Below are 57671 nucleotides of genomic sequence, written 5' to 3'. Positions count from 1 at the left end.
ACAATTTCCTGATAAAACAAGCTATACTAGGACAAAAAGACAGCGAGACTGGGAGAGTAGAGATGGATACATACAGCGTATTTACAACGAAATGGAAACAATTAACCGGAGTCGATTTAACACTATATAAAGAAGCACAAATGAAGAGAAGGCTAACGTCACTTTATGAGAAAAAGGGGTTCCAAAGCTTTAAGGACTTTGCTGCGGCATTGGAAAAGGATCAAGCTCTCTTAAATGAAACATTGGACAGAATGACGATCAATGTTTCAGAATTTTATCGTAATTATAAAAGATGGGAAGTTCTTGAGACTGCAATTCTGCCGTTAATCAAGACCTCTAGGCCTTTAAAAATTTGGAGTGCCGCCTGCTCAACGGGGGAGGAGCCATACACGCTTGCCATGCTTTTGGACCAGCAAAAAGGTCTTCCGGGCTATCAGATTTTAGCGACGGATATTGATGAAAAAGCATTGGAAAAAGCGAAAAAAGGCGTTTATCAGGAGCGGTCTTTACAGGAAGTGCCGCTATCTGTGAAAGATCGTTATTTTACGCAAAACGCAAATAGAAGTTATGAAGTGAAAACGGAAATCAAAAAGAATATTACATTCAAAAAGCACAATTTGCTGGCGGATCGTTATGAACAAGACTTTGACTTAATCGTGTGCCGCAATGTATTTATTTATTTTACAGAAAGCGCGAAGGAAGAGCTGTATTTAAAAATGGCACATAGCTTGAAGAAGAATGGAGTTCTTTTTGTCGGCAGCACCGAGCAAATCTTCAATCCCGAGAAATTTGGCCTAGTCCCAGCCGATACATTCTTTTATCAAAAAAGATAGACTGACTTTTTGCTGAAAAATATGTTATAGTAGTCTTACTTAAAAGCGTTAATGCGATGAAGGGAGAAGAAGTCATGAGATATTTAACAGCCGGAGAATCACACGGCCCCCAACTGACAACCATTATTGAGGGTGTACCTGCCGGGCTTTACATAACGGAGGAAGATATCAATTTTGAGCTTGCCAGACGCCAAAAAGGACACGGCCGCGGCCGCCGCATGCAGATCGAAAAAGACCAGGCCAAAATTATGAGCGGGGTGCGCCATGCACGTACACTCGGTTCACCAATTGCTCTCGTAGTTGAAAATAACGATTGGAAGCATTGGACAAAAATCATGGGCGCCGCTCCAATTACAGAAGATGAAGAAAAGGAAATGAAGCGCCAGATTTCCAGACCTAGACCTGGGCACGCTGACTTAAACGGTGCAATTAAATATAATCATCGTGATATGAGAAATGTGCTTGAGCGTTCTTCAGCAAGGGAAACAACTGTCAGAGTGGCGGCAGGGGCTGTAGCTAAAAAGATTCTTTCTGAGCTTGGCATTAAGGTGGCGGGCCACGTGTTGCAAATTGGCGCTGTTAAAGCTGAAAAAACAGAATATACGTCAATTGAAGACCTGCAGCGCGTAACGGAAGAGTCTCCTGTCAGATGCTACGATGAAGAGGCAGGCAAAAAAATGATGGCTGCCATTGATGAAGCAAAGGCAAACGGAGATTCCATCGGCGGAATAGTAGAAGTCATTGTCGAGGGAATGCCGGTAGGCGTGGGCAGCTATGTCCATTATGACCGCAAACTGGATAGCAAGCTTGCTGCCGCTGTACTGTCAATTAATGCATTTAAAGGTGTGGAATTCGGGATCGGATTTGAGGCGGCAGGCCGAAATGGAAGCGAAGTCCATGACGAGATCATTTGGGACGAGGAAAAAGGATACACCCGTGCTACTAACAGACTTGGCGGACTGGAAGGCGGCATGACGACAGGGATGCCAATCGTTGTCCGCGGAGTCATGAAGCCGATTCCGACTTTGTATAAACCGCTGAAAAGTGTCGATATTGAAACGAAAGAACCGTTTTCCGCCAGCATTGAACGTTCAGACAGCTGTGCTGTTCCTGCAGCAAGTGTAGTCGCTGAAGCGGCTGTCGCTTGGGAAATTGCGAACGCAGTCGTTGAACAATTCGGATTAGATCAAATTGACCGCATTAGAGAAAATGTGGAGAATATGAGAAAACTGTCGAGGGAATTTTAATGAAGACACTGCATGTTCAAACTGCTTCCTCGTCATATCCTGTTTTTATCGGACAAGGTATCAGAAAAAAGGCTTGCGAACTATTAACCTCTTTAAACAGGCCTTTAACAAGGATTATGCTTGTCACGGATGAAGAGGTGGACCGCCTGTATGGTGATGAAATGCTCCATTTGCTGCAAGATAAATGGCCTGTGAAAAAAGTGACGGTACCGAGTGGAGAGCAGGCAAAATCCATGGACATGTACACAAAATTGCAGAGTGAAGCGATTCGTTTTCATTTGGATCGCTCCTCATGCATCATCGCATTCGGTGGCGGTGTTGTAGGGGATCTTGCCGGTTTTGTGGCTGCCACTTTTATGCGCGGCATTGATTTCATCCAAATGCCTACGACGCTCTTGGCGCATGACAGCGCAGTCGGAGGAAAAGTAGCCGTGAACCATCCGCTTGGAAAAAATCTAATCGGTGCGTTTTATCAGCCGAAAGCCGTGCTCTATGATACAGATTTCCTGCGTTCTCTGCCTGAAAAAGAGCTTAGGTCCGGAATGGCAGAAGTGATTAAACACGCTTTCATCTATGACAGAGCGTTTCTGGAGGAGCTGCTGAATATCCACTCACTGCGTGATATCACTAATGATCAGCTGAATGACATGATTTTTAAAGGCATTTCAATTAAAGCGTCTGTCGTTCAGCAGGATGAAAAAGAAGAGGGGATAAGAGCTTACTTAAACTTCGGGCATACGCTCGGTCATGCCGTTGAGGCGGAATATGGATACGGGCAGATCACTCACGGTGATGCCGTAGCCCTTGGAATGCAGTTTGCTTTATATATAAGCGAAAAGACTGTAGGCTGTGAAATGGACAGAAAACGTTTGGTCAGCTGGCTAAAAAGCCTGGGTTATCCAAGTCAAATCAGAAAAGAGACGGAAACTTCGGTTCTCTTGGACCGTATGATGAATGATAAGAAAACCCGTGGCGGGAAGATTCAGTTTATTGTGCTCAACGAATTAGGGAAAGTTGCTGATCATACATTTTCCAGAAATGAACTTGAGAGCTGGCTGAACAAATGGCGATTGGAGGAGACATCATGATGATTCGCGGAATTCGCGGAGCAACTACAGTTGAACGGGATACTGAAGAAGAAATTTTACAAAAAACTAAACAGCTGTTAGAGAAAATCATAGAAGAAAATCATACAAAACCGGAAGATGTTGTTCAAATGCTTCTGTCGGCTACACCTGATTTGCACGCTGTTTTCCCGGCAAAAGCTGTTCGCGAGCTTTCAGGATGGCAGTATGTACCGGTAACATGTATGCAGGAAATGGACGTAACAGGCGGTCTGAAAAAGTGCATAAGAGTCATGATGACGGTCCAGACAGATGTCCCTCAGGATCAGATCAGACATGTATATTTAGAAAAAGCTGTCGTATTGAGGCCCGATTTATCATTGACAAAAAATACTGAATTGTAATACGATAAGAACAGCTTAGAAATACACAAGAGTGTGTATAAAGCAATTAGAATGAGTTGAGTTAGAGAATAGGGTAGCAGAGAATGAGTTTAGTTGAGCTGAGACATTATGTTTATTCTACCCAAAAGAAGTCTTTCTTTTGGGTTTATTTGTTATATAGTATTTTATCCTCTCATGCCATCTTCTCATTCTCCTTGCCATAAGGAGTGAGAGCAATGAATTTCCAATCAAACATTTCCGCATTTTTAGAGGACAGCTTGTCCCACCACACGATACCGATTGTGGAGACCTTCACAGTCGATACACTGACACCCATTCAAATGATAGAGAAGCTTGACAGGGAGATTACGTATCTTCTTGAAAGCAAGGATGATACATCCACTTGGTCCAGATATTCGTTTATCGGCCTGAATCCATTTCTCACAATTAAAGAAGAGCAGGGCCGTTTTTCGGCCGCTGATCAGGACAGCAAATCTCTTTACACAGGAAATGAACTAAAAGAAGTGCTGAACTGGATGAATACCACATACAAAATCAAAACACCTCAGCTTGGCATTCCTTTTGTCGGCGGAGCTGTCGGGTACTTAAGCTATGATATGATCCCGCTGATTGAGCCTTCTGTTCCTTCGCATACAAAAGAAACAAACATGGAAAAGTGCATGCTGTTTGTTTGCCGGACATTAATTGCGTATGATCATGAAACCAAAAACGTCCACTTTATCCAATATGCAAGGCTTAATGGAGAGGAAACAAAAAACGAAAAAATGGATGTATTCCATCAAAATCATCTGGAGCTTCAAAATCTCATTGAAAAAATGATGGACCAAAAAAACATAAAAGAGCTGTTTCTCTCTGCTGATTCATACAAGACGCCCAGCTTTGAGACGGTATCTTCTAATTATGAAAAATCGGCTTTTATGGCTGATGTAGAAAAAATCAAAAGCTATATAAAAGCAGGAGATATCTTCCAGGGTGTTTTATCACAAAAATTTGAGGTGCCGATAAAAGCAGATGCTTTTGAGTTATACCGAGTGCTTAGGATCGTCAATCCTTCGCCGTATATGTATTATATGAAACTGCTAGACAGAGAAATAGTCGGCAGCTCTCCGGAACGGTTAATACACGTTCAAGACGGGCACTTAGAAATCCATCCGATTGCCGGTACGAGAAAACGCGGCGCAGACAAAGCTGAAGATGAGAGACTGAAGGTTGAGCTGATGAAGGATGAAAAAGAAAAGGCGGAGCATTACATGCTCGTTGATCTTGCCCGAAACGATATCGGCAGAGTAGCAGAGTATGGTTCTGTTTCTGTGCCGGAGTTCACAAAAATTGTCTCCTTTTCACATGTCATGCACATTATCTCGGTGGTTACAGGCCGATTGAAAAAAGGGGTTCATCCTGTCGATGCACTGATGTCTGCTTTCCCAGCGGGGACTTTAACAGGCGCACCCAAAATCCGTGCCATGCAGCTTTTGCAAGAGCTCGAGCCAACACCGAGAGAGACATACGGAGGATGTATTGCCTACATTGGGTTTGACGGGAATATCGACTCTTGTATTACGATTCGCACGATGAGTGTAAAGAACGGCGTTGCATCGATACAGGCAGGTGCTGGCATTGTTGCTGATTCTGTTCCGGAAGCCGAATACGAAGAAAGCTGTAATAAAGCCGGTGCGTTGCTGAAAACGATTCATATTGCAGAAGACATGTTTCATAGCAAGGAGGATAAAGCTGATGAACAGATTTCTACAATTGTGCGTTGACGGAAAAACCCTTACTGCCGGTGAGGCTGAAACGCTGATGAATATGATGATGGCAGCGGAAATGACTCCTTCTGAAATGGGGGGTATATTGTCAATTCTTGCTCATCGGGGGGAGACGCCAGAAGAGCTTGCGGGTTTTGTGAAGGCAATGCGGGCACACGCTCTTACAGTCGATGGACTTCCTGATATTGTTGATACATGCGGAACAGGGGGAGACGGTATTTCCACTTTTAATATCTCAACGGCCTCGGCAATTGTTGCCTCGGCAGCTGGTGCGAAAATCGCTAAGCATGGCAATCGCTCTGTCTCTTCTAAAAGCGGAAGCGCTGATGTTTTAGAGGAGCTAGAGGTTTCTATTCAAACCACTCCCGAAAAGGTCAAAAGCAGCATTGAAACAAACAACATGGGATTTCTTTTTGCGCCGCTTTACCATTCGTCTATGAAACATGTAGCAGGTACTAGAAAAGAGCTAGGTTTCAGAACGGTATTTAATCTGCTTGGGCCGCTCAGCAATCCTTTACAGGCGAAGCGTCAGGTGATTGGGGTCTATTCTGTTGAAAAAGCTGGACTGATGGCAAGCGCACTGGAGACGTTTCAGCCGAAGCACGTCATGTTTGTATCAAGCCGTGACGGTTTAGATGAGCTTTCAATTACAGCACCGACCGACGTGATTGAATTAAAGGACGGAGAGCGCCGGGAATATACCGTTTCACCCGAAGATTTCGGTTTCACAAATGGCAGACTTGAAGATTTACAGGTGCAGTCACCGAAAGAGAGCGCCTATCTCATTCAGAATATTTTTGAAAATAAAAGCAGCAGTTCCGCTTTATCTATTACGGCTTTTAATGCGGGAGCTGCGATTTACACGGCGGGAATTACCGCCTCACTGAAGGAAGGAACGGAGCTGGCGTTAGAGACGATTACAAGCGGAGGCGCTGCCGCGCAGCTTGAACGACTAAAGCAGAAAGAGGAAGAGATCTATGCTTGAAAAAATCATCAAACAAAAGAAAGAAGAAGTGAAAACACTGGTTCTGCCGGTAGAGCAGCCTTTCGAGAAACGTTCATTTAAGGAGGCGCTGGCAAGCCCGAATCGGTTTATCGGGTTGATTGCCGAAGTGAAGAAAGCATCGCCGTCAAAAGGGCTTATTAAAGAGGATTTTGTACCTGTGCAGATTGCAAAAGACTATGAGGCTGCGAAGGCAGATGCGATTTCCGTTTTAACAGACACCCCGTTTTTTCAAGGGGAAAACAGCTATTTATCAGACGTAAAGCGTGCTGTTTCGATTCCTGTACTTAGAAAAGATTTTATTATTGATTCTCTTCAAGTAGAGGAATCAAGAAGAATCGGAGCGGATGCCATATTGTTAATCGGCGAGGTGCTTGATCCCTTACACCTTCATGAATTATATCTTGAAGCAGGTGAAAAGGGGATGGACGTGTTAGTGGAGGTTCATGATGCATCAACGCTAGAACAAATATTGAAAGTGTTCACACCCGACATTCTCGGCGTAAATAATCGAAACCTAAAAACGTTTGAAACATCTGTAAAGCAGACAGAACAAATCGCATCTCTCGTTCCGAAAGAATCCTTGCTTGTCAGCGAAAGCGGAATCGGTTCTTTAGAACATTTAACATTTGTCAATGAACATGGGGCGCGATCTGTACTTATCGGTGAATCATTGATGAGACAAACTTCTCAGCGTAAAGCAATCCATGCTTTGTTTAGGGAGTGAGGTTGTGAAGAAACCGGCATTAAAATATTGCGGTATTCGGTCACTAAAGGATTTGCAGCTTGCGGCGGAATCACAGGCTGATTACCTAGGATTTATTTTTGCTGAAAGCAAACGAAAAGTATCTCCGGAAAATGTGAAAAAATGGCTGAACCAAGTTCGTGTCGAAAAACAGGTTGCAGGTGTTTTTGTTAATGAATCAATAGAGACGATGTCACGTATTGCCAAGAGCTTGAAGCTCGACGTCATTCAGCTTCACGGTGATGAAAAACCGACGGATGCTGATGCTCTTCGCAAGCTGACTGGCTGTGAAATATGGAAGGCGCTTCACCATCAGGATAACACAACTCAAGAAATAGCCCGCTTTAAAGATAATGTTGACGGCTTTGTGATTGATTCATCTGTAAAAGGGTCTAGAGGCGGAACTGGTGTTGCATTTTCTTGGGAATGTGTGCCGGAATATCAGCAGGCGGCTATTGGTAAACGTTGCTTTATCGCTGGCGGCGTGAATCCGGATAGCATCACCAGCCTATTGAAATGGCAGCCAGAAGGAATTGACCTTGCCAGCGGAATTGAAAAAAACGGACAAAAAGATCAGAATCTGATGAGGCTTTTAGAAGAAAGGATGAACCGATATGTATCCATATCCGAATGAAATAGGCAGATACGGTGATTTTGGCGGAAAGTTTGTTCCGGAAACACTCATGCAGCCGTTAGATGAAATAGAAACAGCATTTAAGCAAATCAAGGATGATCCTGTTTTTCGTGAAGAATATTATAAGCTGTTAAAGGACTATTCCGGACGGCCGACTGCATTAACATACGCTGATCGAGTCACTGAATACTTAGGCGGCGCGAAAATCTATTTGAAACGAGAAGATTTAAACCATACAGGTTCTCATAAAATCAATAATGCGCTAGGTCAAGCGCTGCTTGCTAAAAAAATGGGCAAAACGAAAATCATTGCTGAAACCGGTGCTGGCCAGCATGGCGTTGCCGCTGCAACAGTTGCAGCCAAATTCGGCTTTTCCTGTACTGTGTTTATGGGTGAAGAGGATGTTGCCCGCCAGTCTCTGAACGTTTTCCGCATGAAGCTTCTTGGAGCGGAGGTAGTGCCTGTAACAAGCGGAAACGGAACATTGAAGGATGCCACAAATGAGGCGATCCGGTACTGGGTTCAGCATTGTGAGGATCACTTTTATATGATTGGATCAGTTGTCGGCCCGCATCCTTATCCGCAAGTGGTCCGTGAATTTCAAAAAATGATCGGAGAGGAAGCGAAGGACCAGTTGAAACGTATTGAAGGCACTCTGCCTGATAAAGTAGTGGCATGTGTAGGCGGAGGAAGCAATGCGATAGGTATGTTTCAGGCATTTTTAAATGAAGATGTTGAACTGATCGGCGCTGAAGCAGCAGGAAAAGGAATTGATACGCCTCTTCATGCCGCCACTATTTCGAAAGGAACCGTAGGGGTTATTCACGGTTCATTGACTTATCTCATTCAGGATGAATTCGGGCAAATTATTGAGCCCTACTCTATTTCAGCCGGTCTCGACTATCCTGGAATCGGTCCGGAGCACGCACACTTGCATAAGAGCGGCCGTGTCACTTATGACAGTATCACTGATGAAGAAGCGGTGGATGCATTAAAGCTTTTGTCAGAAAAAGAGGGGATTTTGCCGGCAATCGAATCTGCCCATGCGTTAGCGAAAGCATTCAAACTCGCCAAAGGAATGGATCGCGGTCAACTCATTCTCGTCTGTTTATCAGGACGGGGAGACAAGGATGTCAACACATTAATGAAGGTATTGGAAGAAGAGGTGAAAGCCCATGTTTAAATTGGATCTTCAACCATCAGAAAAATTGTTTATCCCGTTTATTACGGCGGGCGATCCAGTTCCTGAGGTTTCGATTGAACTGGCGAAGTCGCTTCAAAAAGCAGGCGCCACAGCATTGGAGCTTGGTGTTGCATACTCTGACCCGCTTGCAGACGGTCCGGTGATCCAGCGGGCTTCAAAGCGGGCGCTTGATCAAGGAATGAATATCGTAAAGGCAATCGAATTAGGCGGAGAAATGAAAAAAAACGGAGTGAATATTCCGATTATCCTCTTTACGTATTATAATCCTGTGTTACAATTGAACAAAGAATACTTTTTCGCTTTACTGCGGGAAAATCATATTGACGGTCTGCTTGTTCCGGATCTGCCATTAGAAGAAAGCAACAGCCTTCAAGAGGAATGTAAAAGCCATGAGGTGACGTATATTTCTTTGGTTGCGCCGACAAGCGAAAGCCGTTTGAAAACCATTATTGAACAAGCCGAGGGGTTCGTCTACTGTGTATCTTCTCTGGGTGTGACCGGTGTCCGCAATGAGTTCAATTCATCCGTGTACCCGTTCATTCGTACTGTGAAGAATCTCAGCACTGTTCCGGTTGCTGTAGGGTTCGGTATATCAAACCGTGAACAGGTCATAAAGATGAATGAAATTAGTGACGGTGTCGTAGTGGGAAGTGCGCTCGTCAGAAAAATAGAAGAATTAAAGGACCGGCTCATCAGCGCTGAAACGAGAAATCAGGCGCTGCAGGAGTTTGAGGATTATGCAATGGCGTTTAGCGGCTTGTACAGTTTAAAATGAGGTGACTGATTTGCGTATCAAAGAACATTTAAAACAGCTGAAGCCTTATCAGCCTGGAAAGCCGATTGAAGCAGTGAAATCAGAATATGGCTTGGATAAAGTTGTGAAGCTTGCTTCAAACGAGAATCCTTACGGCTGTTCAGAGGCTGCAAAAGAGGCGCTTCATCATGAGATTCAACAGCTAGCCCTTTACCCGGACGGGTATAGCGCCGCTTTGCGGACAAGGCTCAGTAAGCACCTCAATGTCAGCGAAACATCACTTATTTTCGGCAACGGTTCTGATGAAATCATACAGATCATCTGCCGGGCATTTTTAAACGATAAAACAAACACGGTTACTGCTGCCCCCACTTTTCCGCAATATAAACATAATGCGGTTATTGAAGGTGCTGAAGTACGTGAAATTGCACTTCGTCCCGACGGCTCACATGATTTAGACGCCATGTTAGAAGCCATCGACGAACAGACACAAGTCGTTTGGATATGCAGCCCGAATAATCCGACTGGCACTTATACATCTGAAGGAGAATTACTCGCATTTCTGGAGCGCGTTCCTTCTCGTGTCCTTGTCGTTCTTGACGAAGCATATTATGAATATGTAACAGCAGAGGATTACCCGGAAACCGTGCCGCTCTTAAGCAAGTATTCCAATTTGATGATTTTGCGCACATTTTCAAAGGCATACGGTCTGGCAGCGCTCAGAGTCGGATACGGAATTGCTGACGAGAACCTGATTCGCCAGATTGAGCCGGCGAGAGAGCCGTTTAATACCAGCCGTCTGGGCCAGGCTGCGGCGATTGCAGCACTTGATGATCAAGCGTTTATTGCTTCCTGTGTCGAGCAAAATAATGCAGGCCTTCAGCAGTATTATGATTTTGCGAAAACTCATGGTTTAAAGTGCTACCCTTCACAGACAAATTTTGTGTTAATTGACTTTAAACGTCCTGCTGATGAACTGTTTCAGGCTCTGCTGGAAAAAGGCTATATCGTCCGGTCAGGAAACGCATTAGGTTTCCCGACATCACTCCGGATTACGATCGGAACAAAAGAGCAAAATGAAGAAATACTTGCCATTTTAGCTGAAATTTTATAAGAGGTGATCAAATATCACCTCTTTAGTCTATAAACCAGGTGATGACGTATGAATCAAATGAAAGATACAATATTGCTCGCCGGTCTCGGATTGATAGGCGGTTCGATTGCCCTAGCCATCAAAAAAAATCATCCCGGCAAACGGATTATCGGAATCGACATCTCTGATGAACAGGCGGTAGCGGCATTAAAATTAGGCGTGATAGACGATCGTGCTGATTCGTTTATTAGCGGTGTGAAAGAGGCAGCTACAGTAATCATTGCGACACCTGTTGAACAAACACTGGTTATGCTTGAAGAGCTGGCTCATTCAGGAATTGAACATGAGCTTTTGATTACGGATGTAGGAAGCACAAAGCAAAAAGTGGTTGATTACGCTGATCAAGTGCTGCCTAGCCGCTATCAATTTGTCGGAGGGCATCCGATGGCGGGTTCACATAAATCAGGAGTGGCCGCTGCGAAGGAGTTCCTGTTTGAAAATGCATTTTATATTTTAACGCCAGGCCAGAAAACGGACAAACAAGCTGTGGAACAGTTAAAAAACCTGCTGAAGGGGACGAATGCCCATTTTGTGGAAATGTCGCCCGAGGAGCATGATGGCGTTACAAGTGTAATCAGTCATTTTCCGCATATTGTAGCAGCCAGTCTTGTTCACCAAACCCATCATTCGGAAAACCTGTATCCGCTTGTTAAGCGTTTTGCTGCCGGCGGATTCAGAGATATTACAAGGATTGCATCAAGCAGCCCGGCAATGTGGCGGGATATTTTATTACATAATAAAGATAAAATCTTAGACCGTTTTGATGAGTGGATTCGTGAAATTGACAAGATCCGTACATATGTAGAACAAGAAGATGCGGAAAATCTATTTCGTTATTTTAAAACCGCCAAGGATTATCGCGACGGGCTGCCGCTTCGGCAGAAGGGAGCGATACCTGCATTTTATGATTTATATGTGGATGTACCCGATCATCCGGGTGTGATATCCGAGATAACAGCGATTTTAGCTGCGGAACGCATCAGTATCACGAATATCCGCATTATCGAAACACGAGAAGATATTAACGGGATTTTAAGGATCAGTTTTCAGTCTGATGACGACCGCAAAAGGGCAGAACAATGCATTGAAGCCCGGGCGGAATATGAAACTTTTTATGCTGATTGAGGTGGAAAAAATGAAACGAGAAAAGGTGCAGACCTTACATGGAGAAATACATATTCCCGGTGATAAATCCATTTCTCACCGCTCTGTTATGTTTGGCGCGCTAGCGGCAGGCACAACAACAGTTAAAAACTTTCTGCCGGGAGCAGATTGTCTGAGCACGATCGATTGCTTTAGAAAAATGGGTGTTCACATTGAGCAAAGCGGCAGCGATGTCGTGATTCACGGAAAAGGAATCGATGCCCTGAAAGAGCCAGAAAGCCTTTTAGATGTCGGAAATTCAGGTACAACCATTCGCCTGATGCTCGGAATATTGGCGGGCCGACCTTTTTACAGCGCGGTAGCCGGAGATGAGAGCATTGCGAAGCGCCCAATGAAGCGTGTGACTGAGCCTTTGAAAAAAATGGGGGCTAAAATCGACGGCAGAGCCGGCGGAGAGTTTACACCGCTGTCAGTGAGCGGCGCTTCATTAAAAGGAATTGATTATGTATCACCTGTTGCAAGCGCGCAAATTAAATCTGCTGTTTTGCTGGCCGGATTACAGGCTGAGGGCACAACAACTGTCACAGAGCCCCATAAATCTCGGGACCACACTGAGCGGATGCTTTCTGCTTTTGGCGTTAAGCTTTCTGAAGATCAAACGAGTGTTTCCATTGCTGGTGGCCAGAAACTGACAGCTGCTGATATTTTTGTTCCTGGAGACATTTCTTCAGCCGCGTTTTTCCTTGCTGCTGGCGCGATGGTTCCAAACAGCAGAATTGTATTGAAAAACGTAGGTTTAAATCCGACTCGGACAGGTATTATTGACGTCCTTCAAAACATGGGGGCAAAACTTGAAATCAAACCATCTGCTGATAGTGGTGCAGAGCCTTATGGAGATTTGATTATAGAAACGTCATCTCTAAAGGCAGTTGAAATCGGAGGAGATATTATTCCGCGTTTAATTGATGAGATCCCTATCATCGCGCTTCTTGCGACTCAGGCGGAAGGAACCACCGTTATCAAGGACGCGGCAGAGCTAAAAGTGAAAGAAACAAACCGCATTGATACTGTTGTTTCTGAGCTTCGCAAGCTGGGTGCTGAAATTGAACCGACAGCAGATGGAATGAAGGTTTATGGCAAACAAACGTTGAAAGGCGGCGCTGCAGTGTCCAGCCACGGAGATCATCGAATCGGAATGATGCTTGGTATTGCTTCCTGTATAACGGAGGAGCCGATTGAAATCGAGCACACGGATGCCATTCACGTTTCTTATCCAACCTTCTTCGAGCATTTAAATAAGCTTTCGAAAAAATCCTGAAGTTTTACTTCAGGATTTTTTATGCAGATCATAATTTGAGGCAAAAAAACATAGCTTGTCTTATAGAGGGGATAGAAAAACGAAAAGGGGGGATGTGCTTTACTTACAAGCCGGCAGGTCAAAGAGCTGCTTTACTGTACAGAGGGCGATCTTCCTTTTTTCATTTTCTATCTCAAGATCTTTTGGTAAACTAATAAGACTCAATAATTTCCTTCCGTACAGAAGCATCTTATTTGCCGGGGGCATTCGTCTGAATTATGATAAGATTAACCCGAACAAATAAAGCTTTTTTGTATGGTTGATGTTGTATAGGAAAAGAAAGGACCGGTCCGATTTGAATACATTGATTCAAGAAGCCATAAAATTAGTTGAAGCAGGTGAAACAGAAAAAGGCCTCAACACGCTCTCGAAGGCTGAAAAACAGCTGCATGATGAAGATAAAGCCATTGCAGCCCAGCTTTATTACGAGTGGGGCGATGTAGAAAAAGCAATTTCACTGATTAGTGATCTACATGATTTATATCCAAATGAAACAGAACTGACGAATTTCTACGCTGAACTTTTAATAGATATTGACGAAGAAGAAAAAGCCCTCGCTGTGCTGGAGACTATTCCGGAAACAGATCCATCATATCCAGAAAGTTTGCTGCTTATGGCGGATCTTTATCAGATGCAGGGGTTATTCGAAGTCAGTGAACAAAAGCTTTTACAAGCAAAGTCCATTCTGGACAATGAACCTGTTATTGATTTTGCACTGGGAGAACTTTACTTTGCTCAGGGAGCCTATGCAAAAGCGGTTCAATATTTTAAAACAACGGCTGAGGAGCAGGGGGAGATCGGAGGCGTTAATGTCCATCAAAGACTGGCAGAATCGTTAAGTGCCTCAGGTGAATTTGAGGATGCCATTCCATGGTACGAGAAAGCTGTCGATGAGAATCCTGATCCTAATACGATTTTCGGCTATGGTTTTACAGCCTTACAGGCGGGGCTTGTGAAAACAGCTATTAAGCAGCTGTCTGATTTAAAGGAGCTTGATCCATCTTATACTTCACTTTATATGCCGCTCTCGAAAAGCTATGAAGCTGAAGGAATGTATGAAGAGGCATTAAAAACGGCAAAAGAGGGGATCAGATATGATGAATATAACAAAGAACTTTTCCTTTATGCTGCCAAAATGGCCTTGAAAATCGGGAAGTCAGAAGAGGGGAAAAAGCTGCTTCAGGAGGCGCTTGCGCTTGATCCGGGCTTTGTTGAGGCGCTTCATACACTTCTTGCCGTGTATCACAAAGAAGAGGATTATGATCAGATCATTGATCTTATTCAAGAGGTTCGAAGCTACGGTGAAGAAGATCCGAAATACAATTGGTATCTTGCAAGCGCATATACTGAATTAGAGCAATACGAGGAAGCAAAACAATCCTTTGAGGCTGCCTATCTTCATTACCGGGAGGATAGAGATTTCTTATATGAATACGCAAGCTTCCTATTAGAAGAAGGCCTTCAAAAAGAAGCGCTGCCGCTTTTGAAAAAGGTTCTTGAAATGGACGGAGCCAATGAAGAGCTGGAAGAAACGATTTTGCGAATCGAGGATGATTTTTCTAGATAAGCAGGAATATTAACCATTCATGTGGAACATATAAGTATATAGATTATACGAACGATAGAGGAGGGAATTACATGCAGACCCCTGTTTCTGTCAATGAGAAAAAAGATTTTATCCGTTGGTTTTTAAACCATTATCAGTTAAAGCGCCGAGAGTGCGTTTGGATCTTGAACTACTTAATGAGCCATGATTCTCTCATGGAGAAGGTTCATTTTGTGGAGCAGGCTGAATTTTGCCCGAGAGGCATTATAATGTCAACACATTGTGTTGAAGAAGTTCCGTTCCGGTTCTATAAAGAGAATGTCATGACTACCGACGCGGAAAAATCTTTTCATGATATTAGATTAAATAAACAGCAGGATTTGTTTATCCAGCTTAATTTCCGTTCGGCTTACAGCTCACCTGAATATGCGGCGGTGCTGGAGTCCAACCCGCATATTCCGAAAAACCTTTTTGAGAATAAAAAAGATCAGGGATTGGCGGAACAGATTTTAGAGCACGCTATTTCCACATTCCAAAGAGAAAAATTATTAAAAGACATTGACGAGGCGTTAGATCGTCATGATAAAGAGGCATTTGAACAATTATCGCGCCAATTAAATCAGCTCACATAATATGACCAGCCTTGCAGTGAATTGCAAGGCTTGTTGCCGTAAAGGGGGAGAACGATGAGGTGGAGAATCACTGATGCCAAGGACTATTTACAAGCTAAGGATTACATTGATACCGCTGTCATACCATTAATTAACATAAGAGTTAATAACCATTTTAAAATGGCGGCGGAGAAAGGCGAGTTTACGCAGCTTCTCTCAGAAGAACTTGAAAGGCAGTTAAAGGGACGGGTATATTTACTTCCTCCTTATACATATGTTGATAGAAATGAAATAACCGTTCAAGGGCTTAAGGATCTGCGGGAAGAGCTGATAACGGAATTTCCGCATGTTGTCCTGCTCACATCTGACGAAAGTTGGAGAGCTGAGGATGCGTTAGGCAAAATGATTGTTACACCGTCTGTTCCATTAGAGCATTTAAATGACTCTTTAAAAAGAAAAATATTGGATGAACGCACTGCTGAAATTTTGAACGTTTTGTTACAGTTATGGAGCACTTCATAAAAACACTTACATTTCCTTATAAACAATATTTTGGCTATATTGACCTTGCTGAGAGATTCATATATTATGAGGGTGTCTAGAGTTATTGCAATATTTTCTATTTTAGTCAGTTTGCAGGGGTGACCTAGAGGGGGGAGAAGAGATGGGCGGAAAACATGATATATCCAGACGTCAATTTTTGAATTACACGCTCACAGGCGTAGGAGGTTTTATGGCGGCTAGTATGCTCATGCCTATGGTTCGCTTCGCACTCGACCCGGTATTAAAATCGACAGGGAAGCAGGATATGGTTCAGGTTGTCAGCGTTGATGAGTTGACAAAAGAGCCGCAGCGCTTTGATTTTAAAATTAATCAAGTCGATGCCTGGTATGAGTCAGAAGAGTCAAGATCAGCCTGGGTCTTCAAAAACGGGGATGAAATTGTAGCACTTTCGCCAATTTGTAAGCATTTAGGGTGTACGGTGAACTGGAATAGTGATCCTAAAAACCCGAATAAATTCTTTTGTCCATGCCATTACGGACTCTATGAAAAGGACGGCACCAATGTCCCTGGCACGCCGCCGCTTGCGCCTCTTGATCATTATGAGCAAGAAGTAAAAGACGGCTTCCTGTATCTTGGAAAAGCAAAGCCTAAGGGGGAAGGGTGACATGCTGAACAAAATTTATGACTGGGTAGACGAGCGGCTTGATATTACACCGATGTGGAGGGATATTGCCGATCACGAAGTACCGGAACATGTGAATCCCGCCCATCATTTCTCTGCGTTTGTGTATTGCTTTGGGGGACTGACGTTTTTTGTAACCGTTATCCAAGTATTATCTGGAATGTTTTTAACGATGTATTATGTGCCTGATATCAAAAATGCCTGGGAATCGGTATATTATTTGCAAAATGAAGTGGCATTCGGCCAGATTGTCAGGGGGATGCACCACTGGGGTGCGAGCCTGGTCATTGTGATGATGTTTTTACATACGCTGAGGGTCTTTTTCCAAGGCGCGTATAAAAAACCGCGCGAGCTGAACTGGATTGTCGGTGTGCTGATCTTCTTTGTTATGCTCGGTCTTGGCTTTACAGGCTACTTGCTTCCTTGGGATATGAAGGCTCTGTTTGCAACAAAAGTCGGGCTGCAGATCGCCGAAGCCACGCCTTTGATCGGAACGCAAGTTAAAACGCTCCTTGCAGGGCATCCGGATATTGTAGGCGCCCAAACGCTGACTAGGTTTTTTGCGATCCATGTATTTTTTCTTCCTGCCGCATTGTTCGGGCTGATGGCTGCACATTTTATTATGATCCGGAAGCAGGGGATTTCAGGACCGCTTTAAACTCTTGATCTGCGAATAAAAGGGAGGGGATGACATGCACCGGGGCAAAGGGATGAAATTTGTAGGCGACTCAAGGATACCGGCTGAAAAAAAGCCGAATATACCGAAGGATTATTCGGAGTATCCGGGTAAAACAGAGGCTTTCTGGCCAAATTTCTTGTTAAAGGAATGGATGGTTGGAGCTGTCTTTCTCATCGGTTTTCTCGTTTTGACGATTGTGCATCAGCCGCCTTTAGAGCGGATGGCGGACCCGACTGATACTGGTTATATTCCGCTGCCGGATTGGTATTTTCTTTTCTTATACCAGCTGTTGAAGTATGAATACGCCGCCGGAAGCTTTACAGTGGTCGGCGCCATGATTATGCCAGGTCTCGCTTTTGGGGCCCTGCTTTTGGCTCCATTCCTAGACAGAGGGACAGAAAGAAGGCCGTGGAAGCGTCCGGTCGCTGTCGGTATGATGCTTCTTGCCATTTCCGCTGCTGTATTTTTGACGTGGCAGTCAGTTGCTACTCATGACTGGGCCAAGGCAGAAGAACAGGGGAAAATTACAAAAGAAGCCGACATTGACACCAATGCAGAAGGATATAAGGTTTTTAAGGAACAGGGCTGTATTTCTTGCCATGGGGATAACCTTCAGGGAGGAGCGGCTGGGCCTTCATTGGTTGACAGCGGGCTGAAACCGGAAGAAATCAAAAAAATCGCTGTAGAAGGGAAAGGCAAAATGCCGGCGGGTGTGTTCAAAGGAAATGATAAGCAGCTCGAAGAACTTGCAAAATTTATTTCTGAAACAACCGCAAAATAACGTATTGTGAATTGTCAAATGGAAGGATATACTTTTAATATCAAAAGCTGACCCGGCGTCAGCTTTTTTATATGGACATATTATTTTTACAGACTGAGAGTTGATTCGATGTGAAATGGTTTCAATATGTATTAGGGCAGCGGCCGATGCTTATTCTTGTCTTAGCCATTAATTTTCTAGGAACGGTTTACGGCTACTATTGGTACTTGCCGCAGCTTTTGGAGACACCGGCCCGTTTCCTGATTTTTGTTCCGGACAGTCCGACAGCAACGTTTTTCTTTCTGTTTGTGCTGCTTGCCTTTCTCATGAAACGGAATGCTCCGCTCTTTGAGGCGCTTGCGCTAGTTACCCTCGTAAAGTATGGCCTATGGGCGGTGGCTATGAATTTTCTTGTGCTTGCAGTAACTGGTGACTTGCCGTGGGAGGGCTACATGCTAATTGCTTCGCATTTTGCAATGGCAGTTCAAGGCGTATTATACAGTCCGTATTTTCGTTTTTCATTTTGGCATCTTGCAATTGCTGCAGTCTGGACACTGCATAACGATGTCATTGACTACTTGTTTGATATGATGCCGCAATACTCTATGCTTTCTGATTATATGACTGAAATAGGATACGGAACATTTTGGCTAAGCATCTTTTCAATCGGGCTTGCTTACTTTCTTGTGGTCTCAAAAAAGCAAACGAAGCTTGAGCTGATGTAAAGACAATGTTGGTCTATCCTTGTCCCTTTCTTCATATTCTGTAAGGAGAGAGAGTGGGAGGGACCTGCATGAAACGAAAGCTGACGATCTGTTTGTTGATTGCACTTATTTTTTATAATGGAAATGCCAAGGCTGCAGAGCGGGGAAGCCTCGAGGAATTGAATGATTTATCCGATACAGTCTTTCAAATGACCCGACAGGCGAAATATGAAGAGGCGCTTCAAGTCTTGGAGTATTTTGAAAAAACATTAAAATCCGCTGAGAAAAAACAGCAAGACCCCATGCTAACGGGAGCCCAAATTCGTCAAATCACATTGGGCTATAATGATATGGTTCGGAGTTTAAAGCAAGCTGATACATCAGACACACAAAAACTCAGAGCAGCCGCGCAGTTCAGAATGCTGATGGATGCGGTTGACAATCGGTCTGACCCGCTTTGGGGCTCACTGGAAAAACCGATTATGGAAGCTTTTACTGAGCTGAAGCGAGATGTCCAGAAGAATGGAAGCACAAGCTTTCATGAAAAATGGAATGAATTTATCAGTTTATATGACTTGATTTACCCCAGTCTTACAATCGATGTATCAGAGGATCAGCTTGAAACAGTCGGAAAACATATAGATGTTATTGAGCAAGAGGAATTTCAGCAAATGACAGAGAGCACGAAGCTTGAACGGCTTTCCCTTCTTCAGCATGACCTGAAAAATGTGTTTGACAGGGTGGAGGAGGATGATGCCGATCCGTCTTTACTCTGGGTGATCATTACAACCGGCAGTATCATCATTACTGCTCTTACCTATGTCGGTTACAGAAAGTACAAGGCGGAAAAAAACAAACTGAAAAAAAGGGACTACCCTAAATAAGGATGAGGGGCGGCGGTCAGCCGCCTTTTTTCTATTACATGTCAGCGCGGAAGCGGATTTTTATTTTCATCAAGCGTAAATCCTTCTCCGAGCACATCGTGAACATCGCTTACCGCTACAAAGGCATGGGGATCAATGGAGTTAATCACGCTTTTCAGCATCACCAATTCATTTTTCGGCACCACACAATAAAGTACATCTATATCCTCTTTTGTGTAGGAACCTTGTCCTTTCAAAATGGTGACGCCCCGTTCCATTTCTTCAAGAATCTTTTTCTGAATCAGGTCGTTTTTCGAAGAGATGATCGTAGCGCCTTTAGCAGCGTATCCGCCTTCCTGAATAAAATCGATTAATCTTGCCGCTACAAATACAGCTACCAGCGTATACATCGCTTCTTTATAGGAGAGATAAGTAAGCAAAGACAAAATGATGACGCAGGCATCGAAAGCAAACATCGTTCTGCCCATCGGAATCCCAAAATACTTATTCACTAAACGTGCGATGATATCAACACCGCCTGTCGTACCGCCGAACTTAAAAATAATACCCAGTCCGGCTCCGATGAATACGCCGGCAAATAAAGCGGCGAGCGCTAAGTCGTGCTGAAGGGGCATATGGATTTCATATCGCTGAAAGATGCTGAGGAACAAAGACAAGGCTACAGTGCCGACAAGGGTATAAACAAACATTGTCCTGCCGAGCAAACGCCAGCCAATAAAAAAAATCGGAATGTTCAACACCAGGTTCGATATAGAGGGGCTGATGTGGAAAAGGGCATAAAGCAAAAGTGTAATACCTGTAAAACCGCCCTCAGCCAGATTGTTCTGCATATTGAAATGAACCAAGCCAAATGAAAAAATTGCCGCTCCGATTAAAATAAAAAATATGTTTTTTAATCTAATTTCTCCAAGCATCACACAAAACCCCTTTTCCTTCCATTAGATAGCGTTTATATTATAGTGGATGAAAAAGAAAACAGCAAACGTGCTTAAACATTTGTCAAACGTATCTGAATTAGCTAACATGTAAGAGGATGATAGGAGGTTTCGTTCAGTGAGTGATAAAACAATGAAAGACATACAGGCTGAAGTAGACCGTTACATCGGCCAATTTAAAGAAGGATATTTCAGCCCGCTGGCCATGATGGCGAGGCTGACTGAAGAACTGGGCGAGCTTGCCAGAGAAGTGAATCACCGTTATGGAGAAAAACCAAAAAAAGCGACTGAAGATGATAAAAGCATGGAAGAGGAAATGGGCGATGTGCTATTTGTATTGGTTTGTTTAGCTAACTCCCTTGATATCTCTTTAGAGGAAGCCCACGACCGAGTCATGCATAAATTTAATACAAGAGATAAAGATCGCTGGACCAGAAAAGAAGAAGGAAAGTAGAGGAGATCAAGATGTCAAACGAAACAATTAAAGTAGTCATTGCGGGACCGCGTGGAAGAATGGGGCAGGAAGCTGTTAAATTGGCAGAACGAACACCACATTTTGACCTTGTCGGGGCCATAGACCATACATACGATCAGCAAAAATTATCTGATGTGATGCCTGTTGAGTCAGATGCTTACATTTACACAGATATCCATGCCTGTTTTACAGAAACACAACCGGATGTCTTGATTGACTTAACAACGCCCGAAATCGGAAAAGTACATACAAAAATTGCATTAGAGCACGGAGTCCGTCCAGTTGTCGGAACAACCGGTTTCTCAGAAGCTGATTTAAAAGAGCTCACATCTTTAACAGAAGAAAAAGGGATCGGAGCCATCATCGCGCCAAATTTTGCGCTCGGTGCGATACTGATGATGAAATTTTCAAAAATGGCTGCCAACTATTTTGAGGATGTTGAGATTATTGAGCTTCATCATGACCAGAAGCTTGACGCACCAAGCGGGACTGCGCTTAAAACAGCAGAAATGATTTCAGAAGTCCGTAAAGAAAAGCAGCAAGGACATCCGGATGAAAAAGAAATTCTCCCAGGAGCAAGAGGAGCGGAGCAAAACGGTATTCGCTTGCACAGCGTCCGTCTTCCGGGACTGATCGCGCATCAGGAGGTCATGTTCGGCATGAATGGCCAAACGCTTCAGATACGCCATGATTCTTATAACCGTGCTTCTTTCATGTCAGGCGTTAAACTGTCAGTCGAACAAGTCATGAAGATTGATCAGCTTGTGTATGGTTTAGAAAATATCATTGATTAGACGGGGGGATAAACAATGAAAATTGCTTTGATCGCGCATGACAAGAAAAAACAGGATATGGTTCAATTTACGACTGCCTATCGGGATATTTTAAAGAATCATGATCTATACGCAACCGGAACCACAGGGTTGAAAATTCATGAGGCGACAGGTCTTCAAATTGAACGTTTTCAATCCGGCCCTTTAGGGGGAGACCAGCAAATCGGTGCACTGATCGCTGCCAATGCACTCGATCTTGTCATTTTTTTGCGCGACCCGCTGACCGCGCAGCCGCATGAACCGGATGTCTCGGCATTAATCCGTTTATGTGATGTGTATTCCATTCCGCTCGCCACAAATATGGGTACTGCGGAAATTCTTGTGCGCACACTTGATGAAGGTGTTTTCGAATTCCGTGACCTTCTTCGGGGAGAAGAGCCGAATGTATAATGCTGACGTTCTTGCTTTTGGCGCCCACAGTGATGATGTCGAGATCGGAATGGGCGGCACAATAGCGAAGTTTGTCAAACAGGAAAAAAAAGTAATGATATGCGATTTGACAGAAGCGGAACTCTCTTCTAACGGTACGGTCAGTTTGCGTAAAGAAGAAGCAGCTGAAGCAGCCCGCATATTAGGCGCAGATAAAAGAATTCAGCTAACGCTTCCAGACCGCGGCCTAATAATGAGTGATCAGGCAATTCGGTCAATTGTCACTGTCATCAGAACCTGTCGGCCAAAAGCGGTTTTTATGCCGTATAAAAAGGATCGCCATCCGGATCACGGCAATGCGGCTGCACTGGTGGAAGAAGCGATATTTTCCGCCGGAATCCATAAATATAAAGACGAAAAAAGCCTTCCGGCGCATAAAGTCAGCAAGGTTTACTATTATATGATAAATGGTTTTCATCAGCCGGATTTTGTTATTGATATCTCGGATACAATAGAGGCAAAGAAACAAAGCCTCAACGCCTACAAAAGCCAGTTTATCCCGTCAAAGGATTCCGTTTCTACTCCTCTGACGAATGGGTATATTGAAATCGTTGAAGCGAGAGAAAAGCTTTACGGTAAAGAAGCGGGCGTGGAGTATGCCGAAGGTTTCTTTTCCAAACGGATGCTGATGCTTGATCATGATGTGCTTGGGGGCGAACAATGAGAAAACTAAAAATAGGAATCACATGCTATCCGAGCGTTGGAGGCTCAGGTATCATTGCGACAGAACTGGGGAAGCAGCTTGCTGAAAAGGGACATGAAATCCATTTCATCACATCAAGCATTCCGTTTAGACTGAATACATATCATCCCAATATTCATTTTCATGAAGTTGAGGTTAATCAATATGCTGTTTTTAAGTATCCTCCGTATGATTTGACATTGGCAAGCAAAATCGCTGAGGTGGCGGAACGGGAGAATTTAGACATTATCCATGCTCACTATGCTCTCCCGCATGCCGTTTGCGCCTATCTTGCAAAACAAATGCTGAAACGCAATATCGGCATTGTTACAACTTTGCATGGCACGGATATCACGGTGTTAGGTTATGATCCGTCTCTAAAAGATCTGATCCGTTTTGCTATTGAGTCATCAGACAGAGTGACGGCCGTCTCCTCAGCGCTTGCGGCTGAAACATACGATTTAATTAAACCGGAGAAAAAAATTGAAACGATTTATAACTTTATAGACGAGCGCGTGTATCTGAAGAAAAACACAGCGGTGATTAAAGAGAAACATGGAATTTTACCAGATGAAAAAGTCGTCATCCATGTGTCCAACTTCAGAAAAGTTAAACGCGTGCAGGATGTCATCCGTGTGTTCCGCAATATCGCTGGCAAAACGAAAGCGAAGCTGCTTTTAGTCGGAGACGGTCCGGAGAAATCGACAGCCTGCGAGCTTATCAGAAAATATGGCTTGGAAGACCAAGTCTTAATGCTTGGAAATCAAGACCGTGTTGAAGAGCTTTATTCTATTAGCGATTTGAAGCTGCTGCTATCTGAAAAAGAAAGCTTTGGCCTTGTCCTGCTTGAAGCGATGGCTTGCGGAGTACCTTGTATCGGAACAAACATTGGCGGTATCCCTGAGGTTATTAAAAACAATGTGAGCGGATTTTTGGTGGACGTCGGTGATGTTGGGGCCGCAACAGCCCGCGCGATGAGCATTTTAGAAGATGAACAGCTAAGCAATCGTTTTACAAAGGCTGCAATAGAGATGCTTGAAAATGAATTTTCTTCCAAAAAAATTGTCAGCCAGTATGAACAGATTTATGCCGATTTAGCAGAACCGGAGTGATCACATGGAAAAAGTTTTTATCAAAGCACTTCCCGTGCTCCGCACCTTAATCGAAGCAGGCCATCAGGCTTATTTTGTCGGGGGCGCAGTTCGTGACAGCTATATGAAACGAACGATCGGAGATGTCGATATCGCGACAGATGCGGCACCTGATCAAGTAGAACGGCTGTTTCAGCGGACTGTTGATGTAGGCAAAGAGCACGGGACCATTATTGTGCTCTGGGAGGATGAAACCTATGAAGTCACGACATTCCGGACTGAATCTGATTATGTTGATTTCAGAAGACCGTCAGAAGTGCAATTTATCTCATCATTAGAAGAGGATCTAAAACGCAGAGATTTAACGATCAATGCGATGGCCATGACAGCGGATGGGAAGGTGCTTGATTATTTTGGCGGCAAGAAAGATATTGATCAGAAAGTGATTCGAACCGTTGGAAAGCCTGAGGATAGATTTCAAGAGGATGCGCTTCGTATGCTGAGAGCCGTACGTTTTATGAGCCAGCTTGGCTTTACGCTTTCACCGGAAACAGAAGAAGCCATTGCGAAAGAAAAATCACTCCTCTCCCATGTTTCAGTCGAACGAAAAACTATAGAGTTCGAGAAATTGCTGCAGGGAAGAGCTTCTCGCCAGGCGCTTCAAACACTCATTCAAACGAGATTGTATGAAGAGCTTCCTGGTTTTTATCATAAACGAGAAAACCTGATTTCAACGAGTGAGTTTCCATTCTTCTCTTTAACATCCCGTGAGGAGCTTTGGGCTGCTCTTTTAATTAACCTTGGCATAGTTTTGAAAGACGCGCCCCTTTTCCTGAAAGCCTGGAAGCTCCCGGGAAAAGTGATCAAGGAAGCCATTCACATTGCCGATACGTTTGGCCAGAGCCTTGACGCAATGACAATGTACAGAGCTGGGAAAAAAGCACTGCTCTCAGCGGCCAAAATATCGCAGCTTCGGCAAAACGAAAAACTGGATGAAAAGAAACTGAAGGACATTCAGTACGCTTATCAAAACCTGCCGATCAAAAGCCTTAAGGATCTTGATATCACGGGTAAGGACTTGCTTGCGCTTCGAAACCGGCCGGCCGGAAAATGGGTGTCAGAAGAATTACAGTGGATCGAGCAGGCTGTTGTGACAGGGAAGCTCTCCAATCAAAAGAAACACATAGAGGAGTGGCTGAAGACATGCGGTCAACATTAAGAAAAGACCTAATTGAATTATTTTCTCAGGCCGGCAATGAATTTATTTCCGGCCAAAAAATCAGTGATGCTCTCGGCTGTTCAAGAACTGCTGTGTGGAAGCATATTGAAGAGCTTCGGAAAGAGGGTTATGAAGTAGAAGCCGTTAGAAGAAAAGGATATCGGCTCATCAAAAAGCCCGGAAAACTCAGTGAAAGCGAAATTCGTTTTGGATTAAAAACCGAAGTGATGGGCCAGCATCTTATTTACCATGACGTTCTTTCAAGCACGCAAAAAACGGCTCATGAGCTCGCGAATAATAACGCACCGGAAGGCACCCTCGTGGTGGCTGACAAACAAACAGCCGGAAGGGGCCGGATGTCTAGGGTATGGCATTCTCAAGAAGGAAACGGCGTTTGGATGAGCCTGATTTTGCGGCCTGACATTCCGCTCCAAAAAACACCGCAGCTGACTCTTCTTGCTGCAGTAGCTGTTGTGCAGGGAATAGAAGAGGCAGCAGGCATCCAAACGGATATTAAATGGCCAAATGATATTTTGATTAACGGAAAAAAAACAGTTGGCATCCTAACGGAAATGCAGGCTGAAGAAGATCGCGTACGTTCAGTGATCATTGGGATCGGCATTAACGTTAACCAGCAGCCTAATGATTTTCCAGATGAATTGAAGGACATCGCGACAAGCCTCTGCCAAGCTGCTGGGGAAAAAATTGATCGGGCCGGCGTCATCCAGCATATTTTACTATGCTTTGAGAAACGGTACCGGGATTATATGACGCACGGATTTACGCCGATTAAGCTTTTATGGGAAAGCTATGCGCTCGGTATTGGCACTAATATGAGAGCCAGAACGTTAAACGGAACCTTTTACGGTAAGGCGTTAGGTATAGATGATGAAGGCGTTCTGCTTTTAGAAACGAACGAAGGCATTAAAAAAATCTACTCTGCCGATATCGAATTGGGCTAATGTGTTGGTACAAGCCCGTTGATTTTGGTATACTTCCATTGGGCAGTATCGCCTGCGAACTGCACCTATTGTTAAAATAGATAGACATTGCAGCAGTCTGCCTTGATCCAAAAAAGGACTGGGACAGAGGGATGAAACTCGCCGAACTTTAGAAAGTGAAGAATCCTTCTCGTTGTAACGGAAGGTTTTTTGGCTTGCAGAAGAAAACGGCAGATCATCTCCTCTAAACATGAGGAGGAGCAAACATGAAAACAAAACTGGATTTTCTAAAAATGAAGGAGTCTGAAGAACCGATTGTCATGCTGACCGCTTATGATTATCCGGCAGCTAAACTTGCTGAACAAGCGGGAGTTGACATGATTTTAGTCGGTGATTCACTCGGAATGGTCGTCCTCGGCCTTGATTCAACTGTCGGTGTGACAGTTGCGGACATGATCCATCATACAAAAGCCGTTAAAAGGGGTGCGCCGAATACCTTTATTGTGACAGATATGCCGTTTATGTCTTATCACCTGTCCAAGGAAGATACGCTGAAAAATGCAGCGGCTATCGTTCAGGAAAGCGGAGCTGACGCACTGAAGCTTGAGGGCGGAGAAGGCGTGTTTGAATCCATTCGCGCATTGACGCTTGGAGGCATTCCAGTAGTCAGTCACTTAGGTTTGACACCGCAGTCAGTCGGCGTACTGGGCGGCTATAAAGTACAGGGCAAAGACGAACAAAGCGCCAAAAAATTAATAGAAGACAGTATAAAATGCGAAGAAGCAGGAGCTATGATGCTTGTGCTGGAATGTGTGCCGGCAGAACTCACAGCCAAAATTGCCGAGACGCTAAGCATACCGGTCATTGGAATCGGGGCTGGTGTGAAAGCAGACGGACAAGTTCTCGTTTATCATGATATTATCGGCCACGGTGTTGAGAGAACACCTAAATTTGTAAAGCAATATACGCGTATTGATGAAACCATCGAAACAGCAATCAGCGGATATGTTCAGGATGTAAGACATCGTGCTTTCCCTGAACAAAAGCATTCCTTTCAAATGAACCAGACAGTGCTTGACGGCTTGTACGGGGGAAAATAAGATGAGACAGATTACTGATATTACACAGCTGAAAGAAGCCATAAAACAATACCATTCAGAGGGCAAGTCAATCGGATTTGTTCCGACGATGGGGTTTCTGCATGAGGGGCATTTAACCTTAGCAGACAAAGCAAGACAAGAAAACGACGCCGTTATTATGAGTATTTTTGTGAATCCTGCACAATTCGGCCCTAATGAAGATTTTGAAGCATATCCGCGCGATATTGAGCGGGATGCAGCTCTTGCAGAAAACGCCGGAGTTGATATTCTTTTTACGCCAGATACTAAGGATATGTATCCCGGTGAAAAGAATGTCACGATTCATGTAGAAAGACGCACAGACGTGTTATGCGGGCGCTCAAGAGAAGGACATTTTGACGGGGTCGCGATCGTACTGACGAAGCTTTTCAATCTAGTCAAGCCGACTCGTGCCTATTTCGGTTTAAAAGATGCGCAGCAGGTAGCTGTTGTTGATGGGTTAATCAGTGACTTCTTCATGGATATTGAATTGGTTCCTGTCGATACGGTCAGAGAGGAAGACGGCTTAGCCAAAAGCTCTCGCAATGTATACTTAACAGCTGAGGAAAGAAAAGAAGCGCCTAAGCTGTATCGGGCCCTTCAAACAAGTGCGGAACTGATCCAAGCCGGTGAAAGAGATCCTGAAGCGGTGATAAAAGCTGCAAAAGAAATCATTGAAACGACTAGCGGAACCATAGACTATGTAGAGCTTTATTCCTATCCGGAACTCGAGCCTGTGAATGAAATTGCTGGAAAGATGATTCTCGCTGTTGCAGTTGCTTTTTCAAAAGCGCGTTTAATAGATAATATCATTATTGATATTCGAGAAATGGAGAGAATATAATATGTATCGAACAATGATGAGCGGCAAACTTCACAGGGCAACTGTTACGGAAGCAAACCTGAACTATGTGGGAAGCATTACAATTGATGAAGATCTCATTGATGCTGTGGGAATGCTTCCTAATGAAAAAGTACAAATTGTGAATAATAATAATGGAGCACGTCTTGAAACGTATATTATTCCTGGTAAACGGGGAAGCGGTGTCATATGCTTAAACGGTGCAGCCGCACGCCTTGTGCAGGAAGGAGATAAGGTCATTATTATTTCTTACAAAATGATGTCTGATCAAGAAGCGGCAAGCCACGAGCCGAAAGTGGCTGTTCTGAATGATCAAAACAAAATTGAACAAATGCTGGGAAACGAACCCGCCCGTACAATTTTGTAGAAGAAAAGCCCCCTTTATCGGGGGTTTTCTTTTAAGATTTTGAGAGTAAAACGGTTTTGCCGCTCCATTTCCGTACAAAACGTGTTACACTTTTGTCGTATGCAAGAATTGAGGTGTCCATTTTAATGAATAAGCAACGGTTCGTTGTTATAGATGTAGAGACAACAGGGAATTCGCCGAAGAAAGGCGATAAAATCATACAAATCGCAGCGGTTGTAATCGAAAATGGACAAATTACTGAGCGGTTTTCAAAATACATTAATCCAAATAAATCAATCCCTGCTTTTATTGAGCAGCTTACTGGAATCTCTAATCAAATGGTAGAAAATGAACAGCCATTTGAAGCAGTTGCTGAAGAAGTATTCCAATTGCTTGACGGCGCTTATTTTGTCGCCCACAATATCCATTTTGACCTTGGATTTGTCAAGTATGAGCTACATAAGGCGGGCTTTCAGCTCCCAGATTGTGAAGTGCTTGATACTGTCGAGCTCTCACGCATTGTTTTTCCGGGATTTGAAGGGTATAAGCTGACGGAATTAAGCGAGGAGCTTCAGCTGCGGCATGATCAGCCGCACCGGGCTGACAGCGATGCTGAAGTGACAGGGCTTATTTTTTTGGAAATCCTTGAAAAGCTGCGGCAGCTTCCTTATCCGACATTAAAGCAGTTAAGAAGGCTTTCGCAGCATTTCATCAGTGATCTGACGCATTTGTTGGATATGTTCATTAATGAAAACAGACATACCGAGATACCGGGCTATACGCGCTTTTCTTCGTTTTCTGTCAGAGAACCTGAAGCTATCGATGTTCGTATAAATGAGGACGAGAACTTCTCATTTGAGATCGAAAGCTGGGAAGCGGGAAATGAAAAAGCGCTGTCAGAGTTAATGCCTGGGTATGAAAAAAGAGACGGCCAAATGATGATGATGAGAGAGGTGGCTGATGCGTTTGCCAATCGTGAGCATGCGCTGATTGAAGCTCCTCCAGGCATCGGAAAAACGATTGGCTATCTGATTCCGGCTGCGCTTTTTGCCAAGAAATCAAAAAAGCCGGTCATAATCAGCACGTATTCGACGCTTTTACAGCAGCAGATTCTCACAAAGGATTTGCCGATTGTCCAAGATCTGTTTCCATTTCCGGTAACAGCGGCGATTTTAAAAGGGCAATCGCATTATGTATGCCTGTATAAATTTGAGCAGGTGCTTCATGAAGAAGATGATAATTATGATGCCGTACTGACAAAGGCACAGCTTCTTGTTTGGCTGACAGAGACAAATACAGGAGATGTAGCGGAACTGAATTTGCCTTCAGGCGGAAAATTGCTGTGGGACAGATTGGCTTATGACGATGACTCCTATAAAAGAAGTCGCAGTGAGCATGTGATCGGTTTTTACGAGCGGGCCAAACAGATTGCTATGCGCTCTGATTTGGTGATCACCAATCATTCCCTTTTGCTGACCGATGAAGGCAGCCAGAAAAAAAGGCTTCCCGAAAGCGGCACATTTATTATTGATGAAGCACACCATTTTGAACGTGCGGCAAGCGAACATTTAGGGAAAAGAGCCACGTACATAGAATTGCATACGAAATTGAGCAGAATCGGCACTCTGAAGGAGCAGGGACTTCTTAAAAAGATGAGACAGCTATTCCAGCGAAACAGCCTGCCGGTTGATTCATTTTTCGAATTGGAAGAGTGGCTTCAGCACGTTCAAGCAGAAAGTGATGCTTTCTTCAGCTCTGTACATTCTTTTGTCAAACGAAGAAAACCTAAAGAAGACTTAAACCGTCTAGTGTTTAAGGTGAACAAAGAAAGCCAGGATAAAAGCTGGTCGATCTTAACGGATGGTGCGGAGAGGCTTTGTTCCATGCTGACACATTTGCAGCAGCTTTTTGAGGCACAGTCATCCCTGATGGAAAAACATTTGAAGGGTATGAAGAGCAAAACCGTCTTTTTAGCCGATGAATACCAAAGAAGCATGAAAGGCTTGCAGCATTACTGTCAGACGTTGCAGAAGCTCTTCTTTGGGTCTGATGACGATGAAGCGGTTTGGATTGAAATAGATGCAAAGGGTGCGAAAAATGCAGTGGCCATTTACGCACAGCCTCTTGAACCTGGTGAACTTCTGGCTGATCAGTTTTTCGCGCGCAAAAATAGTGTGGTGCTGACATCTGCAACCCTTACAGTCGAAGGTTCTTTTCAATTTATGATTGAACGACTGGGACTGAGTGACTTTTTCCCGCGGACAATGAGAATTGAGTCACCCTTTTCTTACGATGAGCGTATGCAGGTGATGATTCCAAAAGAAATGAAATCAATTCAGGATACAGGGCAACCTGAATTTATACAGGATACAGCCCGTTATATCGAACTGATGGCAAAGGAAAAACAGCCTAAAATCCTTGTGCTGTTTACATCCCATGATATGCTGAAAAAGGTTCACCAGGAGCTTAAGCATAACATGAGTGCTTCCGGCATTCAGCTCTTGGCACAAGGGATTACAGGCGGAAGTCCCGGCAAGCTGATGAAGACTTTTAAAACATCCAATCAGGCGATCCTGCTCGGAACAAATCATTTTTGGGAAGGCGTTGATTTCCCTGGTGATGAGCTGACGACAGTAATGATCGTGAGGCTCCCATTCCGGTCCCCTGATCACCCGCTTCATGCTGCAAAATGTGAGCTTGCCCGCAAAAAAGGAAAGAATCCGTTTCAAACAGTGTCATTACCGGAAGCTGTGCTGACCTTTAGGCAAGGAATTGGACGCTTGCTGCGTTCTGCGGGAGACAAGGGAACGATTATTATATTGGACAGACGGATTAAAACCGCTGGTTACGGCCGGCTGTTTCTTGATGCCTTGCCGACAACCTCAGTATCCGAAATGACTGACAGCGAGCTTGAAGCTTATGTTGCAGGGGAAAAAGAATAAAAGCCGCATAAAGCGGCTTTTGCGGTGTGGGAGTAGGATGGTGTTTTATTTAAAAGCGGATTTCCCGCTCTGTGATACTAGTATGGCGTGTCCTGAAATGGAGTATGACTAACAATATTTGTTCAAACTGGAGGATGAAAAAATGGAAAGTAAAATCGAAATTCTTTCAACAATTAATGTAGAGCATTCTGATGATCTGTATAAAATTGTGGACACATTGAATCGTACACTGAAAAGAGAAAATCTGATGTTCGGCCTTGCGCTGGATGAAGAAAACAAAAACCAAGCCGTTTTTACCATTTATCGTACGTAGGTGAGAAGATGAGAAAAAAAGCATTAATATTTACCGTCATTTTTGGTATTATTTTTTTAGCAGTACTTCTTGTCTCGGCAAGCATTTATAAATCAGCCATGGCACAAAAGGAAGAGGGGCACGAAGCAGCAGCTGCTGAAGCTAAAAAAGAAACCGATCTCGCCCATGTTGATCAAGTCGAAACATTTGTCGGAAAAGAGAAATATTATGTTGTAAAGGGAACGGATAAAAAAGGCACTGCATTATATGTCTGGGTTCCTGCTGATAAAAAAGCAAAAATTCTCTCAAAAGAAGCGAAAGAGGGAATCTCTGAAGACAAAGCGGCGAAAATCATAAAGGATGAAGGGCTGGTTTCAAAGCAAAAAGAGGTTCATCTGGCAAGAGAAGGAAACGTCCTGCTTTGGGAAGTGACGTACTTAGACAAAGAAGGGCAATACAGTTTAAGTTATGTGGACTTTACAACTGGAAAGATTCTCAAAAATATCACGCCTTAAGACGAATTAGGGGGAGTTCAAGTTGAAACTGGCAAAAAGAGTATCCGCATTAACACCATCAACCACACTGGCAATCACAGCGAAAGCGAAAGAACTGAAAGCCGCAGGCCATGATGTCATCGGCTTAGGAGCAGGCGAACCTGACTTCAATACACCGCAGCATATTATTGATGCCGCTGTGCGTTCGATGAACGAGGGCCATACGAAATACACGCCTTCCGGTGGTTTGGCTGAACTGAAAAACAGCATTGCAGAGAAATTTAAACGCGACCAGAATATTGAATACAAACCGTCTCAAATTATTGTCTGCACTGGTGCCAAACATGCTCTGTATACCCTTTTCCAAGTGATTTTGGATGAAGAAGATGAAGTTATTATTCCAACGCCTTACTGGGTAAGCTACCCGGAGCAGGTGAAACTCGCTGGCGGAAAGCCTGTTTATGTAGAAGGGCTTGAGGAAAATCACTTCAAAATTTCGCCTGAGCAGCTGAAAAATGCAATTACGGAAAAAACAAAAGCAATCGTTATTAACTCTCCAAGCAACCCGACTGGTGTCATGTATACGGAAGAAGAACTATCTGCGCTCGGTGAAGTGTGCCTTGAACATGATATCTTGATTGTGTCAGATGAAATTTATGAAAAACTTACATACGGCGGAAAGAAACATGTTTCCATTGCACAGCTGTCAGACAGACTGAAAGAGCAAACGGTCATTATAAACGGCGTATCGAAGTCCCACAGCATGACAGGCTGGAGAATCGGTTATGCGGCAGGCTCTGAAGACATTATTAAAGCGATGACGAACCTTGCAAGCCACAGCACGTCAAACCCGACATCAATCGCACAATACGGAGCGATTGCTGCTTATAACGGGCCTTCTGAGCCATTGGAAGAAATGAGAGAAGCATTTGAACATAGGTTAAATACGATCTATGCAAAGCTCATAGAAATCCCGGGGTTCAGCTGCGTGAAGCCGGAAGGTGCTTTTTACTTGTTCCCAAATGCAAAAGAGGCAGCTCAATCTTGCGGTTTCAAAGATGTAGATGAATTTGTTAAAGCGCTTCTCGAGGAGGAAAAAGTTGCGATTGTTCCAGGATCCGGGTTTGGCTCTCCTGAGAATGTCCGTCTTTCTTATGCAACATCGTTAGATCTTCTTGAAAAAGCCATTGAAAGAATCAAGCGTTTTGTAGAAAAACATAGCTAACAGATCAAAAAGCGGCTGACAGAAAAGCCGCTTTTTATCTGCATTGACCCGGTTAGTTAAGAGCGGGTATAATAAAGTGATGATAAAAGAGTTCGCGGGGCAATGAGCTTCCGAATGTCTTTCTTGTTTTGGAGGGAAATATGTTGAAAACAACAATCAACCAAGTGTACAAGCACGTAGGTGAGGAAGTAACGATCGGAGCTTGGGTCGCTAATAAGCGTTCAAGCGGGAAAATTGCGTTTTTACAGCTTCGGGACGGTACCGGTTTTATTCAGGGTGTCGTAGTAAAAGCGGAAGTGGAAGAAAGCATTTTCCAAACAGCTAAATCAGTGACGCAGGAAACGTCGCTCTATATAAAAGGGATTGTCAAAGAGGACGAGCGTTCTCCGCTTGGATATGAACTTGCTGTGACAGATATTGAAGTCATTCACGAAGCGACCGATTATCCAATTACACCAAAAGAACACGGAACGGAATTTTTGATGGATCACAGACATTTATGGCTGCGTTCAAAGCGCCAGCATGCGATCATGAAAATCCGTAATGAAATCATTCGCGCGACTTACGAATTCTTTAATAACGAAGGCTTCGTAAAAGTGGATCCGCCGATTTTGACTGGAAGCGCACCTGAAGGAACAACAGAACTCTTTGCGACAAAGTACTTTGATGAAGATGCATATCTGTCTCAAAGCGGACAGCTCTACATGGAAGCTGCGGCAATGGCTTTAGGAAAAGTATTCTCTTTCGGACCGACATTCAGAGCGGAAAAGTCTAAAACAAAGCGTCACTTAATCGAATTCTGGATGATCGAACCGGAAATGGCGTTTGTAGAATTTGAAGAAAATCTCCAAGTACAGGAAAATTACGTTTCTTTCATCGTGCAATCAGTTCTTAAAAATTGCAAAATTGAACTAAACACATTGGGAAGAGACACGTCAAAACTTGAGCAAATCAAAGCCCCGTTCCCAAGAATTACGTATGATGAAGCGATTGAATTTCTGAAAGAAAAAGGCTTTGACGATATCGAGTGGGGAGATGATTTCGGAGCGCCTCATGAAACAGCGATTGCTGAACATTATGACAAACCGGTATTCATCACTCGCTATCCGACGTCCTTAAAACCGTTCTATATGCAGCCGGCTTCTGACCGTGAGGACGTTGTGCTTTGCGCTGACTTGATTGCGCCGGAAGGCTATGGAGAAATCATCGGCGGGTCTGAACGAATTCACGATATGGAACTTTTGGAATCGCGTCTTAAAGAACATGGACTGGATTCTGACGCATATAAATGGTATGCTGAACTTAGAAAATATGGATCAGTTCCTCATTCCGGCTTCGGCCTTGGATTAGAGCGGACAGTAGCTTGGATCAGCGGAGCGCCTCACGTTCGTGAAACGATTCCGTTCCCAAGACTGTTAAACCGTCTGTATCCGTAATACATTCAAATGAAACAAAAAAGAGTCTCCTGCAAGGGAGACTTTTTACAGTAAAGGGGCAATCACAATCCTTTACAGTAAGAGGTGTGACGATGAAAAAACAGCAATTTATTGATATGCAGGAGCAGGGAACATCAACCATCCCCAATCTTCTGCTCACGCATTATAAACAGCTTGGGCTTAATGAAACAGAACTTATTCTGCTGTTAAAAATTAAAATGCATTTAGAAAAAGGATCATATTTTCCTACACCGAATCAGCTGCAGGAAGGTATGTCAATTTCTGTTGAAGAATGTACAAACAGATTGCGGATGTTTATTCAAAAAGGCTTTCTGTTTATTGAAGAATGCGAGGATCAAAACGGCATCAAATTTGAGAAATATTCTCTTCAGCCTTTATGGGGGAAACTGTACGAGTATATTCAGCTTGCACAGAATCAAACACAGGAAAGAAAAGCAGAAGGGGAACAAAAAAGCCTTTATACCATTTTTGAGGAAGAGTTCGCAAGGCCGTTATCGCCTTTGGAGTGTGAAACGCTGGCGATCTGGCAGGACCAGGATCAGCATGACGCACAACTGATCAAACACGCGTTAAAAGAGGCTGTACTATCAGGAAAACTCAGTTTCCGCTACATTGACCGGATTTTGTTTGAATGGAAGAAAAACGGGCTTAAAACTGTGGAGCAGGCAAAAATACACAGCCAAAAATTCCGGCGTGTACAAGCAAAGCAGAATGAACCGCAAAAAGAGTATAAAAGGCAGGTTCCTTTTTACAATTGGCTTGAACAATAAAGTGAAAAGGTGACAATCGTGTTAAATCTAAAACAAATTGAATTCTGTTTAGACAAGATAGGTGACATGTTTCCTCATGCGGAGTGTGAACTGGTTCATTCCAATCCTTTTGAATTAGTGGTGGCTGTTGCTTTATCTGCGCAATGTACAGATGCACTTGTAAACAGAGTGACCAAAACATTATTCCAAAAATATAAACGGCCGGAAGACTATTTGGCTGTTCCGCTGGAAGAGCTTCAGCAGGATATTAAATCAATCGGTTTATATCGTAATAAAGCGAAAAATATTCAAAAGCTGAGTAAAATGATTATTGAAGATTACGGCGGAGAAGTGCCGAGAGACCGCGATGAGCTTGTCAAACTGCCAGGGGTCGGGAGAAAGACCGCAAACGTAGTGGTATCCGTTGCGTTTGGCGTGCCGGCCATAGCCGTAGATACCCATGTGGAGAGAGTCAGCAAACGATTGGGCATTTGCCGGTGGAAGGACTCGGTTCTGGAAGTTGAAAAGACGCTGATGCGCAAGGTTCCCAAAGAAGATTGGTCCGTTACGCATCACCGGCTTATTTTCTTCGGCAGATATCACTGTAAAGCCCAATCTCCGCGCTGTGCGGAGTGTCCGCTGCTTTCTTTGTGCAGAGAAGGGCAGAAGAGGGATAAAAAAGGACTGGTGAAACGATGACGCAAGCAAAAGAAGTGTTGGCTTCCTATGAGCAATACTTGCGCAGTCTTGGCCAGAAGAGTTCCTCGGATATGAAGAAAACCTTGCAGACCAATCCCGTGTATTTTGATTTCTGCACGGAATTACAAGGCGATTTGCCATGGGAGGACAGCGGGAAATACGTTCCGCTTTTATTTGAAGTGTGGGATGACATCAAAGCATCACTTCTCCCAGTCTTTCAAACACGAAAATCGAGATGTGACCAAAACGAAATGTTAAAGGGCATTGTGTGTTTGCTGGCTTCGTTACATTGGACAGCAGGTGAGCCGGTGAAATCGCTCGATTGGCAAGAACTGAGGGAGAAATCATATCCCGCAAAGCCGATTAATTGGGCTGAACGAGTGGAATTTATTCTTCTTAAGCCGACCCAATACCATTGCTTTATTCAGCTTGATGAGCTGATTACCGAAATGAAAAAGCACTTTTATAAATATCATGCGATGAATCGATAAAACCTCCTGATAAAACGGGAGGTTTTTTATTGTGTACCAAAAAAGCCATCACCCCAAAGGTGACGGCTTTTTTGGTTAATTTGTTTTTTCAATTGATGATGAGTTTGTTTGTGTTTTATTAGATGTGTCTGTTTTATTTTTATTCGTGTCAGTACCTGTTGAGTCATTCGTATCTGAGTTCGAATCACCATCCGACATATCCTGGTTGTTGCTGTTATTACTGTTATTGTTATTACTATTGTTAGATTGGTCTTGGTTACTGTTGTCAGACGGATTGGTGTTCGTGTTGTCTTGTTTTTTGTCTTGATCATTTGTTGAATCATCTGTCTGATCTTGATCCGTCTGACCGTCATCTTTTTGAGAATCATCAGTTTGTGTATCATCCTGAGTCTTCTCATCATCTTGTTTTTCATCATCCGTTTGTTGCTGGTCTTTTTTATCTTCATCGTCTTCAGCTTTTGGCACCTCATAAGATGTGGAAGCTGTACTTTTGCCATCATCACTGACGGCTGTTACTTCGAATTTGTACACAGATCCTGGCTGCACACCCGAAATGACTGCCTCTTTTGCAGAGCTGTTTTGAATTTCCGAGTAGCTGCCGCCGTCAACAGATTGCTTTACAGCAAAGGTCGCATCTCCGTCATAATTCCAGCTTAACGTTAAAGATTGATTGTCTTTATCGTATTTCACGTTTAAACCAGACAGTTTAGCTGTTTCCTCTTTTTCTTCTTTCTCATATGTTTTAGAAACAGTAGAAGGAGCTGTGCCTTTAACAAAGTACTCTGTGAGCTTCTTATCGCTTGGCGTATTTGGCCCTGCCAGTTTTGCAGGGTTTGAGCCTTTTTCTACAGAGGCTTCCACTACGCTGTCAGGCTTCTCAAATGATCCGCTTCCGTCATCGACATCGGCGATGAGCTGGGCGAAGATGCGCTTTGCAATCTGTTGCTCTGTTTTATTTAAAGATTTTTTTCCTATCTTATTTTGAGAATCTACACCTGTCCAAACAGCAGCGGTATATTGAGGTGTATATCCTACAAACCATGAATCTGGTACACCGCCTTGTGCAATATTGTATTTTTGCATATCCGCTTCATCAAAGTTGGTTGTACCTGTTTTACCTGCAACTTCCACTCCCGGAACTTGTGCAAGCTGTCCAGTACCTGTTTTAACAGCTGTTTTCAGCATATCTGTAATCATAAACGCAGTATAATCGCTCATTGCTGACTTTGATTTTGGTGTTAAATCAAGCTTTGTGCCATCGTTAAATTCAATAGACTTTACAAAATGCGGTTCGTTATATGTTCCGTTATTTCCGAATGCACTGTATGCTCCAGCCATAGTTAGAGTAGAGACACCGGGATTACCTTCTCCGAATCCACCGATAGAATATGATTCATACACTTTTTCTTTATTTAATCCGAGCCCCAGTCCATTAGCAAAATCAACTGCTGCATCTTTTCCGACTGCTTGGAACGCTTTTAGAGCCGGGATGTTACGTGATTGGGCGAGGGCTTCACGCATAGACATGACCCCTTTATAGGAACGGTCAAAGTCTCGAATAGGTGTTCCATCTGAATACGTGTAAGCTGAGTCATCAATTTGCTCGTAAGTTGACCATTTTTTATTTTCAATCACTGGACCGTAGTCGAGAATAGGTTTAATGGTAGACCCAGGCTGTCGCTGGGCTTGGGTCGCGTAATTATAGCCACCAACCGTAGAATCTCTTCCGGAGCCAATCGCCCGCACTTCTCCGGTTTTCGTATCGAGAAGGGTAACGCCGCCCTGCATGCCTTCAGTAAATCCGACGGTGTCTCCGTCCATTAATTCATCTAGTTTATCTTGTGCTTTTGTATCTAATGTCGTATAGATCTTTAATCCGTCAGCAGATGGATCGACATCAGATTTTTCATCAATTTCCTTCATAACCTCTTCAACAAATGCGCTGTATTTGTTTGTACTTGCTTTTTCATATTCCTTCTGTGACACGACGCCTTCGTCTTTCACTGCCACTTTTTTCGCTTTGTTATATTGAGAATCAGAAATAAATCCTTGCTTTTTCATCAGACTGAGTACGATGTTCCGTCGTTTTTCCGCTTTATCCGGGTTTTTGACCGGGTTGTACGCTGTTGGGCTCTGCGGCATTCCTGCAAGCGTCGCAGCCTGTTCGACAGTCAATTTGCTTAAATCTGTAACGCCGAAAAATTCTTCCGCCGCTTTTCCGATTCCGTATGCTCTAGGAGAAAAATAAATCCGGTTTAAATACATTTCTAAAATTTCATCTTTAGAGTAATTGCGCTCCAGCTGAATCGAAAGCCATACTTCCTGCACCTTCCGTTTCAACGTTTTCTGATGTGAAAGAAGGGAGTTTTTGACGACCTGCTGGGTGATCGTACTTCCGCCTTCAGCCCCGAAGCCGTCTTTAAAGTTGGCAACTAAAGCACCGCCGATACGGACAGGGTCAATCCCGTGGTGCTCATAAAAACGAGCGTCTTCTGTCGCGATAAAGGCTTCTTTTACAACATCGGGAATTTCATCTATCGAGACGTAGGTCCGTTTTTCGGCGCCGACTTCGGCGATCTCTTTTCCATTTTTATCATAAATCGTTGATGAATAAGGCGTCTTCAATTTGCTTTCATCAAGGGACGGCGCATCAGAAACCATGACGGCAAATGTAACAGCACCGCCGACTACGCCTAAAACAAACAGAATGAGTAAAGTGAAAAGGGTCTTTTTAAACAATCCGCCCTTTTTTCGTTTCTTGCCTTTTTTCGGTGAAGGACTCGACTTGCTGTTCGCTTTTCGTCGAGCTTCACGGCTGTTAAATTGATCTGACATAACATCTCAACCTTTCGTTAATCAACCTTTCGCACCAGATGATGGCGAAAAATAAAGCTGTTCAATAATACTAATATAATCAATTCTGGGTGCGTATCCAAGAGAAATCGGATAAGCTGTTTCTTCCAACTCATCTTTTCGAATTGATTTTCTGCCGTTTTTTTCTTTTCTGTCCCAGAAATAAAACAGCTTATCGGCTTCCAAAAAATAAACCTGGTCGAAAGCGGATATAATAACAAAACAAATACCGTCTTGAGCCTTTACCTGCTTCATGTGCTCGATTTGATGGTCATGAAAATTCTGCAGGGGGAAAGAGGTCTTGTTTTTCGTTTCTTTCGCCTCAAAATCAATATACCGCCCTTTGTAAATCCCATTGTAGTCTGTTGTCGATGATTGTTTAAAGTAAGCTTCTTTAATCACTGCGGCACTTCTTTTTGGATAATGGACATTTACAATTTGAACAGGTGTCGGCTTTTTGTGTATAACGGCAATTTGGTTTGTCAGATAATACTTATTCGTTTCGTTTAAGTCATCTTCGAGGGTCATTCCGCGATTACTGTAAGACGGGGCCCTTTTCTGACTGTTTTGGGATGAAACCGAATGTTTCGGCTGAAATGTTTTTCCGTTAGGATACCGAATCACTTTCTCATCCTCCTTATTAAACTAATCATGACGGAAGTGAATGAACGTGCAAGAACAACAGACCATTAGAAAGCTTCTGAGCCGGATTGAGCGGCAGACAAAAATAAAAAACGCGGATAACATTTCAAGAACAAATGCTTATAAAGCATTTTACGACCGTCATCCGGAAATCAAATGGTCACTCTTGGCTTCTTTCGTTTCTCGTAATGCCGGCTGGTCAATGACTGACTTAAAAGGCAGTCTGTTTCAGCTTGGACTCCGTGAGAGACAGCAAAAATGGTTCTTTTTAGCCTATGAAAGAGCGAACTGGCTTATTTTTTCGGATGCCTATCCGCAGCTTCTTTTATACCACTGGTCAAAAAGAGTTGGGAAGCCGCTGTTTCATCTGCTGCATGTGTTTGGCGTCTCGCAATTTATGTCGGAAGAATGGACCCGTTTTTGGCATGAGCGAAATACGGAGCGGCTAATGTACGCCCTCATTATAAATGAACAAAACACTATCCAAACACCTATTATACAAAATCCTTCGTTTAAAAAGAATGTTTTTGACACGATTCCTTTTTATTTAAGTGACTGGTTTCATTTTAACACCGTTATTTTTCCTTCCTCAAATGGGTTTTTTTACGGCATTTCAGTGAAACGCTTTTCGAAGGCGGAGGAAAGGATAAGGCTGGGAAAGCAGCTGTCTCAATTGCTGTTCAAGCCAGAATTGTTCTCCTCTTTTTATCACTTTTTGCACACAGTGCCGCACACAGGTTCCCGTTTTGATATGGAAAAGATGATCGGGATTACAAAAAGAACATCTCCTATGCTAAGGACATGCTACCCTGAGTTAATCCACTCATTAGACGGAACGAAAACAGATTGGTTTCATGGAAAGATAAAGAAAACGTTCTTTAGGCGCGAGGAATTGCCGAAGCAGATTGAATTGACAGACTGGTATTTACATAAAAAGCGCCAGCTTCATGCGCTTTTTGCGGTGGAGCAGTGGCTCAAAAAATAAAGAAGCAAGGAAATTCCTTGCTTCTTACGTAGAAGGGCGGTTCGGACCGCCTAATTTTTTATCTAAAGAATCGATTGCCTTTGATTCAGTCTTTTTTTGCTGGCCGGCTTTTTTCGGTCTTGTTTTCATACGGCACCTCCTCACAAGTATCGTTTGCATTAAGGAGGAGGATCATACAATTTTTGCGGGTGTTTTTGTCGAAAACTTCAGCTTTTCGTGGAATACCTGTTTGTTTGGCGATTTGCTTCTAGTTTTGTCATGAGGAAGGAAAGAGCCTTGAGAGCAAAGAATTTTAACCGGGAGAGACAAGGAAAGGGAGGTACACGAATGTCCGGTTATGTATGCAAGACAGATATTCTCCGTATGCTTTCTGATATAGAAGATGAATTAACGCGAGCTGAGCAAAGCCTGAATCATTCTGTAAATGCATTAGAGGCTGAGATGCGGGAAACGGAAAACGATCGCCTAAGTATGCTGGAAGAAGAAATCATAGATCTTCATATTTGTATAAATGAGCTGTATCAATCGCCTGAACACAGGTATGCGTTTGAGAAGGTATACCGTATCGGCTGAATTTGCGAGTGAAATTTGGTACGATAGGCATTGAGGTGAAAGATATTGCTATCACAAACTTTGCTGGAAATGACCGAGCAAATGATTGAAGTTGCTGAAAAAGGCGCTGATCGGTATCAGGAAGGAAAAAACAGTAATCATTCTTATGATTTTTTTGAGACGATAAAGCCTGCAGTTGAAGAGAATGATGAACTGGCTGCTCGCTGGGCAGAGGGTGCTCTTGAATTGATAAAAGTCCGCCGGCCAAAATATGTGCATAAAGAGCAAATTGAGGCCGTAAAGGATAATTTCCTGGAATTGGTCCTTCAATCTTATGTTCATCATATTCATAAAAAACGATTCAAGGACATCACTGAGTCAGTCCTTTATACATTGCACGCAGTAAAGGATGAAATTGCAAGAGAAGACAGCCGGTAAAAGGCTGTCTTCTTTTCGTTTTTATAGGGGGCCGGACGTTAATTCATCTCATATGCCGGGCTTTCTGCTCCATTTGCTTCGAGAACCTTCATACTGTTACGAAACTCAGTTATGCTGAGATGTCCTTGAATATAGAGGAACTTGGCAAAGTCCATCAGTTTATTCATACAGTCTGTTTCATATTTCTTCATTTCTGCAAAACGTTTGCTTAAGTATGATACGTTCATTATGGTGCATCCCCTCTCATCTGTATTGAAAATATGGTACCATAATGATTCGACTTTTTTCTGTTTTTAAAAAATTTAAACTTTCGACACAATTTGACAAATGCTAATCATCACTTGTGACACAAACAATAGAAGTCATTCATACATATATAGAAGAGAAATATGTTGTGTTTAAGGGGGAATCGCAATGAACGGGAGCTCTCGAAGCTATCCTCGGCAAATGGGCTATTATTATCCTCAGCAAATGCAAGGATATTATCAGCAGGCTGCACCCGGTTATTTAGAGCAACAACTGCCTCAGCAGCATTATGGACAGCAGGATTATTATCAGCCTTATGCTCCGATTCAGCCTATGCCTATGCAGCCGCCTGTATTTTCTAACCCTTATCCTATCCCAAGGCCTAATCAACAGCAGCCTTCGCAATTTCAAAGCATTATGTCGCAGTTTAAAAAAGCCAATGGGCAATTTGATTTTAATAAAATGATGGATACGACAGGTCAAGTAATGAGTGCAATGAATCAGGTCGGATCTTTAATAAAGGGATTTACCAGCTTTTTTAAATGATAGAAGCATGAATGAATCGTTCATTCATGCTTATTTTTTGGAAAGAAAAGTGTCATTGTCTGCTCGTTCCAAGACGTTTCCATATCTTCTTGGCGAACTTCATAAGGCAGCTGAACCGTTCTTGTCATGCTTGTAAAGGTAGCCTCATTTTGGTGTTTCTGTTTTTCTTGGAGTGTTACATGGAGATACCTCGATTTAACATCAACGACGATCTCGCCATCTCGAAACGTCGCCGGAATGGTAATATCGATATACAGCCCAGTATCTCTTTCTCTGACATGTATGGTCGTCTGCACATCCTTTAAACTCGAGTTGATCAGGTTCTGAAATCTGTTTATAAGGTTGCCGAACGCTGAGGATTGAAAAAGAGTGTCGATTGCCTCCGTTATGATTTCTTCTTTCTTTTGCAGTTCGTTCTTTTTGTCATCATAGAATTCCAATTTCGCCACCGCCTTTTTTATCCAGATTATGCGTCTATGCCAGATGTTGTTATAAATTGAAGCAAAATTGAAAGTGTGGTTAAATAGTGGTGAATGAAGGGATAACGGTTGAAGTGAATGAGAAGGGAGAAAATACATTGCTGAAAAAATTATTCGGAATGGGCAAAACTCAGGAAAAGGTGACAGAAGAGGTTATTTATTCTCCGGCAGACGGTACAGTAATGGACCTGTCAGATGTACCGGACCCTGTTTTTTCACAGAAAATGATGGGAGAAGGAATAGCGGTGGAACCTTCTAGCGGTGAAATCGTTTCTCCCGCTGAAGGTGAAGTCATTCAGATTTTCCACACCAAACACGCCGTTGGCATTCGGACTCGCTCGGGAATTGAGCTGTTAATTCATGTCGGGCTGGAGACAGTCAATATGAACGGAGAAGGATTTACTGCCCACATTAAAGAAGGGGATAAAGTGAAGGTCGGTGACCCGCTGATTACATGTGATTTGGAATTAATAAAAGAAAAAGCGAGCAGCACAGTCATCCCAATCGTTATAATGAATGGTGAGGCTGTAGGATCAATGGTATCGGCAGGCGAAAAGGCTGCTCGTAAAGGCGAATCAAAGCTCCTTACAATAAAAGCGAAATAAGCAGGGCGTATGCCTTGCTTTTTTTATTCAACTGTATAAAATTTGCACCTAGCCATGCAAACAAATATTCGGTAAACTGTACTTGACAAAGAGGTGTAAAGAATGAAAAAGAAATCACTGACTGAACTCATTTCTGATTTAAAAGGAAATGAAAACGTTGTGAATTGGCATGAAATTGAGCCTCGGGAAGCAAAAACAAGGCCTATGCCCGAAAGTATAGACGAGAGAATCAAAGCGGCCCTTTCGAAAAGGGGCATTGATGAACTATATACTCACCAATATTCCGCTTTTCAATATGTGCAAAAAGGAGAAAGCATCGTTACCGTAACGCCAACAGCATCAGGAAAAACGTTATGCTACAACCTCCCAGTCCTGCAGTCCATCGCCCAAGATGAAACAAACCGGGCGTTATATTTATTTCCGACTAAAGCGCTGGCACAAGACCAAAAGAGCGAGCTAAATGAAATTATTGATGAAATGGGCATTGATATTAAAAGCTTTACATATGACGGGGATACGTCTCCGGCAATCAGACAAAAGGTGAGAAAAGCAGGTCATATTGTCATTACAAACCCCGATATGCTGCATTCTGCCATTCTACCGCATCATACGAAATGGGTCAGTTTGTTTGAAAACCTTAAGTATATCGTCATCGATGAGCTTCATACGTATCGAGGTGTGTTCGGCAGCCATGTGGCAAATGTGATCCGGCGGCTAAAGCGGATCTGCCGGTTTTATGGAAGTGATCCGGTTTTTATTTGTACTTCCGCAACAATTGCCAACCCAAAGGAATTGGGAGAGCAGCTGACAGGCAAACCGATGCGGCTGGTCGATGACAATGGCGCACCGAGCGGACGCAAGCATTTTGTGTTTTACAATCCGCCAATTGTGAACAAACCGCTGAATATTAGAAGGAGCGCAACCGCAGAAGTGAATGAACTGGCGAAAGAGTTCCTTAAAAACAAAGTGCAGACCATTGTTTTTGCCAGAAGCAGAGTTCGGGTGGAAATTATTTTAAGCCATATTCAGGAGCTTGTGAAAAAAGAGATTGGAACAAAATCAATCAGAGGCTATCGGGGAGGCTATCTGCCGAAAGAGCGAAGAGAAATCGAAAAAGGCCTGAGAGAAGGCGACATTTTAGGAGTGGTCAGTACGAATGCCTTAGAGCTTGGTGTTGATATCGGCCAGCTGCAAGTGTGTGTAATGACGGGGTATCCCGGAAGTGTTGCAAGTGCTTGGCAGCAGGCGGGACGAGCCGGCAGAAGACACGGTGAATCTTTGATTATCATGGTAGCCAATTCAACACCGATTGACCAATATATTGTGCGGCATCCTGAATATTTCTTTAATCGTTCGCCTGAATCTGCAAGAATCAATCCGGAGAATTTGATTATTTTAGTAGACCACTTAAAGTGTGCGGCTTATGAGCTTCCTTTTAGAGCTGATGAAGAATTTGGACCCATGGAAGTCAGTGATATTCTTGAGTATCTTGAGGAAGAGGCTGTTCTTCACCGCAACGGCGAACGGTACCATTGGGCAAGTGAGTCGTTTCCTGCTTCAAACATCAGTTTGCGTTCCGCCTCCCAGGAAAATGTCGTTATAGTTGATCAGTCGGATATTGCAAATGTAAGGATTATCGGTGAAATGGACCGTTTTAGTGCGATGACGCTTTTGCATGATGAAGCGATTTATTTGCATGAAGGCGTTCAGTATCAAGTTGAGAAGCTCGATTGGGACCATAAAAAGGCGTATGTCAGAAAAGTCGATGTCGAATATTATACGGATGCAAACCTGGCAGTTCAGCTGAAGGTATTAGAAATCGATAAAACGAAAGAAAAAAGCCGTACGTCATTGCACTACGGAGACGTCACTGTCAATGCCCTGCCGACCATTTTTAAAAAAATAAAAATGACCACTTTTGAAAATATTGGGTCTGGACCTATTCATTTGCCGGAAGAAGAACTGCATACAAGTGCAGCTTGGCTCGAAATCAAAACAGCGGATGAAGACATCGGGGAAAAGACACTGGAACAGCTGCTTCTTGGCATCTCGAATGTGCTGCAGCATATTGTCCCTGTGTATATCATGTGTGATCGAAATGATGTTCATGTTGTTTCTCAAATTAAAGCAGCCCATACCGGATTGCCAACCATATTTTTATATGATCACTATCCGGGCGGTATCGGTTTGGCGGAGGAAGTCTTTAAACGTTTTTCAGACATTAATGAAGCGGCGAAACAACTGATTACACATTGTCCTTGTCATGACGGCTGTCCGTCTTGTATAGGTACGGAAATAGAAGGGATAAAAGCAAAGGAAAGAATTTTGCAGCTGTTGGATCAAATGTCGTAAGGAGGGAGGCCGGATATGTCATTAAAAGGGAAACTCCAACGGATGAAAAAGCACATGGCGCTCGACGAAGGAGAACAAAAAATAGAAGCAGGCAAACAAGAAAACCACTTTGATGACATCCCGTTTTTAGAAGAGTGGGAGGCTTTTGGCATGAAGCCTTTCATCTTCGAAGATGAATATTGCCTCATCAGAGAAGTGGAATATTCGCTTTCTCACCGCCATGGGTTATACAGCTTTTCTGAGCTTGAGGAAGTGATCACACTGTGGAATCAAAGCGGCCTGTCGCATACATTGTCAGCAAAAGGGTATAACAAAAACAACCTCTTTTTCTTTGATACAGAAACAACCGGTCTTGGGGGTGGAGCTGGGAATACCATTTTTTTGCTTGGGCATGCGAGAGTATATGAAGACCGAGTGACAGTCAAACAGCATCTTTTGCCCAAACCGGGGAACGAAGTCGCCTTGTACCAAAGCTTTTTAAGCGAGGTTGACATTACATCACTTGTGACCTACAACGGCAAAGCCTTTGATTGGCCGCAGGTGAAAACAAGGCACACCTTGATCCGTGACAGACTTCCGAAGCTTCCGGAGTTTGGCCACTTTGATCTTTTGCATGGAGCTAGACGCCTGTGGAAACACAAAATGGACCGTGTATCTCTTGGCACGGTTGAAAAAGAGGAGCTCGGCATCCGCAGGCTAGAAGACACACCGGGCTACTTGGCGCCAATGCTTTACTTTCATTTTATCAAGGCGCAAGAGCCGGATCTTTTAAAAGGTGTCCTGCATCATAATGAAATGGATGTGTTATCACTCATTTCATTGTACATCCATATGTCTAAAAAAATCCTTTCAGAATCACATGCGCCAAAAGAACACAGTGAAGCCTATGCTATGGCGAAGTGGTTTATGGCTCATAAAGAAACGGACCAAGCGATCAAGCAGTTGGAAAGGCTTATAGAAAAATCGTTTGAGGACCAGGACAGTGCACGGCTGGATTTATCGCTCCTGTACAAAAAACAAAACCGCTTGGAAGAAGCAGTGCCGCTTTGGGAAAAGCTGTCCCGCTCGCAAAACCAGAAGTGCAGATACGCTGCTGTAATAGAGCTCGCGAAATATTTTGAGCATAAGAAAAAAGAATTCGGAAAAGCATTGCAAATAGCAGAGCAATTGCTTAGCGATGCGGCATGCTTATCAGAGAAAGAAACTGAAAAACTGCATGTGAGAATTGCCCGTCTGAAGAGGAAATATTCCTCTTAAATATTCCCCGGGAAAGCGCAAAAGACGACTTGTTTCGCCATGAATTTTTTTTGCTGAATTCACATTGATTTTGTTGTAGAATAGCGGCGAATCCTGTAAAATGACGTTAGTTATTTTTAAAGGGAGAGTTGGTATGTATAAGGGTGTTTTTTACTTGTTCTTTGTTGTGGTATTTTTGATTGCTTTTGTGTTTTCAAACTTTAAAGACAGCTTAATTGCACACTTTTAAAATAGGTCTTTGCATCAGAACATGTACCCCTTATTTTTCATAACTTAGTATTGTAATAAAGTTTATGGAAAGGGGATTTTATCATGCATCACTGCAGACCGCATATGATGGCGCCAATTGTCCATCCTACTCATTGCTGTGAACACCATACGTTTTCGAAGACTATCGTGCCGCACATTCACCCACAGCATACAACAAACGTAAACCACCAGCATTTTCAGCACGTTCACTACTTTCCACACACTTTCTCAAATGTTGACCCGGCTACGCATCAGCATTTTCAAGCAGGAAAACCTTGCTGCGACTACTAGTATGGAAAACGTGCAGCTTGATGGTGTAAACAATGCAGCACAACAAATGGGGCCCACGGGAGCCCCATTTTTTAAAGCAGGTGAAATGATGAAAGTATTGGCAATAACGGGCTATAAACCGTTTGAACTCGGGATATTTAAGCAGGATGACAAGGCGCTGTATTACATAAAAAAAGCCATTAAGAACCGGCTGATTGCTTTTTTGGATGAAGGATTAGAATGGATTTTAATTTCGGGCCAGCTTGGAGCGGAGCTGTGGGCGGCAGAAGCTGCATATGATTTGCAGGAAGAATACCCTGACTTAAAGGTAGCTGTCATCACACCATTTTACGAGCAGGAAAAGAACTGGAAAGAACCGAATAAGGAACAGTATGAAGCAGTTCTGGCTCAGGCAGACTATGAAGCAAGCCTGACTCACCGTCCTTATGAAAGCCCGCTTCAATTCAAACAAAAAAATCAGTTCTTCATTGATAAGTCCGACGGGCTTCTGCTTTTATATGACCCGGAAAAGGAAGGCTCCCCTAAGTATATGCTTGGGACAGCGGAAAAAAGGCGCGAACAGAATGGCTATCCCATCTACTTTATTACAATGGATGACTTGAGAGTGACAGTAGAGGAAGACAGCTACTCATAGCAATAAGAGAAATTTGACAACCGTACAGATTTCTGAAAAAATATATGTGATGATTCACGATACGAGGTGAAAAAGATGCTTGCTGATAAAGTAAAGCTTTCTGCGAAAGAAATTTTGGAAAAAGAATTTAAAACAGGCGTTAGAGGCTACAAGCAAGAAGACGTTGACAAATTTTTAGATATGATTATTAAGGATTATGAAACCTTCCATCAAGAAATTGAAGAACTGCAGCAGGAAAATCTGCAGCTGAAAAAACAGCTTGAAGAAGCCAGCAAAAAACAGCCTGTGCAATCTAACACAACAAACTTTGATATTTTAAAACGGCTGTCTAACTTAGAAAAACACGTTTTTGGCAGCAAGCTTTATGATTGATCACGCTTGAAAAAAATGGCGCTTGTAAATTGTAATCAGTTGTTATATAATAATTCATGTTCTTAACGTTCGGGTAATCGCTGCAGATCTTGAATCTGTAGAGGAAAGTCCATGCTCGCACGGTGCTGAGATGCCCGTAGTGTTCGTGCCTAGCGAAGTCATAAGCTAGGGCAGTCTTTAGAGGCTGACGGCAGGAAAAAAGCCTACGTCTTCGGATATGGCTGAGTATCCTTGAAAGTGCCACAGTGACGAAGTCTCACTAGAAATGGTGAGAGTGGAACGCGGTAAACCCCTCGAGCGAGAAACCCAAATTTTGGTAGGGGAACCTTCTTAACGGAATTCAACGGAGAGAAGGACAGAATGCTTTCTGTAGATAGATGATTGCCGCCTGAGTACGAGGTGATGAGCCGTTTGCAGTACGATGGAACAAAACATGGCTTACAGAACGTTAGACCACTTATATTTAAAATGATGAAAACAAGCTCTCCCGTATAAGGAGAGCTTTTATCTTGAAAAGAGAAAAGTTTTAAAAGACAGGGTGATACGATGAAGAAGTATACACTAATTGCAACGGCGCCGATGGGCATTGAAGCTGTTGTCGCAAAGGAAGTACGAGATTTAGGATACGAATGCAAGGTTGATAACGGGAAAGTTATTTTTGAAGGTGATGCACTTGCCATCTGCCGTGCGAACCTTTGGCTTAGAACAGCCGACCGCATAAAGGTTCAGGTTGCTTCTTTTAAAGCGAAAACATTTGATGAACTGTTTGAAAAAACGAAAGCGATTAACTGGCGCTCATTTATACCTGAAAACGGGAAATTCCCTGTCATCGGAAAATCGGTAAAATCAACACTTGCAAGCGTTCCTGACTGTCAGCGGATCGTCAAAAAAGCAATTGTCGAAAAGCTCAAGCTGCAGTCCGGCAAAGCCAATGATTGGATTGAAGAAACAGGTGCCGAGTATAAAGTCGAAATTTCTTTATTGAAAGATCAGGCTTTGATTACACTGGACTCATCAGGGACAGGCCTTCACAAACGAGGATACCGTGTCGATCAGGGCGGTGCGCCGATTAAAGAAACACTTGCTGCCGCTTTGGTGCAATTAACCAATTGGACGCCAGACCGCCCGTTTGTTGATCCTTTCTGCGGCTCCGGAACAATCGCGATAGAAGCGGCGCTAATTGGCCAAAACATCGCCCCGGGATTCAATCGCGATTTTGTTTCAGAGGATTGGGAATGGATCGGTAAAGATCTGTGGAACAAAGCGCGGCTTGAAGTCGAAGAAAAGGCAAATTATGATCAGCCGCTTACAATTTTCGCAAGCGACATAGACCACCGCATGGTTGAAATCGCAAAAGAAAATGCAGAGGAAGCAGGACTGGGAGATTTAATCAAGTTCAAGCAGATGCAGGTCAAAGATTTTACCACAAATCTGGAGTTTGGCGTAATTGTCGGCAACCCGCCATATGGAGAGCGTCTCGGCGAGAAAAAAGCCGTTGAGCAGATGTACAAAGAAATGGGGAAGGCGTTCGAGCCGCTTGATACTTGGTCTGTGTATATAATGACATCAAATGAAAACTTTGAGGAAGCATATGGCAGAAAAGCAACGAAGAAACGAAAGCTCTTTAACGGGTTTATTAAAACGGATTATTATCAATACTGGTCAAAAGTAAGACCGCAGCGCAAGAAAACAGAAAACGCATAAAAAGAAGACGCTCTGCATGCGTCTTCTTTCATCTTTCAGCCCTATTCTATCGTTACCAACGGTGAGCTTTCGCGTTGCTTCTCAATATAATGTTGGTTTGGGACATTTCAGTGTGACCGTTTACTTGAGACTTAGAACGTTTAGGCCGCGTCCAATTGTGATGAAACAGTTCAGAATGCTGATCTAATCGGTTTCTATAACTCATGTCAACATCACTCCCTGATAGAATATTGTTGATAAGACGGATAATCCGGAGACGGAATATCAAGTGTAGTTTGTGCATGTTTCGGTGATAACATGCGGTAAAGCATGTATATAAATTGAAAAGTTCGCATACAATGATGATTATTTCCATCAGAGGTGATCTCATGCTGAACAGCGAACATTTTAATCTTATTCAAAGGGCGCTTGACGCAACAGCAAACGAGCTGAAGGAGCTCGGAACTGATTCGTCTCCGTCTGTGATTTCGCATGCGCAAACTGATTTAGAAAAAGCGGTAGAACATATTTATTCAACAGACCATCCTTTTTTATCGTCGCATGTGATCAATCGTAAGTAAACTGCAAAAAACTTGGCATTGCCAAGTTTTTTTATTGTATTCATCAGCGGAAAATGATATTATTGGTGGTCTGAATGTCGAATAGTTGGGGGTTGGAACTAGGTGACAACATCACGTTTGCCTTTTTCTTTAACGAAAACAAAGAATTTTTATGAAGAATTGAACAATTGGATTGGTGACGTGTTTTACGATATCCTTCCCGAAAAAGGGTTTGATCTTCGGGACGAGCAAGTATTTATGGCTTTTCAGCTGGAGCGGGCGTTTAAAGAGAAAAAAGTCATGTTCGCCGAAGCTGGAGTGGGAACGGGGAAAACGCTGGTTTATCTTCTTTTTGCAATCAGCTATGCAAGGTATGTCGGCAAACCCGCCATCATCGCTTGTGCAGATGAAACATTAATTGAACAGCTGGTGAAAAAAGAGGGCGATATTTCTAAGCTGGCTGAGCATCTTGATCTGAAAATTGATACAAGGCTGTCAAAATCACATGAGCAATATTTATGCTTGAAGAAGCTTGAAAAAACAATGCAGCGTTCTGATGATGATAAATGGCTGGATCTTTATGAGTCGTTACCGTCATTTGTCCACGAGTCACAGGCGATGCAGCGCTTTTATCCGTATGGCGACCGTAAGCAGTACGCAAATCTATCGAATGAAGAGTGGTCTGACGTAAGCTACGACTCGTTTCAGGACTGTCTGACTTGTGATATGAGACACAGATGCGGTCTGACACTTTCCAGAGATTACTACCGCAAGTCAACGGACTTAATCATTTGTTCCCATGATTTTTATATGGAGCATGTGTGGACGGAAGAATCACGCAAACGAGAGGGCCAGCTGCCGCTCTTGCCTGATCATAGTGCAGTTGTATTTGATGAGGGGCACTTGTTAGAGTTTGCTGCGCAAAAAGCGCTAACCTATAGAGTGAAGCAGTCTACTCTTGAATTGTTTTTAGAACGATTGCTGCAAAATGACATCAGAGAAGAGTTTGCAGAATTGATTGAAGATGCGCTTCTCGCAAACGACGAATTTTTCTATGTTCTTTCTGAAGAATCAAAGGAAGTAGCCGGTTCACACCGTTTAGAAATAAAAAATGACCAGCGTGTCAAAAAGGCGGCGGACGAGCTTTGCCGTTTACTTGATAAAATCGGTGAGGCACTTGTATTTGAGTCTGAAATGTATACGATTGATCAATACGAACTGTCAGTAGTGGAAGAATATGTTGAACAAATGGCGTATTCATTATCTCTATATCAAAAGGATGCGATCAGCTGGCTGGAGAAAAAGGAAGCAGAATCAACTTTTGTCGTGATGCCGAGAACGGTAGCAGAAGTACTTGGCGAAAAAGTGTTTTCTAAGAAAATTCCTTATATCTTTTCTTCTGCTACGCTGTCAGAAGGCGGTTCGTTTGATTATATTGCCGACAGTCTTGGGATTCATGATTATTTGTCATTAACTGTTGATTCCCCTTATGATTATGACGAGCAAATGAGTATTAATCTATACGCAAAAACAGATATGGCCGCTGAACAAAAAACGGCTGAAACGATTGAAACAATCAAACGTTACAAAGGAAGAACGCTGGTGCTTTTCCCTTCTTTTGAAGAATTAAACGAGTTTAAAGAGCTGTCGGCGGCATGGGAGCTGCCGTATCCAATTTTCTTCGAAGGTGATGAGGAAATCAGCAGCTTAGTAGAGAAATTCCAAGAGGAAGAGGAAACAGTACTTTGTTCAGTTCACTTATGGGAAGGACTCGACATTCCCGGTGACGCATTGATGAATGTTACCATTTGGTCATTGCCGTTCCCGCCACACGATCCTGTATTTACAGCGAAGCGCAACGAAGCGAAAAAAGATCCGTTCGAAGAAGTTGATCTGCCATATATGTTGTTACGTGTACGGCAGGGCATCGGGCGCCTGATTCGCTCGAATCAAGACAGCGGCTCGATTCACATTTACGCTGGCGGAGAAAATGAACGCATCATTGATGAGGTCAAAAAGGTCTTGCCTGTTGAACCGCACATGATGTAATGGAAAAAAGCTGACGATCGTTCGTCAGCTTTTTTTATTTGTCAGCGGGATAGCCAGCCGCCATCAACTGCTAAAATATGTCCATTTACATAATCTGAAGCACGTGATGCCAAAAAGACTGCAGTCCCCCCGATATCATCCGCTTGGCCCCAGCGGCCGGCAGGAATTCTCTTTAAAATGTCCTCATTTCGCTTTTCGTCATCCCGAATAGGCTTTGTATTCGCAGTAGAAATATAGCCTGGGGCGATTGCGTTGACCTGAATACCTGACGCTGCCCACTCATTTGCAAATGATTTTGTCAAACCGGCAACAGCGTGTTTGCTCGCGGTGTAAGCCGGAACGAGGATGCCGCCTTGAAAAGACAGGAGAGAGGCAATATTAATAATCTTTCCATGACCTCTTTTCAGCATGTGCCTGCCAGCAAGCTGTGTCAGAATAAACAGGCTGTTTAGATTGACATTCAGTACGTGCTGCCAGTTCTCTTCTGGAAAATCTTCCGCTTTTTCCCGATGAATAATGCCGGCATTATTGACAAGGATGTCGATCTGCCTGTTTTCAAACAGCTCATCTGCAGAATCCTTTATCGCTTCCGGCTTGCTCATGTCCAATGTAAAAGATGTAAATATCCGGCCTTCCTGTTCCACAAGCTGCTGTGTTTCAGACAGACTGCTTGTATGTGATGTGCCGATAATATCTGCGCCAGCCCCGGCTAGGGCTTTGGCTATTCCTTGACCGATCCCTGTTCCCGGGCCTGTCACCAGCGCTGTTTTTCCTTTTAATGAAAAGGCGTCATGTAGATAACCCATCTTATTTCAGCCCATCCATCGGAACGAGATCCATGTCCGTAAATGTGTAATTTTCTCCAGCCATCGCCCACACAAAGCTATAGTTTGATGTTCCTGCGCCAGAATGAATAGACCAGGCGGGAGAAAGGACAGCCTGCTCATTTCCAACAACAAGATGGCGTGTTTCGTCCGGCTGGCCCATGAAATGAAATACCTTTGAGTCCTTTTCAAGATCCAGATAAAGATAAGCCTCCATCCGACGGTCATGAACGTGTGCTGGCATGGTATTCCAGTTGTTGTTTTGATCTAACATCGTTATTCCCATCATCAGCTGACAGCTTTTAATGCCATCCTGATGAATGACTTTGTACAGACTTCTGACATTAGACGCTGCATCATCACCAAGGCGGTCCGGTGTCAGTTCAGATAGGGCGGCTTTTTGTGTCGGATAGCTTTTGTGGGCGCAAGCGGAGACGAAGTAAAACTTCGCTTTTTCCCCGTTCAGGCTTGAAAACGATACATCCTGATTGCCCATTCCAATATAGAGAAAATCCTTTGTTTGAAGCACATATTCATCATCGCCGACTCTAACGGCACCAGGCTGGCCGACATTAATAATCCCGATTTCACGCCGTTCCAAAAAGAAGTCTGTTTTTAGAAAATCACCTGCATCAAGCTTCAGTTCACTTTGCCCTGGAGCCGCTCCGCCGATGACAACCCGGTCTTCATGTGAGTAATACATCGTAAGTTTGTTTTCTGTAAATAAAGAATCCATTAAGAAATGAGTGCGAAGCTCCTCTGTTGTAAAGCGTTTTACTTGTTCAGGATGTACAGAATAACGATTTTCCATTATATTTCCCCCTTGGTTAGGATTTCAGCATCACTTGAATGAAAATATTTTGGTAACGGTTTCAAAGAAAATTTTAGGATAAATAGTGAAAAGAGTCAACGAAAAAATAATGAATTGACACATTATTAAAAAAACTCTTCCCAAATTTTAAAATTATGGTATTCTTTTGTTGTAACGGTTTTGAAATCGGTTTCAAATATATGAGATACAGGAGCACTTGAATGAAAAAGAAAACAACAGGCCATACAACCATCAAAGATGTAGCTGAATGTGCAGGAGTTTCGAAATCGACAGTTTCCCGCTATATTAACGGAAAAATTGACGCGATTTCTCCTGAAAAAGTGAAAAACATTAAAAAGGCAATCGCAGAATTGAATTATCGGCCGAGTAAAATGGCACAAGGTTTGAAAATAAAAAAAAGCAAGTTAATCGGATTTGTTGTAGCTGACATTACAAATCCTTTTTCGGTCGCTGCTTTCAGGGGAGTCGAAGAGGTTTGTGATCAATATGGTTACAGCATTATGGTGTGCAACACAGATAACAGTCCTGAAAAAGAGCGGGAAATGCTCTTAAAGCTAGAAGCCCATTCGGTTGAGGGCTTGATTTTAAACGCAACAGGGGAAAACAAGGATGTACTCCGCGCTTTTGCTGAACAGCAAATTCCAACAATCTTAATTGACCGGAAACTGCCGGATCTGAAACTGGATACCGTAACGACTGACAACAGATGGATCACAAAAGAGATTCTTCAGAAGGTGTACAGCAAAGGGTATACTGATGTCGCGCTGTTTACCGAACCGATTTCCTCTATCAGCCCTCGTGCAGAAAGAGCAGCTGTGTATCAGGAAATGGCTTCGGTTCATAATGTGAACGGGGTCAGATTGCATGAAATTGACGTAAAGGACAAGGAGCAGCTTAAGGCGGCGCTTCGTTCTTTTCACAAGGAAATGCCGGAGCAAAAAAAAGCGATTCTGGCTTTGAATGGCTTGATTATGCTGAAAATCATCAGCTGTATGGAAGAGCTTGGCCTGCGCATCCCTCAAGATATAGGGATTGCAGGATTCGATGATACGGAATGGTATAAACTGATCGGTCCAGGTATTACAACGATCGCCCAGCCGTCACATGATATGGGCAGGACGGCGATGGAACGTGTATTAAAAAGGATTGAAGGTGACAAAGGAGCGCCTCAAACCATTGAATTAGAGGCAAAAGTCATCATGAGAAAGTCACTTTAATCCTAGGTGCCCTCAACTAAGAGGAGGTTGGGAAGAGATGAAGCTTGATGCGGTGACATTCGGGGAATCAATGGCCATGTTTTATGCAAATGAGTATGGAGGCCTTCATGAAGTATCCACTTTTTCTAAAGGGCTTGCCGGAGCAGAAAGCAATGTCGCCTGCGGCCTTGCCAGACTCGGATTCCGAATGGGATGGATGAGCAAGGTCGGCAATGATCAGCTCGGAACGTTTATTTTACAAGAGCTTAAAAAAGAGGGAGTGGATGTGTCCCGCGTGATCCGCTCGCAGGACGAAAATCCCACCGGGCTGTTGCTGAAGTCAAAAGTGAAAGAAGGCGACCCGCAAGTTACCTACTATAGGAAAAACTCAGCTGCAAGCACATTAACTTCAGCTGAATATCCGAGAGATTATTTTCAATGCGCAGGCCATTTGCATGTGACAGGTATTCCGCCTGCCTTGTCAGCCGAGATGAAAGACTTCACGTATCATGTCATGAACGACATGAGAAACGCAGGGAAGACCATTTCATTCGACCCTAATGTAAGACCTTCGCTTTGGCCTGATCAAGCAACAATGGTACACACAATCAATGATCTGGCTGGGCTTGCAGACTGGTTTTTCCCGGGTATCGCAGAGGGAGAGCTATTGACCGGAGAAAAAACACCTGAAGGCATTGCCGACTATTATTTGAAAAAAGGTGCCAGCTTTGTTGCTATTAAACTTGGAAAAGAAGGCGCTTACTTTAAAACGGGGACAAGTGAAGGATTTCTAGAAGGCTGCCGGGTCGACCGGGTGGTTGATACGGTCGGCGCCGGAGACGGATTTGCAGTCGGTGTAATCAGCGGTATCCTAGACGGTTTGTCGTACAAGGATGCGGTGCAAAGGGGAAATGCGATTGGCGCTTTGCAAGTGCAGGCACCGGGGGATATGGACGGTTTGCCGACCAGGGAGAAATTAGCTTCTTTTTTATCTGCTCAAAGAACGGTTCACCAAAAGAAAGGGGATTATTAATATGGAGTCCAAAGTCGTTGAAAACCGTCTGAAAGAAGCAAAGCTGATTGCAGTCATTCGTTCAAAGGATAAGCA

The 57671-nt window shown here is 43.4% G+C and carries 65 protein-coding genes and 1 other RNA gene (1 of these 66 only partly in view); 57 read left to right on the top strand and 9 right to left on the bottom strand.

Annotated features, from left to right (window positions below):
* Nucleotides 1-62 precede the first annotated feature (62 nt).
* From cheR to ypjB, 21 genes are all read left to right on the top strand, one after another.
* Nucleotides 63-833 carry a protein-glutamate O-methyltransferase CheR gene (cheR, locus tag NST79_RS11815; protein ID WP_003230589.1) on the top strand — a complete coding sequence of 257 codons (771 nt, stop codon included), beginning with the start codon at nt 63-65 and terminating at the stop codon, nt 831-833.
* A gap of 74 nt (nt 834-907) precedes the next feature.
* Nucleotides 908-2080: a chorismate synthase gene (gene aroC / locus NST79_RS11810; RefSeq protein ID WP_004398727.1), complete on the top strand. Its 1173-nt coding sequence runs from the start codon at nt 908-910 to the stop codon at nt 2078-2080.
* On the top strand, nt 2080-3168 hold the full coding sequence (gene aroB, locus NST79_RS11805) for a 3-dehydroquinate synthase (RefSeq protein WP_014480126.1): 1089 nt from the start codon (nt 2080-2082) through the stop codon (nt 3166-3168). The genes aroC and aroB overlap by 1 nt, the downstream gene beginning before the upstream one ends.
* Entirely contained in the window at nt 3165-3548 is a 384-nt protein-coding gene (aroH, locus tag NST79_RS11800; RefSeq protein ID WP_004398675.1) for a chorismate mutase, read from the top strand. Before aroB ends, aroH begins: the two co-directional genes overlap by 4 nt.
* A 215-nt stretch (nt 3549-3763) precedes the next feature.
* Nucleotides 3764-5311 (top strand): anthranilate synthase component I, encoded by a 1548-nt coding sequence (gene trpE, locus NST79_RS11795; protein WP_212060708.1) that lies wholly within the window; start codon nt 3764-3766, stop codon nt 5309-5311.
* The gene (trpD, locus tag NST79_RS11790; RefSeq protein WP_003245959.1) at nt 5283-6299 is read left to right on the top strand and encodes an anthranilate phosphoribosyltransferase; all 1017 of its coding nucleotides are present in this window, start codon (nt 5283-5285) and stop codon (nt 6297-6299) included. The genes trpE and trpD overlap by 29 nt, the downstream gene beginning before the upstream one ends.
* Nucleotides 6292-7044 (top strand): indole-3-glycerol phosphate synthase TrpC, encoded by a 753-nt coding sequence (trpC, locus tag NST79_RS11785; RefSeq protein WP_212060706.1) that lies wholly within the window; start codon nt 6292-6294, stop codon nt 7042-7044. Before trpD ends, trpC begins: the two co-directional genes overlap by 8 nt.
* Before the next feature lie 4 nt (nt 7045-7048).
* Complete coding sequence (locus tag NST79_RS11780; protein WP_212060704.1) at nt 7049-7696, top strand: phosphoribosylanthranilate isomerase; 648 nt, start codon at nt 7049-7051, stop codon at nt 7694-7696.
* On the top strand, nt 7677-8879 hold the full coding sequence (gene trpB / locus NST79_RS11775; protein WP_032726041.1) for a tryptophan synthase subunit beta: 1203 nt from the start codon (nt 7677-7679) through the stop codon (nt 8877-8879). The genes NST79_RS11780 and trpB overlap by 20 nt, the downstream gene beginning before the upstream one ends.
* Nucleotides 8872-9675, top strand: coding sequence for a tryptophan synthase subunit alpha (gene trpA / locus NST79_RS11770; protein ID WP_003230608.1), 804 nt, complete (start codon nt 8872-8874; stop codon nt 9673-9675). The genes trpB and trpA overlap by 8 nt, the downstream gene beginning before the upstream one ends.
* Before the next feature lie 10 nt (nt 9676-9685).
* The gene (hisC, locus tag NST79_RS11765) at nt 9686-10768 is read left to right on the top strand and encodes a histidinol-phosphate transaminase (RefSeq protein WP_004399129.1); all 1083 of its coding nucleotides are present in this window, start codon (nt 9686-9688) and stop codon (nt 10766-10768) included.
* Between the two features lie 48 nt (nt 10769-10816).
* Complete coding sequence (locus NST79_RS11760; protein ID WP_003230615.1) at nt 10817-11932, top strand: prephenate dehydrogenase; 1116 nt, start codon at nt 10817-10819, stop codon at nt 11930-11932.
* Nucleotides 11933-11942: 10 nt separating this feature from the next.
* A complete protein-coding gene (aroA, locus tag NST79_RS11755) occupies nt 11943-13229 on the top strand; it encodes a 3-phosphoshikimate 1-carboxyvinyltransferase (protein ID WP_032722382.1) in 1287 nt (428 codons plus the stop codon).
* A 334-nt stretch (nt 13230-13563) separates the two neighbouring features.
* Nucleotides 13564-14835, top strand: a complete 1272-nt coding sequence (locus NST79_RS11750; RefSeq protein ID WP_212060695.1) for a tetratricopeptide repeat protein — start codon at nt 13564-13566, stop codon at nt 14833-14835.
* A 71-nt stretch (nt 14836-14906) separates the two neighbouring features.
* On the top strand, nt 14907-15446 hold the full coding sequence (locus tag NST79_RS11745; protein WP_015251820.1) for a ReoY family proteolytic degradation factor: 540 nt from the start codon (nt 14907-14909) through the stop codon (nt 15444-15446).
* A gap of 54 nt (nt 15447-15500) precedes the next feature.
* Nucleotides 15501-15947 carry a YpiF family protein gene (locus tag NST79_RS11740; RefSeq protein WP_014480115.1) on the top strand — a complete coding sequence of 149 codons (447 nt, stop codon included), beginning with the start codon at nt 15501-15503 and terminating at the stop codon, nt 15945-15947.
* Nucleotides 15948-16089: 142 nt separating this feature from the next.
* Nucleotides 16090-16593, top strand: a complete 504-nt coding sequence (locus tag NST79_RS11735; protein WP_003230627.1) for a ubiquinol-cytochrome c reductase iron-sulfur subunit — start codon at nt 16090-16092, stop codon at nt 16591-16593.
* Nucleotide 16594: 1 nt separating this feature from the next.
* Complete coding sequence (gene qcrB / locus NST79_RS11730; protein WP_003225560.1) at nt 16595-17269, top strand: menaquinol-cytochrome c reductase cytochrome b subunit; 675 nt, start codon at nt 16595-16597, stop codon at nt 17267-17269.
* 34 nt (nt 17270-17303) lie between these two features.
* Entirely contained in the window at nt 17304-18071 is a 768-nt protein-coding gene (locus tag NST79_RS11725) for a menaquinol-cytochrome c reductase cytochrome b/c subunit (protein ID WP_004398051.1), read from the top strand.
* Nucleotides 18072-18181: 110 nt separating this feature from the next.
* Nucleotides 18182-18775 (top strand): DUF1405 domain-containing protein, encoded by a 594-nt coding sequence (locus NST79_RS11720; RefSeq protein ID WP_017696530.1) that lies wholly within the window; start codon nt 18182-18184, stop codon nt 18773-18775.
* A 68-nt stretch (nt 18776-18843) separates the two neighbouring features.
* On the top strand, nt 18844-19638 hold the full coding sequence (gene ypjB / locus NST79_RS11715; RefSeq protein ID WP_003230633.1) for a sporulation protein YpjB: 795 nt from the start codon (nt 18844-18846) through the stop codon (nt 19636-19638).
* Nucleotides 19639-19679: 41 nt separating this feature from the next.
* On the opposite strand, the gene NST79_RS11710 is transcribed toward ypjB, so the two are convergent.
* Nucleotides 19680-20552, bottom strand: a complete 873-nt coding sequence (locus NST79_RS11710) for a YitT family protein (protein ID WP_003230635.1) — start codon at nt 20550-20552, stop codon at nt 19680-19682.
* Nucleotides 20553-20691: 139 nt separating this feature from the next.
* Here NST79_RS11710 and NST79_RS11705 point away from each other — a divergent pair, with 139 nt between their 5' ends.
* The 18 genes from NST79_RS11705 (at nt 20692) to NST79_RS11620 (ending at nt 36918) form a co-directional block, all read left to right on the top strand.
* The gene (locus NST79_RS11705; protein ID WP_004398044.1) at nt 20692-21027 is read left to right on the top strand and encodes a nucleotide pyrophosphohydrolase; all 336 of its coding nucleotides are present in this window, start codon (nt 20692-20694) and stop codon (nt 21025-21027) included.
* An 11-nt stretch (nt 21028-21038) separates the two neighbouring features.
* Nucleotides 21039-21842, top strand: a complete 804-nt coding sequence (gene dapB, locus NST79_RS11700) for a 4-hydroxy-tetrahydrodipicolinate reductase (RefSeq protein WP_033884168.1) — start codon at nt 21039-21041, stop codon at nt 21840-21842.
* 15 nt (nt 21843-21857) lie between these two features.
* Nucleotides 21858-22271 (top strand): methylglyoxal synthase, encoded by a 414-nt coding sequence (mgsA, locus tag NST79_RS11695; protein ID WP_003230640.1) that lies wholly within the window; start codon nt 21858-21860, stop codon nt 22269-22271.
* Nucleotides 22264-22974, top strand: coding sequence for a bacillithiol biosynthesis deacetylase BshB1 (gene bshB1, locus NST79_RS11690; protein WP_015383958.1), 711 nt, complete (start codon nt 22264-22266; stop codon nt 22972-22974). The genes mgsA and bshB1 overlap by 8 nt, the downstream gene beginning before the upstream one ends.
* A complete protein-coding gene (gene bshA, locus NST79_RS11685) occupies nt 22971-24104 on the top strand; it encodes an N-acetyl-alpha-D-glucosaminyl L-malate synthase BshA (RefSeq protein ID WP_212060693.1) in 1134 nt (377 codons plus the stop codon). Before bshB1 ends, bshA begins: the two co-directional genes overlap by 4 nt.
* A gap of 4 nt (nt 24105-24108) precedes the next feature.
* Nucleotides 24109-25302, top strand: a complete 1194-nt coding sequence (locus NST79_RS11680) for a CCA tRNA nucleotidyltransferase (RefSeq protein WP_212060691.1) — start codon at nt 24109-24111, stop codon at nt 25300-25302.
* Nucleotides 25287-26264: a biotin--[acetyl-CoA-carboxylase] ligase gene (locus NST79_RS11675; RefSeq protein ID WP_029726776.1), complete on the top strand. Its 978-nt coding sequence runs from the start codon at nt 25287-25289 to the stop codon at nt 26262-26264. Before NST79_RS11680 ends, NST79_RS11675 begins: the two co-directional genes overlap by 16 nt.
* Nucleotides 26265-26509: 245 nt before the next feature.
* A complete protein-coding gene (gene panB / locus NST79_RS11670) occupies nt 26510-27343 on the top strand; it encodes a 3-methyl-2-oxobutanoate hydroxymethyltransferase (RefSeq protein ID WP_003230652.1) in 834 nt (277 codons plus the stop codon).
* Between the two features lies 1 nt (nt 27344).
* Nucleotides 27345-28205, top strand: a complete 861-nt coding sequence (panC, locus tag NST79_RS11665; protein WP_015251826.1) for a pantoate--beta-alanine ligase — start codon at nt 27345-27347, stop codon at nt 28203-28205.
* A gap of 1 nt (nt 28206) precedes the next feature.
* Complete coding sequence (panD, locus tag NST79_RS11660; protein ID WP_003225586.1) at nt 28207-28590, top strand: aspartate 1-decarboxylase; 384 nt, start codon at nt 28207-28209, stop codon at nt 28588-28590.
* 125 nt (nt 28591-28715) lie between these two features.
* Nucleotides 28716-31511, top strand: coding sequence for an ATP-dependent DNA helicase DinG (gene dinG / locus NST79_RS11655; RefSeq protein WP_212060689.1), 2796 nt, complete (start codon nt 28716-28718; stop codon nt 31509-31511).
* A gap of 142 nt (nt 31512-31653) precedes the next feature.
* Complete coding sequence (locus NST79_RS11650) at nt 31654-31824, top strand: YpmA family protein (protein WP_015251828.1); 171 nt, start codon at nt 31654-31656, stop codon at nt 31822-31824.
* A gap of 8 nt (nt 31825-31832) precedes the next feature.
* Nucleotides 31833-32318 carry a cell wall elongation/penicillin-binding protein regulator TseB gene (gene tseB / locus NST79_RS11645; RefSeq protein WP_003230665.1) on the top strand — a complete coding sequence of 162 codons (486 nt, stop codon included), beginning with the start codon at nt 31833-31835 and terminating at the stop codon, nt 32316-32318.
* Between the two features lie 22 nt (nt 32319-32340).
* Nucleotides 32341-33522, top strand: a complete 1182-nt coding sequence (gene aspB / locus NST79_RS11640) for an aspartate transaminase AspB (protein ID WP_003230667.1) — start codon at nt 32341-32343, stop codon at nt 33520-33522.
* A 143-nt stretch (nt 33523-33665) separates the two neighbouring features.
* Nucleotides 33666-34958, top strand: a complete 1293-nt coding sequence (gene asnS, locus NST79_RS11635) for an asparagine--tRNA ligase (protein WP_004398777.1) — start codon at nt 33666-33668, stop codon at nt 34956-34958.
* A 92-nt stretch (nt 34959-35050) separates the two neighbouring features.
* On the top strand, nt 35051-35749 hold the full coding sequence (dnaD, locus tag NST79_RS11630) for a DNA replication protein DnaD (protein WP_004398499.1): 699 nt from the start codon (nt 35051-35053) through the stop codon (nt 35747-35749).
* Between the two features lie 18 nt (nt 35750-35767).
* Nucleotides 35768-36427, top strand: a complete 660-nt coding sequence (nth, locus tag NST79_RS11625) for an endonuclease III (RefSeq protein WP_009967580.1) — start codon at nt 35768-35770, stop codon at nt 36425-36427.
* Entirely contained in the window at nt 36424-36918 is a 495-nt protein-coding gene (locus tag NST79_RS11620) for a YpoC family protein (RefSeq protein ID WP_009967579.1), read from the top strand. Before nth ends, NST79_RS11620 begins: the two co-directional genes overlap by 4 nt.
* A gap of 75 nt (nt 36919-36993) precedes the next feature.
* Here NST79_RS11620 and NST79_RS11615 read toward each other — a convergent pair whose 3' ends face one another.
* Both NST79_RS11615 and recU read right to left on the bottom strand, forming a co-directional pair.
* A complete protein-coding gene (locus NST79_RS11615; protein ID WP_212060687.1) occupies nt 36994-39753 on the bottom strand; it encodes a PBP1A family penicillin-binding protein in 2760 nt (919 codons plus the stop codon).
* 21 nt (nt 39754-39774) lie between these two features.
* Nucleotides 39775-40395 carry a Holliday junction resolvase RecU gene (gene recU, locus NST79_RS11610; RefSeq protein ID WP_004399067.1) on the bottom strand — a complete coding sequence of 207 codons (621 nt, stop codon included), beginning with the start codon at nt 40393-40395 and terminating at the stop codon, nt 39775-39777.
* A 40-nt stretch (nt 40396-40435) separates the two neighbouring features.
* On the opposite strand from recU, the gene NST79_RS11605 reads away from it, so the two are divergent.
* Complete coding sequence (locus tag NST79_RS11605) at nt 40436-41398, top strand: DUF2515 domain-containing protein (RefSeq protein WP_015251830.1); 963 nt, start codon at nt 40436-40438, stop codon at nt 41396-41398.
* 24 nt (nt 41399-41422) lie between these two features.
* Here NST79_RS11605 and sspM read toward each other — a convergent pair whose 3' ends face one another.
* Nucleotides 41423-41527, bottom strand: coding sequence for an acid-soluble spore protein SspM (gene sspM / locus NST79_RS11600; protein ID WP_003225606.1), 105 nt, complete (start codon nt 41525-41527; stop codon nt 41423-41425).
* 198 nt (nt 41528-41725) lie between these two features.
* On the opposite strand from sspM, the gene NST79_RS11595 reads away from it, so the two are divergent.
* Together NST79_RS11595 and NST79_RS11590 are read left to right on the top strand one after the other, a co-directional pair.
* Nucleotides 41726-41971, top strand: a complete 246-nt coding sequence (locus NST79_RS11595; RefSeq protein WP_015251831.1) for a YppD family protein — start codon at nt 41726-41728, stop codon at nt 41969-41971.
* A gap of 45 nt (nt 41972-42016) precedes the next feature.
* Nucleotides 42017-42388: a YppE family protein gene (locus NST79_RS11590; RefSeq protein WP_003246080.1), complete on the top strand. Its 372-nt coding sequence runs from the start codon at nt 42017-42019 to the stop codon at nt 42386-42388.
* Nucleotides 42389-42426: 38 nt separating this feature from the next.
* Here the strand turns inward: NST79_RS11590 and NST79_RS11585 are convergent, their stop codons facing one another.
* A complete protein-coding gene (locus NST79_RS11585) occupies nt 42427-42615 on the bottom strand; it encodes a YppF family protein (protein WP_003230690.1) in 189 nt (62 codons plus the stop codon).
* 187 nt (nt 42616-42802) lie between these two features.
* On the opposite strand from NST79_RS11585, the gene NST79_RS11580 reads away from it, so the two are divergent.
* A complete protein-coding gene (locus NST79_RS11580; RefSeq protein ID WP_015251832.1) occupies nt 42803-43180 on the top strand; it encodes a YppG family protein in 378 nt (125 codons plus the stop codon).
* A 20-nt stretch (nt 43181-43200) separates the two neighbouring features.
* On the opposite strand, the gene NST79_RS11575 is transcribed toward NST79_RS11580, so the two are convergent.
* The gene (locus NST79_RS11575; protein ID WP_015251833.1) at nt 43201-43620 is read right to left on the bottom strand and encodes an Hsp20/alpha crystallin family protein; all 420 of its coding nucleotides are present in this window, start codon (nt 43618-43620) and stop codon (nt 43201-43203) included.
* A 137-nt stretch (nt 43621-43757) separates the two neighbouring features.
* Between NST79_RS11575 and NST79_RS11570 the strand changes: the two genes are divergently transcribed.
* From NST79_RS11570 to NST79_RS11530, 9 genes are all read left to right on the top strand, one after another.
* Nucleotides 43758-44264: a PTS glucose transporter subunit IIA gene (locus NST79_RS11570; RefSeq protein WP_044052678.1), complete on the top strand. Its 507-nt coding sequence runs from the start codon at nt 43758-43760 to the stop codon at nt 44262-44264.
* A gap of 102 nt (nt 44265-44366) precedes the next feature.
* A complete protein-coding gene (gene mrfA, locus NST79_RS11565; RefSeq protein WP_003230697.1) occupies nt 44367-46616 on the top strand; it encodes an ATP-dependent helicase MrfA in 2250 nt (749 codons plus the stop codon).
* 15 nt (nt 46617-46631) lie between these two features.
* Nucleotides 46632-47873: a metal-dependent exonucleaseMrfB gene (mrfB, locus tag NST79_RS11560; RefSeq protein ID WP_029318000.1), complete on the top strand. Its 1242-nt coding sequence runs from the start codon at nt 46632-46634 to the stop codon at nt 47871-47873.
* A gap of 100 nt (nt 47874-47973) precedes the next feature.
* Nucleotides 47974-48102: a hypothetical protein gene (locus tag NST79_RS11555; RefSeq protein WP_003230707.1), complete on the top strand. Its 129-nt coding sequence runs from the start codon at nt 47974-47976 to the stop codon at nt 48100-48102.
* 83 nt (nt 48103-48185) lie between these two features.
* Entirely contained in the window at nt 48186-48413 is a 228-nt protein-coding gene (gene cotD / locus NST79_RS11550; protein WP_010886551.1) for a spore coat protein CotD, read from the top strand.
* 88 nt (nt 48414-48501) lie between these two features.
* On the top strand, nt 48502-49047 hold the full coding sequence (locus tag NST79_RS11545) for a DUF1273 domain-containing protein (protein ID WP_024571852.1): 546 nt from the start codon (nt 48502-48504) through the stop codon (nt 49045-49047).
* A 75-nt stretch (nt 49048-49122) separates the two neighbouring features.
* Nucleotides 49123-49419 carry a cell division regulator GpsB gene (gene gpsB, locus NST79_RS11540; RefSeq protein ID WP_003225629.1) on the top strand — a complete coding sequence of 99 codons (297 nt, stop codon included), beginning with the start codon at nt 49123-49125 and terminating at the stop codon, nt 49417-49419.
* 65 nt (nt 49420-49484) lie between these two features.
* An RNA gene (gene rnpB, locus NST79_RS11535) (RNase P RNA component class B) lies at nt 49485-49865 on the top strand.
* A gap of 100 nt (nt 49866-49965) precedes the next feature.
* Entirely contained in the window at nt 49966-51123 is a 1158-nt protein-coding gene (locus NST79_RS11530; RefSeq protein WP_029318001.1) for a class I SAM-dependent RNA methyltransferase, read from the top strand.
* Nucleotides 51124-51175: 52 nt separating this feature from the next.
* Here NST79_RS11530 and NST79_RS11525 read toward each other — a convergent pair whose 3' ends face one another.
* Nucleotides 51176-51328, bottom strand: coding sequence for a YpzG family protein (locus NST79_RS11525; RefSeq protein WP_010327933.1), 153 nt, complete (start codon nt 51326-51328; stop codon nt 51176-51178).
* A 163-nt stretch (nt 51329-51491) separates the two neighbouring features.
* Between NST79_RS11525 and NST79_RS11520 the strand changes: the two genes are divergently transcribed.
* Nucleotides 51492-51683 (top strand): hypothetical protein, encoded by a 192-nt coding sequence (locus NST79_RS11520; RefSeq protein ID WP_003246090.1) that lies wholly within the window; start codon nt 51492-51494, stop codon nt 51681-51683.
* Nucleotides 51684-51785: 102 nt separating this feature from the next.
* On the top strand, nt 51786-53711 hold the full coding sequence (locus tag NST79_RS11515; RefSeq protein WP_029318002.1) for an ATP-dependent DNA helicase: 1926 nt from the start codon (nt 51786-51788) through the stop codon (nt 53709-53711).
* 41 nt (nt 53712-53752) lie between these two features.
* On the opposite strand, the gene kduD is transcribed toward NST79_RS11515, so the two are convergent.
* Nucleotides 53753-54517 (bottom strand): 2-dehydro-3-deoxy-D-gluconate 5-dehydrogenase KduD, encoded by a 765-nt coding sequence (kduD, locus tag NST79_RS11510; RefSeq protein ID WP_029318003.1) that lies wholly within the window; start codon nt 54515-54517, stop codon nt 53753-53755.
* Between the two features lies 1 nt (nt 54518).
* Nucleotides 54519-55346, bottom strand: a complete 828-nt coding sequence (gene kduI / locus NST79_RS11505; RefSeq protein WP_212060685.1) for a 5-dehydro-4-deoxy-D-glucuronate isomerase — start codon at nt 55344-55346, stop codon at nt 54519-54521.
* Between the two features lie 221 nt (nt 55347-55567).
* Here kduI and kdgR point away from each other — a divergent pair, with 221 nt between their 5' ends.
* The 3 genes in view from kdgR to eda are tightly spaced (at most 37 nt apart) and all read left to right on the top strand, a layout consistent with a single transcriptional unit that may run on beyond the window.
* A complete protein-coding gene (gene kdgR, locus NST79_RS11500; RefSeq protein ID WP_029726794.1) occupies nt 55568-56584 on the top strand; it encodes a pectin utilization transcriptional regulator KdgR in 1017 nt (338 codons plus the stop codon).
* 37 nt (nt 56585-56621) lie between these two features.
* Complete coding sequence (kdgK, locus tag NST79_RS11495) at nt 56622-57596, top strand: 2-dehydro-3-deoxygluconokinase (RefSeq protein WP_015251846.1); 975 nt, start codon at nt 56622-56624, stop codon at nt 57594-57596.
* 1 nt (nt 57597) lies between these two features.
* Nucleotides 57598-57671 carry the beginning of a bifunctional 4-hydroxy-2-oxoglutarate aldolase/2-dehydro-3-deoxy-phosphogluconate aldolase gene (eda, locus tag NST79_RS11490; protein ID WP_029726795.1) on the top strand. It continues 517 nt past the right edge of the window, so the window shows 74 of its 591 coding nt (coding positions 1-74); it begins with the start codon at nt 57598-57600; its stop codon lies beyond the right edge, outside the window.

This window comes from Bacillus sp. PS196 (genome assembly GCF_037963555.1).
Taxonomy (GTDB): domain Bacteria; phylum Bacillota; class Bacilli; order Bacillales; family Bacillaceae; genus Bacillus; species Bacillus subtilis.
The sequence above is the reverse complement of the archived record's forward strand: the minus strand, read 5'-3'. Positions and strand labels throughout refer to the sequence as shown.

Bases quoted from the DNA above. Each gene is read 5' to 3' on its own strand.
- cheR (WP_003230589.1), top strand. From the start codon at position 63: ATGGATACATACAGCGTATTTACAACGAAATGGAAACAATTAACCGGA.
- aroC (WP_004398727.1), top strand. From the start codon at position 908: ATGAGATATTTAACAGCCGGAGAATCACACGGCCCCCAACTGACAACC.
- aroB (WP_014480126.1), top strand. From the start codon at position 2,080: ATGAAGACACTGCATGTTCAAACTGCTTCCTCGTCATATCCTGTTTTT.
- aroH (WP_004398675.1), top strand. From the start codon at position 3,165: ATGATGATTCGCGGAATTCGCGGAGCAACTACAGTTGAACGGGATACT.
- trpE (WP_212060708.1), top strand. From the start codon at position 3,764: ATGAATTTCCAATCAAACATTTCCGCATTTTTAGAGGACAGCTTGTCC.
- trpD (WP_003245959.1), top strand. From the start codon at position 5,283: ATGAACAGATTTCTACAATTGTGCGTTGACGGAAAAACCCTTACTGCC.
- trpC (WP_212060706.1), top strand. From the start codon at position 6,292: ATGCTTGAAAAAATCATCAAACAAAAGAAAGAAGAAGTGAAAACACTG.
- trpB (WP_032726041.1), top strand. From the start codon at position 7,677: ATGTATCCATATCCGAATGAAATAGGCAGATACGGTGATTTTGGCGGA.
- trpA (WP_003230608.1), top strand. From the start codon at position 8,872: ATGTTTAAATTGGATCTTCAACCATCAGAAAAATTGTTTATCCCGTTT.
- NST79_RS11760 (WP_003230615.1), top strand. From the start codon at position 10,817: ATGAATCAAATGAAAGATACAATATTGCTCGCCGGTCTCGGATTGATA.
- aroA (WP_032722382.1), top strand. From the start codon at position 11,943: ATGAAACGAGAAAAGGTGCAGACCTTACATGGAGAAATACATATTCCC.
- NST79_RS11745 (WP_015251820.1), top strand. From the start codon at position 14,907: ATGCAGACCCCTGTTTCTGTCAATGAGAAAAAAGATTTTATCCGTTGG.
- NST79_RS11740 (WP_014480115.1), top strand. From the start codon at position 15,501: ATGAGGTGGAGAATCACTGATGCCAAGGACTATTTACAAGCTAAGGAT.
- NST79_RS11735 (WP_003230627.1), top strand. From the start codon at position 16,090: ATGGGCGGAAAACATGATATATCCAGACGTCAATTTTTGAATTACACG.
- qcrB (WP_003225560.1), top strand. From the start codon at position 16,595: ATGCTGAACAAAATTTATGACTGGGTAGACGAGCGGCTTGATATTACA.
- NST79_RS11725 (WP_004398051.1), top strand. From the start codon at position 17,304: ATGCACCGGGGCAAAGGGATGAAATTTGTAGGCGACTCAAGGATACCG.
- ypjB (WP_003230633.1), top strand. From the start codon at position 18,844: ATGAAACGAAAGCTGACGATCTGTTTGTTGATTGCACTTATTTTTTAT.
- NST79_RS11710 (WP_003230635.1), bottom strand. From the start codon at position 20,552: ATGCTTGGAGAAATTAGATTAAAAAACATATTTTTTATTTTAATCGGA.
- dapB (WP_033884168.1), top strand. From the start codon at position 21,039: ATGTCAAACGAAACAATTAAAGTAGTCATTGCGGGACCGCGTGGAAGA.
- mgsA (WP_003230640.1), top strand. From the start codon at position 21,858: ATGAAAATTGCTTTGATCGCGCATGACAAGAAAAAACAGGATATGGTT.
- bshB1 (WP_015383958.1), top strand. From the start codon at position 22,264: ATGTATAATGCTGACGTTCTTGCTTTTGGCGCCCACAGTGATGATGTC.
- bshA (WP_212060693.1), top strand. From the start codon at position 22,971: ATGAGAAAACTAAAAATAGGAATCACATGCTATCCGAGCGTTGGAGGC.
- NST79_RS11680 (WP_212060691.1), top strand. From the start codon at position 24,109: ATGGAAAAAGTTTTTATCAAAGCACTTCCCGTGCTCCGCACCTTAATC.
- NST79_RS11675 (WP_029726776.1), top strand. From the start codon at position 25,287: ATGCGGTCAACATTAAGAAAAGACCTAATTGAATTATTTTCTCAGGCC.
- panB (WP_003230652.1), top strand. From the start codon at position 26,510: ATGAAAACAAAACTGGATTTTCTAAAAATGAAGGAGTCTGAAGAACCG.
- panC (WP_015251826.1), top strand. From the start codon at position 27,345: ATGAGACAGATTACTGATATTACACAGCTGAAAGAAGCCATAAAACAA.
- panD (WP_003225586.1), top strand. From the start codon at position 28,207: ATGTATCGAACAATGATGAGCGGCAAACTTCACAGGGCAACTGTTACG.
- dinG (WP_212060689.1), top strand. From the start codon at position 28,716: ATGAATAAGCAACGGTTCGTTGTTATAGATGTAGAGACAACAGGGAAT.
- NST79_RS11650 (WP_015251828.1), top strand. From the start codon at position 31,654: ATGGAAAGTAAAATCGAAATTCTTTCAACAATTAATGTAGAGCATTCT.
- tseB (WP_003230665.1), top strand. From the start codon at position 31,833: ATGAGAAAAAAAGCATTAATATTTACCGTCATTTTTGGTATTATTTTT.
- dnaD (WP_004398499.1), top strand. From the start codon at position 35,051: ATGAAAAAACAGCAATTTATTGATATGCAGGAGCAGGGAACATCAACC.
- NST79_RS11620 (WP_009967579.1), top strand. From the start codon at position 36,424: ATGACGCAAGCAAAAGAAGTGTTGGCTTCCTATGAGCAATACTTGCGC.
- NST79_RS11615 (WP_212060687.1), bottom strand. From the start codon at position 39,753: ATGTCAGATCAATTTAACAGCCGTGAAGCTCGACGAAAAGCGAACAGC.
- NST79_RS11605 (WP_015251830.1), top strand. From the start codon at position 40,436: ATGAACGTGCAAGAACAACAGACCATTAGAAAGCTTCTGAGCCGGATT.
- sspM (WP_003225606.1), bottom strand. From the start codon at position 41,527: ATGAAAACAAGACCGAAAAAAGCCGGCCAGCAAAAAAAGACTGAATCA.
- NST79_RS11595 (WP_015251831.1), top strand. From the start codon at position 41,726: ATGTCCGGTTATGTATGCAAGACAGATATTCTCCGTATGCTTTCTGAT.
- NST79_RS11585 (WP_003230690.1), bottom strand. From the start codon at position 42,615: ATGAACGTATCATACTTAAGCAAACGTTTTGCAGAAATGAAGAAATAT.
- NST79_RS11580 (WP_015251832.1), top strand. From the start codon at position 42,803: ATGAACGGGAGCTCTCGAAGCTATCCTCGGCAAATGGGCTATTATTAT.
- mrfA (WP_003230697.1), top strand. From the start codon at position 44,367: ATGAAAAAGAAATCACTGACTGAACTCATTTCTGATTTAAAAGGAAAT.
- mrfB (WP_029318000.1), top strand. From the start codon at position 46,632: ATGTCATTAAAAGGGAAACTCCAACGGATGAAAAAGCACATGGCGCTC.
- NST79_RS11555 (WP_003230707.1), top strand. From the start codon at position 47,974: ATGACGTTAGTTATTTTTAAAGGGAGAGTTGGTATGTATAAGGGTGTT.
- cotD (WP_010886551.1), top strand. From the start codon at position 48,186: ATGCATCACTGCAGACCGCATATGATGGCGCCAATTGTCCATCCTACT.
- NST79_RS11545 (WP_024571852.1), top strand. From the start codon at position 48,502: ATGAAAGTATTGGCAATAACGGGCTATAAACCGTTTGAACTCGGGATA.
- gpsB (WP_003225629.1), top strand. From the start codon at position 49,123: ATGCTTGCTGATAAAGTAAAGCTTTCTGCGAAAGAAATTTTGGAAAAA.
- NST79_RS11530 (WP_029318001.1), top strand. From the start codon at position 49,966: ATGAAGAAGTATACACTAATTGCAACGGCGCCGATGGGCATTGAAGCT.
- NST79_RS11525 (WP_010327933.1), bottom strand. From the start codon at position 51,328: ATGAGTTATAGAAACCGATTAGATCAGCATTCTGAACTGTTTCATCAC.
- NST79_RS11520 (WP_003246090.1), top strand. From the start codon at position 51,492: ATGCTGAACAGCGAACATTTTAATCTTATTCAAAGGGCGCTTGACGCA.
- kduD (WP_029318003.1), bottom strand. From the start codon at position 54,517: ATGGGTTATCTACATGACGCCTTTTCATTAAAAGGAAAAACAGCGCTG.
- kduI (WP_212060685.1), bottom strand. From the start codon at position 55,346: ATGGAAAATCGTTATTCTGTACATCCTGAACAAGTAAAACGCTTTACA.
- kdgR (WP_029726794.1), top strand. From the start codon at position 55,568: ATGAAAAAGAAAACAACAGGCCATACAACCATCAAAGATGTAGCTGAA.
- kdgK (WP_015251846.1), top strand. From the start codon at position 56,622: ATGAAGCTTGATGCGGTGACATTCGGGGAATCAATGGCCATGTTTTAT.